The organism is Pseudomonas svalbardensis, assembly GCF_030053115.1.
GTDB lineage: Bacteria > Pseudomonadota > Gammaproteobacteria > Pseudomonadales > Pseudomonadaceae > Aquipseudomonas > Aquipseudomonas svalbardensis.
This window is the reverse complement of record NZ_CP125619.1, coordinates 3,797,235-3,853,311: the sequence shown is the minus strand read 5'-3', so window position 1 is coordinate 3,853,311 and position 56,077 is coordinate 3,797,235. Positions and strand designations below refer to the sequence as shown.

Below are 56,077 nucleotides of genomic sequence, written 5' to 3'. Positions count from 1 at the left end.
TTCCGTACATTCCGTTGTTGATCACAACGAAAATCACATTGGCCCCATATTGCGCGGCCGTCGCTATCTCCTGACCGTTCATCAAGAAGCAGCCATCTCCTGAAAACGAAACCACCACTCGGTCCGGGTAAGTCAGTTTGGCGGCCACAGCAGCAGGAACGCCGTAGCCCATGGAGCCATTGGTAGGGCCTAACTGGGTGCGGTATTGGCGGAACTGATAGAAACGTTGAAGCCAGACGGCATAGTTTCCAGCGCCATTGGTCAGGATCGCGTCATCCGGAAGTCTGCGATTCAACCACTCAAAGATCTCGGCCATCTGGACGTCGCCTGGGGAGGGCGAGTGTTGCAGATTTTCGCGGTAGTTTTTGTTGAGGGTGCGTGTCCATTCACTCTTTATTTGGCTGGTCACCGCTGGAAGCTTTGCGGCTGATTTGGCAAAGGTCGACATGCTGCTGTTGATCGCTAACGCAGGTTGGTAAACCCGCCCCAGTTCCTCGATGCCTTGGTGAATATGGATCAAGGTTTGCTGCGGTACCGGGATGTCCAAGGCAGCATATCCGCCCGTTGAAACCTCACCCATTCTGGAGCCCACGACCAGCAGCAGATCGGCGTTTTTTACCGCTGAGGACAGTTGCGCTGATGCGGCGAAACCAAGATCGCCGACATAGTTCGGGTGTCGATTGTCGAACAGGTCCTGGCAGCGAAAGGAGGCGGCAACCGGGATGTTTTGCTGTTCAGCAAAAAGCCGGATGTCGTGCACTGACGCGGTGTCCCAACCGCTGCCACCCAGCACCATCAATGGACACTCTGATCGCTCAAGCAGTTGCTGCATGGCGGCCATTTGCTCGGCTGCCGGGGTCATCAATACGCGTTTGAAAGGCCCGGCATCACTGACTTCCGCCATTTCAGTCAGGATGTCTTCCGGCAGTGCGACCACTACAGGCCCTGGCCTTCCATTGACCGCTCGGTGGAACGCCTGGCTGATCAGTTCGGGAATTCTGCGGGTGTCGTCTATTTGCACGACCCATTTCGCCAAGGGGCCAAACATCTGGCGAAAATCAACTTCCTGAAAGGCTTCGCGATACTGCTGATCGCGAGCGACCTGACCAATGAACAGAATCATCGGTGATGAATCCTGGAACGCAGTGTGAACGCCAACCGAGGCGTTCGTTGCACCCGGGCCTCGAGTCACGAAGCAGATGCCTGGCTCTCCAGTGAGCTTGCCGTAGGCTTCTGCCATATAGGCCGCTCCACCTTCCTGGCGGCACACCACCAGATCGATTTCTTCTTGCACGTCATGCAATGCATCGAGAACCGCGAGGTAGCTTTCTCCAGGAACACAAAAAGCTCTTTTGACGCCATGGATGCGCAAGGCATCCACCAATATCTGACCTCCGCTACGACGAGAAATGGTTTTATTCATTGTTATCTCCTGAGTCGAATGGTGCGGTGTGAAAGGGTGAATCGCGCTCTTTCTGGCAGGTACTGACTCGATCAATTGGAAGAACAACGGCTAACGTCTGCGCCACGAATTCTGAGCATCATCAAGTAGGGGTACAAACGATGATTGCTCAGCACTTCATTCCCTCAGCTATTGAAGTCGGACTTCAAGTCGCCCAGCGACTTTTTAGGCTGTCGCGTGCTTCAGGCGTGACTACAAATCGTAAAATTGCATTTTCACACGACTACCGACTAATATACGTTCCATATGCATTTCATATTGGATTTGACAGTGGGTATCGTAAAAATTTCAGAAGCCATGCACGAGAATCTGCGCGTCGCCAGCGATGCGTTGAGTCGCTCGATCAACGCCCAAGCCGAGCACTGGATGCGCATCGGGATGCTTGTGGAGTTACATCCCAACCTGGACCACAGCGACATCTGCCGCTTGCTGATTCGTGCCGAACTGGCTGGTGGCCTCGATGTAAAACAGCTGTGCGAACTCGCCGATTTTTCTCAAAGCGCGCAGGTTGATGCAGCATCAGGAGCCAAGCAATGAAGGCCAATGTCACGCTCAATACGCCGGCAGAAATAGCCATGTCTCGTGCTGCGGGCACGCTGGCCGCCGAGGTGCTGGCCATGATTGCTCCGCATGTCAAAGCGGGGGTCACCACCGACGAACTTGATCAGCTCTGTCACGACTACATTGTCAACGTGCAGAAAGCGATTCCGGGCAATGTCGGCTATCACGGTTTCCCGAAAACCGTGTGTACATCGGTCAACCAGGTGGTCTGCCATGGCATTCCTTCGGCCACGCCACTAAAGGATGGCGACATCGTCAATATTGACATTGCCGTTATCAAGGAGGGTTGGTACGGCGACACCAGCCGCATGTACTTCGTGGGTGAGCCCGGCCCGGATGCCCGACGCCTGGCAAAGACGACCTATGAAGCGATGTGTGCCGGTATTCGCGTCGTCCGCCCCGGCGCTACCCTGGGTGACATTGGCCATGCCATTCAGACGGTGGCCGAAAGAGACGGGTGCAGCGTCGTGCGCGAATACTGCGGTCACGGCATCGGCAAGATTTATCACGATGAGCCGCAGATCCTTCACTACGGCTACCCAGGCCAGGGCCTGAAACTGAAAACCGGCATGATCTTCACCATTGAACCCATGTTGAACGCTGGCAAACGCCATGTGAAAACGCTGGCTGATGGCTGGACCGTGGTCACCAAGGACCACTCACTCTCGGCTCAGTGGGAGCATATGGTCGCAGTCACTGATGACGGCTACGAGGTTCTGACCCGTTGGCCCGATAGTGTCGATGGGTATCCCGCCATCGTATAGGCGCAACTTGCGAGTGACGCAAAGCTACGTCACGGCTTTCAGCTGGCCTGATCAATCGCAAAATGGCGCTAGTGGTTTTGAAACTTCTACAGTTAGCATTGAGGTTTATCAACGCACCCAACGACAGGTTGGGTTACGTAACCGAGTAGGTCGAACATTGATCGAGCGACGCCAATTTAGCGGAGGCATGAAGGGGAAAAATCTCCGCTATCTGAATGAGAACCCCAACGAGAAAACTCAAATGGTTCGGGCAGGATTTCTGTTGCTTGAGCATTTCTCGCTGCCCGCATTCACGCAAGCACTGGATACGATTGTCACCGCGAATCTTCTACGACCCGGGTTGTTCTCTTCCCGAACGTTCGGCTTGACCGATGAGGAAGTCATCAGTGACCTGGGCCTGGTCATTCGGCCAGATGCCCGTTTCGATGGCTCAAAGATCCAGGACCTGGACCTTCTGGTCATTTGTGGCGGTTACAGGACAGAACTCAAAGCGACGGATGAACTCATCTCCCTATTGAGGGCTGCATCGGACCAAGGTGTCAGTCTGGCCGGGTTGTGGAACGGCGCATGGTTCCTGGGAAGGGCAGGCTTGCTTGACGGATATCGTTGCGCGATTCATCCCGAACATCGACCCGCACTCGCGGAAATCTCCAAGGCGACGCATGTCACCAGTGAGCCCTACGTCATCGATCGAGACCGGCTCACGGCTTCCAGTCCCTCGGGGGCATTCCACATGGCGCTGGACTGGATCAAAGGACTGCACGACAAAGCCCTCGTCGAGGGTATCGAGGACATCCTGGCTTTCGAGGAATCGCGTTATCGGCGGATAAAACCGACTGAGAATGTCTGCGTGAGTGCGCCATTACGCGAGGTGGTGAAGCTGATGGATGCCAACCTCGAAGAGCCTCTGGAGTTGGAACAGTTGGCGGTTTACGCCGGCCGTTCGCGTCGACAACTCGAGCGATTGTTCAAGGAGCAACTGGGCACAACGCCGCAACGGTATTACATGGAGTTGCGAATTACCGAAGCGCGTCGACTGCTCCAGCACACGGAGCTGTCCCAGGTGGACGTGTTGGTTGCGTGTGGCTTTGTATCGCCCAGCCACTTCAGCAAGTGCTATAGCTCGTACTTCGGATACAGGCCTTCCAAGGAAACGCGACTCGTCAAATAGATGCCCGGTACGTATATCGCAAACCAATCAGGTGCCGCTTTTCGCCATTCAGGATCGCCGCCTGTTGTTCCAGATCCAAAGCCTGATACTTCCAGAGCGTTGACGATCCTTCTCGGCAATAGGTGAACGTTTTCGGGTATGAAGCGGCAATAATACAAGCGTCGTTGATGCCCCGTTTTTTCAGCGTTTCAGTAGCTGACCTCAACACCCTGTTCAGGTCCTGCATAAATTCCATGATCGTCACCAGGCTTGCGGTCTGCATCAGCAGCAGCGGTCGTCTACTAAGCATCAGGCATAAACACTCGAAATTCCGCAAAGATGGCCAGGTACTGCAAAAGATGCCAAGGCAAGGCCTGGGCCAATAGCCAAGTATTTCGACGGGACCGATAACTCGGGGGCCGCCCGCGGAGCTTTCGCGCGTCGCCTCGTCTTGGGTGACATCGTTCGACCATCACGCCGTCTTCGACGCAATAACTCGTCTGCGTTCTTGCAGACGAGGAAATCCCTGCTTAACTCTGAACACATGGTCAGTCAGTGACTAATCGGTCACGGTAACCATCCGAGCACCCTCGCGCCGTTGTTGCTTGTCCGTGTTGCCAGATTAAGCCCGAGGAGGCCTATGCGTTGACGCTTGAAAATCACCCTGAGTTATTAATGTATTGGCCTGGCACTTCGCTGTCAGGTCCACGTGTTCTGCTGTCTGCGATAGGGCCCTGTGGGAATCCCTCACGCTGTGCGCTTAGTCCAATGGGTTCAAGGAAGTAAATGTCATGATGCCGAAAACCGCCATCGTCGAGATCTGCGGGAAGTACAAGGTTTATACCGAGCACTATCTCAACACTGCCGCTGACAAGACAATCATTCTGGTCAACGGCTCACTGGCAACGACCGCATCTTTTGCCCAAACGGTGCGTTACCTGCAGCCACGATTCAATGTGGTTCTCTACGACCAGCCCTACGCCGGTCAGTCGAAGCAACACAACCTCCACGGCCAACCGATCCGAAAGGAAGACGAGGCCGCGATACTGCTGGATTTAATCGAACACTTTGGTGCGCACCACGTGCTGTCCTTTTCCTGGGGCGGTGCGGCTACCTTGCTGGCGCTTGCCCAGCGGCCGCGACGAATCGAGAAGGCGGTGATCAATTCATTCGCAGCGCGAATCAATACGCCGATGCGCGATTACCTGGAGAGCGGCCTGAACCATCTCCAGGCTTGCGACCGCCTCAATGTCGGTCGCTTGATCAACAGCACAATAGGCAAGCACCTGCCATCGCTGTTCAGACGCTTTAATGACCGCCATGTCAGCAGCCTGGACGAACACGAGTACAGGCAGATGCATTTCCACGTCAATGAGGTGCTGACCCAAGACACCCATTGCTATGTCGCCTGTGCCGCTGCCATCGAAATACCGCTGCTGTTTGTCAACGGCGAATGGGATGAGTACACCTCGGTCGAAGATGCCCGGCTGTTCGCCGATCATGCGACTCAGTCCCGGTTCCATACAATCAAGAACGCCGGGCACTTCCTCGATATGGAACATCCGGCGGCCTGGCATGACACCCGGCAGGCCTTGCTCGGTTTTCTGGACCCAGCTTCCGGGAGGCAGGGCCGTGTTGCCTCAGATATCCAGGTCAATCACGTATGAGCCATTAAAATCCGGATTTTCATTAATGCCATTTTTTGCATAGCCCCGGGCGTTGCAAATGACGCGAGTTTTGCCCACCTGGTAGTCAAAGCTCCCATGGGTATGGCCATGCAGCCAAAGTGCCGGCTGCCATAGCTTGATCCGGTCTTCGAGGTCTGAAACAAAACTCGCGTTAATCGGCGAATTCTCAAACAGCGGGCTTATGCTCAACCGTGTCGGTGCAAAATGGGAAACCACTACCGTGGGAGTGGTTCTGTCGCGGGTGAAGCAGTCTTCCAGCCAGGCGACGGTCTGTAAAAAAATCAGTTGGGAAACTGCCGGGCTGAACAGATCTGGAAAATCTGGCGAGATTTTTATGTGGGTGAAGTCCCGCATGAGCTTCGTAGCCAGATCAATACCCTGTGCCCGATCCTCTGCAGAATCGAAAAGTCGATAGTCAGACCACAGGGTGCAACCCAAAAACCGCACGCCGTTGTGGAGATACTCCGAACGTTCCAATACGTGGATCTGTGTACCTTCCGACAACCTGTTCAGGTGCTGGTAGGTAGCGATCAAGTCGCTGCCATAAAACTCGTGATTCCCTGCCACGTACACGATCGGAACAGGGCACGATTTGGCCCACTCAATGGCCGTAGCCGGTCGGGAGATGTCTCCCGCGAGGACGACAATATCGGCGTCCACATCGGGAAAAGGTAACGCGTTGACGGACAAGTGGATGTCTGACAGCAAGGCGATGCGCATCGATCGACTCCTACCTGTTTTGAATGGCAGCCCATTCTACTGACAAGTTGATAACCTCCTGCCACACCTTATTTTCGTTGCAGCCAGAGTTGCTGGCGTTCCAGCACCGATTGAACCGTCTCTCCCACCAGTTCGCTGTAAACGGCAGGAGCGGTGGCGCCTTCGGTGTTGATGAGCAGAATCCGTGAGCACTCATCAATGCCCACTTCAGCGGCCAGGTGGGGCGACTTGAGCAACTGGATCAACCCCGCGAGCCCGGCCACCGCCGATTCACCGGCCACCAGCGGAACGTCCCGATCACTGCCCCGCGCCAGCATGCGCATGGCGTTGACGGCATCCTCGTCTTCAATCGTCATGAAATGGTCGAATCGTCAGGGGTAGCGAGTCGAATCTGGTTATTCATTTGAAGACCCCAATCCTTGTGTCCTTACCGAAATCCGTTAGCTCGATCTTGAGCGACTATTTGAGCTGCGCACCACGCTCCTCTAACAACTCTCGCAATACCGACCGATGGCAATGCGCTTCATCTTCGCAATAACAGCCAATGGCCAGTGACGTTTGATGGGACAACGCCGCCAACAAATCGAGCAATTGGCTGGGCGCCGGGTGGTTCATTTCAGTCTTGAACTTGCGCTTGAAGGCTTCCCACGCCTTGGCGTCTTCCGCGGCTTTGGCTTCTGCGACCAACTCTGCACTGGGAGACAACAGCGGCTGCCACACATCATAAAAATCCCGACTGGCAAACTCGGCTTTCGGCACACCACGCGGCGGGCGACGTACCGTGCCCAGGCGCAGGCCTTCATTGGCAGCACGCGGTGAACCGAGGCGCACGATATGGATGGGCATGGTCGAAGTGTTCCCCTCAAGCCTGTATGGCCTACTTCTGCAGTGCGCGGGAGAAGTCGGCCACGCTCTACAGTCCTTTACCCCCGCGAGTTGTCGAACCACTCCAGCGCCGTGCGCCAGATGCAGATCCCCAGGAAGTAAGCCGACATCAGCAGCCAAAGCCCCATCACCAGCGGGTTGATCACCGGATGGTTGACCACCAGCGACAAGCTGCACAGCAGCCAGATGGCCGTCACCGCGATATTGATCGGCATGAACTTGCGCACGCGGAACGGGTGGAGGAACTTCATCCGGGTCACGGTCAACAGCGCCAGGCCGATGATGGTGAGAAAAGTGATCCACGGCGACGGGGCGATGATGTACAGGCACAGGGCGACCACGTTCCAGGCGGCGGGGAAGCCCTGGAAGTAGTTGTCCTTGCTCTTCATGTTGACGTTGCAGAAGCAAAACAGCGACGAGACCAGAATCAGCGACACGGACAGCAGCAGCGTGTAGTCCGGCAAGGGGATGTAACGATAAATGAACAGCGCGGGGATAAACACGTACGTCAGGTAGTCGATGACCAGATCGAGGATCGAGCCATCGAAACTTGGCAGTACCGACTGGACATTGACCTTGCGTGCCAACGCACCATCCAGCCCATCGACGATCAGGGCGACGCCCAGCCACAGCAGGCAGTTTGTGGCCTGGTTTTCCAGCAGGGCGAGGGTCGCGAGGAAGGCAGTGACCACGCCGGTGGCGGTAAAACCATGGGCACCCCATGCTTTGAGCCTGGCGATGTGTAGGGTCGATATCACGGGGGCGTTCTCCAGAAAGTGAAGCAAGCCTGTTATCACCCCTTCAATTGGGGGTGTCGGCAAACCAAGTCAGGTTGCATGTATCGACCGGATATCCGGGGATAAGGTTCACCATCTGTAAATCTTAGCTGGGCCGCAAAAAAATACCGCGGATAAATCCGGGGGTATTAAATGAAACATCGGCGCAGGGCGATACGCTTTACTCAAGCGCAGTGATCGACGGATTGATCGGGTTCAGACAGGCTCATTCACAGCGCCTTGCTCATGAACAGGAAACTGAGGGCATAGAGCACCGCCGAGCGGCAACCGCGACGACAGCCTTCGTCCTCGTACGCTTGGCGGTCCATGTGTTCGTTGATCCGATGGTCATCGGGTTAGCGAGGGTAGAACACTTGCAGCCGATGGTCATCAGGGTCAAGGGCGATAAGGGGTTCACGTCAGCCAAACGGTGGTGGCGCATTTGCCGGCGAGGACTATCGTTGCCTGACTGGATCACTCCAACCGATGAGGACATCGTCATGAACACCAGCGATTTGCTCGAAAAGTTACTAAGGGCCGGCCAAGGCTCAATGTCGCAACAGGGTGGCGGTGGTGCGTCGGCCCAAGGCGGCCTCGGCGGTCTCGGCGGATTGCTCGGTGGCCTGTTGGGCGGTGGTGCCGGTTCAAGCGCCGGGGGCGGTGGCCTGGGTGGTTTGCTCGGTGGTCTGCAGGGCGGTGGCTCAACCATGGGCGGTTCGCCCCAGACCCGTTCGGGTGGCGGCACCAACTACGCGGCACTGGCTTCGCTCGGAATGATGGCATTCCAGGCCTATCAAGCCTGGCAACGGAGCCAGGCCTCGGCGCCGCAACAGGCACCGCGCACTGTCGACCTGTTGTCCGGCCCGGAAGTCGAGGACCACAGCCATGCGATCCTTCGTGCATTGATTGCGGCGGCGAAGGCCGATGGCCGGATTGATGACGCCGAGAAGCAGATGATCAGCACCGAAATCGGCCGCCACACGGATGACCCAGAGCTCCAGCAATGGCTGGATGACGAAGTCGCACGGCCCCTGGACGCCGCCGATGTGGCGCAGTCGGCCACGGATTCCGGAATGGCGGCGGAGATGTACATGGCCAGTGTGATGCTGGTGGACGATCAGCAAGACGCCGAACGTAGCTATCTGGATGAACTGGCTGCGGCGCTGAACATCGATCCGGAGCTGCAAGTGCATCTGGAACAACAGGCCAAAGGTGGCATGGCCTGATGATCGTTCCATGCAAAAACAGCCTGGCCTCTACCGGGTTTCAGGCGTTTTTCGGCACCAGAAACGTAACGCCGAAGCTCTCGGCGATTGCCAGTATCCGCGGCAAATCCTGCGGCACTTTGAGCTGATCCACCGCGGCAAAGAACTGACCACCGAGCGGATCAGACACCACACCGATCATCTTCGCCGTCGCGCTGATGTTCTTGTAGGCATGAACAGTCCCACCAGGAATATGCACATATCCCCCAGGCGAAACGGTGGTGGATTTGCCCGCAACCGTCACTTCCACCTGCCCGTCAATGACGTAGAACGCTTCGTCCCAAGGATGAAAGTGCGGGGGTGGCCCGCCGCCTTGCACGCCTTCCTGGATATGCATTTCAAAAGGTTTGCTCAGATCCCCGCCCGCGAGAATGGTGATGGCCTCACCCACGACATTGACCGTGTCGGGGGTTTTTTCGGGCTCGATGACATGAACCGTTCGCATGATTGCTCTCCGGAGGGTGTGTCCACACTCGCTGAGTATATTCACTTGATCTGGCGCCAGGTGCCGCGCCACTTGCCCGTCTGTCCGGGGGATTTCAACGCCGATGGAATTTTCTTCCGGGGGTGTCGCTCTGCTGATGTAGAGACGTGCTGATACAGCGTCCTGCCACTGGCCTCAGACCGAGAGAAGACCCCATGACTGCCCTGACACGACTTGAATCCCCGCCGGCTCACGAACGCGCGATCCTGACCGTCGGCAGCATAAAACCTATCTACGAACAGTTATTGCTGAGCGACGATATCGAACACCAGCGCGCACTCGGCAAAACCTTCCTCAAGGCTCAACTTGCGCAAGCAACGGACCTGCATGAGGACATGCCGCGAGACCTGTCGGCACTGCCAACCTTTGTCGAACAGCACTGCACCGACGTGGCACGCCAATACGCCGACTACCTGCAACAGCGCAAGGACGGCGGGCCACGGCAGTTCTTCACTAACAAGGCGCACGCGTTGTTTTTCCTGCAAGCCGTTGCCCCGACCAAACTGGTGGACGGCGCGTGGCTGTATGGGCTGCTGCGGCACTGGCATGACCCGCGTTTCGAAGGGCTGATTTGCACCTATCTGGAAGAATTGGGCGACGGCAATCCGGCGCAAAATCATGTGGTGATTTACCGCAAGCTACTCGCCGAACATGGCTTGCTGGACAACACGTTCATCCCGGACCAGCGTTACCTGCAAGGCGCGGTGCAATTGGCGCTGGGTTATTGCAGCGACGATTTTTTGCCGGAAGTGATCGGCTACAACCTCGGTTATGAACAACTGCCGCTGCACTTGCTGATCAGCGCCTATGAACTCAGCGAGCTGGGCATCGATCCGTATTACTTCACCCTGCACGTGACCATCGACAATGCCAGCACCGGCCACGCGCAAAAGGCCGTGCAATCGGTGCTGCAATTGTTGCCGGTGGAAGGCGACCGTGAAGACTTTCTGCGCAGGGTTGCGTTGGGTTATCGGCTCAACGATCTGGGGCAGGGCAGTCGCGCGATCATCGAGTCGTTCGCCCTGTACGGCGAGTTGCTGAACATGCTTGAACGCAAGCGCCCGTTTGGTCAGCACATGCATTCCGACTACTGCCGGTTTGAAGGCAAGACCGTCAATCAATGGCTGTCGTCGCCGGAGCAGTTGCCAGGCTTCCTCAGCGCCCTGGAAAACAAGGGCTGGATCAAGCGTCACCAGGACCCGCAAGCCAGCCGTTTCTGGCAATTGGTCGATGGCGACGGCGCGGCCATGTTCGGGGTGTTCAGCCCCTACGAAAAACAACTGCTGCACGACTGGATTGCCGGGGACTGGCGACCTGTGCGAGCGCCGGCCGCGGTTCGACGCGGTAGCAGTGCCGCGACCGAACCGCCAGTGTCCGTCAATGACCCGGATGTCCAAAGCCTGCACGCTACACTTAAAGGGCTTGCCGCCGACGAGCAAATGCAGGTCTTGATTCCGTGGTTGTCCGCCCATCGGCACGCCCACCCCGCTGGCCTGATGGCCACGCGACGGTTCATCGAACTCAAATCCGGTTTTCGATAGGGAGCCTTTCATGAATCAGGAAGAACACCTTAGCGCCGCCGATCTGGCCTTACTGCAACTGGGGCGCCGCTTGCAGGCCGACGGTTATCGTTTCATCACACCAACGCCGCTGACCCATCAGCGGGTCAACGACCGTGTCTTCGGACAAAGCGCCCGGACCCTGCGCGAAGTATTTGGTTGGTCGCGGCCGTTTGAGCCCGGTCTGTTGTCGGTGGATGAGCAGCGGCAGTTGCAACAGGCAGGCGTCCTCGAGGAATGCAATGGTCGACTGAAAAGTCGTGTGCGCTGGTCAAGCCTCGATGACCTGTTGTTCGTGCATTCGGGTTACCCCACTGATGCCGCTGACGCGGTGTTCTTCGGTCCCGACACTTATCGTTTTGCACAACTGATTCACGCTCATCTGCAACAGAGCTTCGCGCCGATCAGGCGCGCCGTGGACATTGGTTGCGGCGCTGGCGTCGGAGCGATTGTGATTGCCCGCGCCCGCCGTGAGGCCGAAGTGCTGGCCGTCGACATCAACCCTTTGGCGTTACGCATGACGGCAGTCAATACCGCGCTCGCCGAGGTGGCTAACGTCAGCATCGAGGCCAGCGATGTGCTGCAGGACGTCGACGGCCACTTCGACTTGATCGTCGCCAATCCGCCTTACATGGCCGACCCGGCCGAGCGTGCTTACCGGCATGGCGGCGGCGCGCTTGGCGCGCAATTGTCGTTGCGCATTGTCGAGCAAGCCTTGTATCGGTTGGCCCCCGGTGGGTCCCTGGTGCTGTACACCGGCGTGGCGATGATCGATGGCCGCGACCCGTTTCTGGATGCGGTGACGCCGCGTCTGGAATCGCCGATGTTCGGCTGGACCTACCACGAACTCGACCCCGATGTGTTCGGTGAAGAACTGTTGACCCCTGGCTATCAGCGGGTGGAACGAATTGCCGTCGTCGCATTGATCGTCACGCGTATCGGTCCAGGCATCGGGGGCAGCGTTACGTCAGCCGGTGCGCCATGAGCAGGAGCCTGGACGATTACAATCGCATGCGCGATTTCTCGGCGACCTCTGAACCGGCCGCCGGTAAACGTTCGGGCAAAAAAAACGCGAAAGACCATGCCTTGCAGTTCTGCATCCAGAAGCACGACGCCTCGCGCCTGCATTACGACTTTCGCCTGGAACTCGATGGTGCACTGAAAAGCTGGGCGGTGCCCAAAGGCCCGTCACTGGACCCCAAGGTCAAGCGCCTGGCGGTCCACGTCGAGGACCATCCGATTGATTACGCCACCTTCGAGGGCAGTATTCCCGAAGGGCATTACGGCGCCGGCGAGGTGATTGTCTGGGACCGGGGGGTGTGGATTCCTCAGGACGATCCGGCCAAGGCGTACGCCAAGGGCAAGCTTAAATTCGAGCTGAAAGGCGAGAAGCTCGGCGGCCTGTGGAACCTGGTGCGCACGCACATGCCGGGCAAGCAGGAGCAATGGTTTCTGATCAAGCATCAGGACGGCGCGGCGAAACCCGAGAGCGATTACGACGTGGTTGCCGCCGAACCCGATAGCGTGCTCAGTGACCGGACCACCGTGGCCAAAAAGCCGAAGACCGCTGCCAAACCCAAACCCGTCAAAAAACCCGCCACCCCGGCGCGCAAGGAAAAGTCGGCGCCATTGACGGGTGCCCGCAAAGCCAAAATGCCGGAGCTGCTCAAACCGGAACTAGCGACGTTGGTCGAAAAGGCACCGGGCGGCGAGTGGAGCTATGAGATCAAGTTCGATGGCTATCGGATCATGGCGCGCATCGACCACGACGAGGTCAAACTGTTCACCCGCAACGGCCACGACTGGACCCACAAACTGCCCAGACAAGCCGAGGCGTTGGCGGCGCTACGCCTCGAATCCGCCTGGCTCGACGGTGAAATGGTGGTCGCCGACGAGCAAGGTGTGCCGGACTTCCAGGCCTTGCAAAACGCCTTCGACTCGGGCCGCAGCGGCAACATCGTCTACTACTTGTTCGACATGCCTTACCTCAACGGCGTGGACCTGCGCGAGGTGCCTGTCGAGGGGCGAAGGGTGGCGCTGTCGACCGTGCTCAACCCCAATCAAGACCCGCTGCTGCGCTTCTCCGATGCCTTTAGCGAAGAACCGGAAGCCTTGCTCAACAGCGCCTGCCAAATGCAGATGGAAGGGCTGATCGGCAAGCGTCTGGGCTCGCCTTACGTGTCGCGGCGCAGCAGCGACTGGATCAAGCTCAAGTGCAAGCATCGGCAGGAATTTGTGGTCGTCGGTTTCACCGACCCGAAAGGCTCGCGCAATGCCTTCGGTGCCTTGCTGCTGGGGTTGCATGACCGCGACAGCGGTGAGTTGCGTTACGCGGGCAAGGTCGGCACCGGATTCAACGAGACGACGCTCAAGCGCATCTACGGGCAACTCAAACCGTTGCAAAGCAAAAAGATTTCGGTGGTCAATCCGCCGAGCGGTTTTGACGCCAAGGGTGTGCACTGGCTCAAGCCCACGCTGCTGGCTGAGGTCGCCTATGCCGAAATGACCAAGGAAGGTTCAGTCCGTCATGCGGTGTTCCATGGCCTGCGTGACGACAAACCTGCCGAAGACATTACCGAGGAGCGTCCGAAAGCCGTGAAGACTTCAGCCGCGAAAAAAACCACTGTCGAAAAACCTTCCACCCCTGCCAAAAAGAAAGCCGCGCCCGCGCCCTCACAAATCGGCCTGGGCGAGGGCAAGGTCCGCATCACTCACCCGGATCGGGTGATCGACGCCAGCAGCGGCACCACCAAAGTGCAACTGGCCGAGTACTACGCCAGCGTCGCCGAATGGATTTTGCCCGAGCTCAAGGACCGACCCGTGGCGCTGGTGCGCGCCCCGGACGGCATTGCCGGAGAACTGTTTTTCCAGAAGAACGCCGAGCGCCTGGCCATTCCGGGGATCACCGCGCTGGACAAGGCACTCACCGGCCAACCGGTGATGATCATCAACAACGCCGAAGCCCTGATCGGCGCCGTGCAGATGAGCACCGTCGAGCTGCACACCTGGAACGCCACCTCGGACAACCTCGACAAACCCGACCGCTTCGTCCTCGACCTCGACCCGGACCCGGCGCTGCCCTGGAAAAGCATGGTCGAGGCGACTCAACTGACCCTGTCGGTACTCGATGAACTGGGGCTCAAGGCGTTCCTCAAGACCAGCGGCGGCAAAGGGATTCACCTGGTGGTGCCACTGACCCGCAAGCTGGGCTGGGATGAGGTGAAAGACTTCAGCCATGCGATTGTCAGCCACATGGCCAAGTTGCTGCCGGAGCGTTTTTCCGCCGTGTCGGGCCCGAAGAACCGGGTAGGGCGGATCTTCATCGATTACCTGCGCAACGGTCTCGGCGCGACGACCATCTGCGCCTACGCCGTGCGCACCCGAGAAGGGCTGCCGGTGTCGGTGCCGATCTTTCGCGAGGAGGTAGGCGAGCTCAAGGGTGGCAATCAGTGGAACGTGCACACGGTGCATGAACGCCTGGCCGAGGTCGGTGATGAGCCTTGGAAGGACCTGAAGAAAACCCGGCAGTCGATCACCGCCGAGATGCGGCGGCGGGTAGGGATGAAAAAATAGCCTGCACACCCTTGTAGGAGCACGGCTTGCCGGCGATAGCGCCCTTGAGAACGCCATCGCCGGCAAGCCGTGCTCCTACAAAAAGCAATCGGACTATTTGATAAATGCCTGCAAGTCACTGGTCAGCTTGTCGATCGCCACTTTGAAATCCTTGGTGGTGATCTTCTGGCTGGCGTTTTCCAGTGTGGTGCCGAAGACTTTGCGCACCACTTTGGCCACGGTCTGGTTGTTGCTGGCGTCGACAAGCTCGGCTTCGATGAACAGTGTGGTGTCCTGATCGCGATGACCACTGGCAGCGGAAACACCCCCCACGACGGCGGCAATCGGCACCACTTCATACCACTTCATGCCTTCGGTTTCGGCACTCACCCCGGTGATCGCCGCGCGCATGATCAATGTCTTAGAACCGGCCGGCGCTGATTTTTCGCTCGTCACCACCCGATATTTCTGGCCCAGCACGCCTTTGGCCTTGCTGGTCATGTAGCTCTGCAACTCGTCCAGGGTTTGCTGGTTCACCCGCTCAGTGGGCTTGGGCGCCGGGTAGAGCTCCAGCTTGTTGAAGGCTACGGTGTTGTAGGCTTCTGGATTCCAGGACGGGCTCACCCAGCGCATGGCTGTTTCGCCGCTGGTGGTGGTGACCTGCTGCAGGTTGTTGTAGTTGGAAAGGAAACCGGAATACTGCTCACGCTCGGTGACTTTCGAGGTGCAACCGCCGAGCAGCAGGCTGGCCAGCGCAGCGCCAATAAACAGTTTTCGGGACAGGTTCATTGTGGTGTGTGCTCCATGGATTTATGTCGGTGACCTCGTTCAGAGCATAGGTGGCCGGCCGCAATGCGCCAGAATTCGCCCATGGGCTCAGTAAAAGTTCGTGCGGGGAGGGCATGAGGCGGCGAGCCCGGCTCGCCGCCCCAACGACTATTGCTTGCGGACAGCGCCCGCCAGCAGCGGCGCTATCTGTTCATCGGTCAGTGCCGCCTGGACCTCCATGGTCATGAGGTCGCTCCATTCCAGCACCCACTTCTGAATGGCTTCCGGATCACTGGCCTCTGCCACGCCAAAACCGGCTGCACCACCGACGGCGTGCCAGCGTCCCAGCATCTTGACGCCAGCGGGTGGAGCACCCCCAGTCTTGAGGAAACGCTCGATCGCGCTGTTACGATTTGCCGAACTGATAGACCAACTGACTATGAATAACATTTGCCACCTCCTGCTACGGATTGGCACCTGTTGCTCTTCGCGCACCTGGCGGGTGCCGGGACCACGGTCACGCTTGAGTGTCCAGCTTCATCCTTGACTGGCTTGAAAGCATTGCGCCCATGAGAAGGCATAGCAGCAGGCCAGACTCTGCGTATGACCGCTGATCCTGTTTCGTTGCATGGCAACGAATTTTGCAGGTGCTTCGAGGACGAGGTTCATGGGGGCTGATTTCACGCATCGCGCAACAGGTCGTTGGCGTTGAGCAGCTCGTAGGCAATCTCCGGGCGTTTCTCCAGTGAGCGACGAATCGCGGCCGGGATCGACTGACGGGTTTTGCGGCATAGCCCCGGTTGTTCGCTGAGGTTAATACCGATACCGCGCATGGTACGTACTTCGTTGAAACTGGGGACGATGTCCACGCGGATGCCCAACTGCTCGTACATTCGCTGTTGCAGGCGTTCCAGATCACTCAGACTCTGGAGGTTTTCCAGGCGTTCAACCAGGCGCTTTTCTTCCGAACGGGTCAGAAACAGGATACGCACGTCCGCCCCCGGTGTTTCCAGCAGCGGGTCACGCCCGCAGTCGCAGGCGCCGGGCGGGCAGGGTTGGCGGATCGGAGGCGTGGTGGTCATGGGGTTCAATCATAGAGTGCTCCAATCCGGTTTGCCCATAGGGTTTTTGCCCTTCTGGCGAACGAGACACGCCGGGTCTAGGCTTAAGAGTCGTGCACAGGCCCAGGAGCGGGATCAATGAAAGTCAACGCGAGTGCTTTCTGCCTGTTGTTCACCCTTGCACTGGCCCCGGGCGCTCGCGCCGACGATCCGTCAACACCGGACGCCACCCCGACGATTAACCCGCAAGTCGTCGATAAACTCATCGATATGGGCAACTACCTACGCAGTCTGCCGACGTTTCAGGTCGACGCCGAAGTGTCCCGGGATACCGTTCTGGAGTCCGGCCAGAAGATCAAGACCGAAGCCTCTACTGTCTTGAAAGTGGTGGGTCACGATCGGATGTATGCCAAGACGGAAGGCGATGTTCGAACGCGAGAGTTCTTCTACAACGGCAAGAAGCTGACCCAGTATTCACCGTTTCTCAAGTACTACACCACCGTGGATGCGCCGCCTGAAGTCTCCGATACGCTGCACTTGATAGAAAACCATTACGGGATTCAGGTGCCCATGGAGGACCTGTTTCTGTTTGGCAGCGATCAGGCACAGATCGATGCGCTGAAAGAGGCGCTGTACGTCGGCCCGTCGACGATCAAGGGGCAACTGTGTGATCACCTGGCATTTCGGCAGGAGGGCGTTGACTGGCAGTTGTGGATCACCCGATCCGACAAGCCGTTGCCGTGCAAACTGGTGATCACTACCACCGATGAACCGGGTTTTCCGGAATACAGCGCGGTGTATCGCTGGAACCTGAAGCCGGGCATCAAGGACTCGATCTTCACCTTTGCCCCGGGTAAGGGCGATGTGGCGATTCCTTTGAAGAAAGCCCGTGATCAGGGAGGGGAATGACATGAGCAGGACGATGTCGTGGAGCCTGTTGTTATCGCTCGTAACCACCTCGGTACTGACGCTGAGCCTGGTCACTTATGTGGATGCCCGACCCCAGCGCGCCCAAGGGCACGCCAGGGCATCGGTCAATCGTGCGCCGCCGCCCTCGGCCCAAAGGGCTCAGCGCGTCAACACCGGCAATACCGCGCAACGCGCTACCAACGTCAACGCGGGCAATCGGGTCAATGACGGAAACACGGTCGGCAACCGAACCAACGTCAACAACAGCAGCCGTAACGTCAACATCGACAACAGTCGCGACGTGGACATCGACGTAGACGGGAATGGTCGCTATGGCTACGACGATCACTACCATCCGATCGCCGCGGCGGCGGCCGTCACCGCAACGGTCGCGGTGACAGCCGCAGTGGTCGGGTCCATCTTCACGCCAGCGCAATTGCCCCCCAGTTGCGTGCAAGTCATCCAGTACAACACGGCTTACATGCAGTGCGGTTCAACCTGGTATCAACCGCAGTATCAGGGCAGCGATGTGACTTATGTTCTGGTCAATGCGCCTTGAGTCGGGGGGATCACATTCCGACCGCTTGATTTTAGAGGATACGCAGCATGGAGCGATTCACGGGTGGTTGCCTGTGCGGCAACGTCCGAATTGAGGCGTCGGGACTCCCTTATAGGGTCGGCCTTTGTCACTGTCTCGACTGCCGCAAGCATCATGGGGCGCTTTTTCACGCTTCCGCGATATTCCCTCAGCGTGCGGTGACGATCGAAGGCGAAACACGCGACTACGCCGGGCGGTTTTTCTGTCCCCGCTGCGGCTCGTCCGTTTTTGCGCGCACCGACGACGAAATCGAAGTGAACCTGGGGTCCCTGGATGCCCCAGACCAACTGATGCCAACCTACGAAAGCTGGATTGTGCGTCGCGAGTCCTGGTTACCGCCGTTTCCACTCACGAGACGATACGAGCGCGACCGTGACGCCACGAGTCGCTTTGAGGAGTAGGTGCCGATGCGTGAACCGGGTCTGGAGCGTTGTATGAAAGTGGGCGTGATTTCCGATACCCATGGCTTGCTCCGCGCCGAAGCCCTTGCTGCACTGCAGGGTTGTGAACGGATTATTCATGCGGGCGACATCGGCAATCCCGAAATCCTCGATCAACTGGCGTCAATAGCCCCGCTGCACGTGGTCCGCGGGAACAATGATCTGGACGCCCCTTGGGCAGCAAATCTCGCCGACTGCTTATGTTTCGACCTGAACGGATGGCAAACCTTGCTGGTACATGACAGTGCCGATGTCCCAGCCGTGCTTGATGCAGGCATAAAGCTGGTGATCACCGGCCATTCGCACAAGCCCCGCATAGAATGGCGCGGCGAACAGCTCTACCTCAATCCCGGCAGCGCGGGACGCCGGCGCTTCAGGCTGCCGGTGACGCTGGCTCTGCTTGAGGTGTTTGAGACCTCAATTGAGCCGCGCCTGGTCTCGCTGCTGGAATGACCTTTCCCTGGATTGTAGTTTTTTCTGTCAGCAGGGCCTTGCCAAACTGGGCGTTCCACACTGAGTTTTCCAGCCGCTATATACTCGACGGCCCCTTTACCCCCTCAAGCAAGAGACACCCATGGCAAACCACGATCTCACCTTTCTCCCCGACCCCGATCCGCAATCCATCTCCTCGGATGTCGCCGGTTTCGGCGGCCTACTGGTCTCCACTCAGATCCCCACCCGCGCCGACGGCAGTCTGGAATTGGGCGACATCGCCCTGCAAAGCGAATGCACGCTGCAGGCGCTCAAGGTTGCTCTGGAGCACGCCGGAAGTTCCATGGACCGGGTCCTGCATCTGACCATCTACCTCACCGACATGGCCGACCGCGCCGCCTTCAACGAGGTCTACCAGCGCTTCTTCGCCAAACCCTGGCCGGTTCGGGCTGCCGTTGGCGTCGCCTCCCTGGCGGTCGAAGGCATGCGCGTGGAAGTCACCGCGATGGCGGCCAAGGGCTGAGTCCGCGGACTTGACCGGCGGTCCCGCTCAACGAGCGGGCGTCATCGGGCGGGTTGGCAAAGACTGCTTCAAGGATGGCTTTTATTGGCCGTCTACGAGGTGAAGCGACTGTCCGACGTTGCTGAGGCAGGCTTGCCCCACATTGACCAGCATGCGCTCGACAAAGCCATCGCCGATTTGCGCTCCGCGTGCGGCCAGCGCATAGGGCAGGATGAACGTGGGGTTGACGCTGGTCATCTCGGTGAATACGGGAATGGGGTCGGGGCGTTGCTCATCCAGGCGCATCAGAAATTCAGGCGCGAATCATCCGCAAGGCGGTGCAAGAGAACGGACTGCCAGAGGGTGTTTTCTCGATGGTACGTGGCAGCGGCAACACAATCGGCGAAGCCTTGGTCGATCATCCGTTGATCAAGGCTGTGACGGTCACCGGTTCGGAGCATGGCGGCATGGCGCTGTACCGGCGTGCGCGAACGCAACGCACGGCGTGAGGCTTTCAAAGGGGGGCGAATCCAGCAGTAAGGAGGGAATCCACAGTGTTCGTTGCCCGCTGAACTTGTTGGTCCGCATGGTAGGACGAGCGCACCAGAGGACCGGAGGCAACGTTCTTGAAGCCCATCCGCGTACCTTGTTCGGCGAACCAGACGAACACTTTGGCGCCGTGGGTCAGGTGACCGCCGTGGGCCAGGCTCATGCCCAGAACGGTGTCGCCGGCTTGCAGCAACGCCAGATAGACCGCAGCGTTGGCCTGGCTGCCAGAGTGCGGCTGGAAATTGGCGTAATCGGCGCCGAACAGCTGTTTGGCGCGGTCGTCCGCCAGCGTCCGATGCGCCCGTCGGGCTAGTCCAGGATTGGGAAACCAGCCAGCGATCATCGTTGCCGGGACGCAATGTGAGGGTTTGAACCCGACGGGTTAATCGCTCAGGAGAAGACACATAAAACGGGCGCCCTTAGGGCGCCCGTTTTTTACTTCGCAGCACCTAGAGGTGCTAGCTCATTTCAACACCAGCAAGCGATAAACTCCGCCCTCACTTTCGATCCCATGGGTGTCATGGGTGAAACCCGGGAAGGATTTGTCGAAGGCTTCCAGTGCCTTGAGATAGGCCAGCAACGGCCCGTCCGCAGGCCCGGCGTTTTCGCCCGGCATTAACAGTGGAATGCCGGGAGGGTAGGGCACGATCCCGGTCGCGGCGATGCGCCCGGCCGCTTCTTCGAGTGTCACCCGTTCGATGTCGTTTCTGACCAGTTTTTCGTAGGCCTCCACCGGGCTGAATTCGGCTTGCGGCAGAGTGCCGAACGCCTGGGCCATGTTGGCGGTGGTTTTGTGTTTCTTCATGGCGGCGAAGATTTCGTCGGCCAGGTCCTTGAGGCCCATGCCGGCGTAACGAGTCTGGTTGGCGGCCAGCAGGTCCGGCAGGCACAGTTCCAGTTCGACGTTGTCGTCATAGTCACGTTTGAAGTCGAGCAGGGCATTGAGCAAGGTGCCCCATTTGCCTTTGGTGATGCCGATGGAGAACAGGAAAAGGATGGTGAAGTCGGTGGTTTTCTCGACCACGATGCCCTGACGTCCCAGGTAGGCTGTGAGCACACAGGCCGGGATGCCCGAGTCGAGCAGGTTGCCGTCGTCGCCCATGCCGGGGCTGAGCACCGAGACCTTGATCGGGTCGAGCATGCAGTAGCCTTCTTCGATGTCACCGAAGCCGTGCCATACCGCGTTGGGATGCAGTACCCAGCAGTTCGGCTCGGTTTTCAACAGCACCGGGTCGACTTCATGGAACGGCACGGTGGCCGCGCCAACCTGCACGGTCGGCGGCTGCCAGCAGGTAAAGAACCAGTCATCCTTGCTCAGCATCTCGTTGTGCATGCGCGAGACGACCTGGCGGAAACTGATGGCTTCTTCGATCGATTCGGTGGTGAGGATTTGCCCACTGGGCGCTTCCATCATCGCCGAGCTGACGTCGCACGAAGCCATGATCGCGTAGTTCGGTGAAGTCGAGGCGTGCATCATGTACGACTCGTTGAAGCGCCCGTGTTCGATCGGGTTGCGGCCGTTACGCACGTGAATCATCGAGGCCTGGGAGAGTGCGGCCAGCAACTTGTGGGTCGACTGGGTGGCGAACACGGTCGGCTTCGAGTCGTCGTGATCGTCCGGGCTGCCGTGCATGGCGTGGCGCTCGCGGTACAGCGGGTTGAAACGAGCATAACCGTACCAGGCTTCATCGAAATGCAGACGATCGACGCTTTGCCCCAGCAACTCTTCGACTCGGGTGACGTTGTAAGTCAGGCCGTCGTAGGTGGAGTTGGTGATGATGGCGTGGACGGGTGTCGGGTCGATGCCTTGCTTGACCAGCGGGTTGCTGGCGATAGCGGCTTTCACGCCGTCGCTGCTCAGGGTTTGCGGCAGGATCGGGCCGATGATGCCGTAGCGGTTGCGGGTCGGCACCAGATAGGTCGGAATCGCACCGGACAGGGTCATCGCATGCTCGGCGGACTTGTGGCAGTTGCGGTCGCACAGGGCGATCTGATTGCGCGTGACGCTGGCCATGAGGATGACGCGGTTGGACATCGACGAGCCGTTGGTGACGTAGTAGGTGCGGTGGGCCCCGAACACTTTGGCGGCGTAACGCTCGCCCTGGCCGATGGGGCCGCTGTGATCGAGCAGCGAACCGAGTTCACCGACCGAAATCGACAGGTCGGAACGCAGCAGGTTCTCGCCAAAAAACTCGTAGAAGGCGCGCCCCGCCGTACTCTTTAGAAACGCCGTGCCACCGGCATGGCCGGGGGTGTGCCACGAGTACTCATAAGTCCGGGCAAACTTCACCAGCGCACCGAACATGGGAGGGAGTGCGGCTTGGCGATAACGCTCGATGGCCGCCAGGATGCGTCCGCTGAGGAAGCGGCTGGTGTCCTCGGGCAACCAGATGAAGTCGTCGGCGTGCTGCATGACCACCAATGGAATGCTCGACGCGGTGCTGCGATCGCTGATCAAAAACACCGGCACCCGCGTGTTGCGCTCACGCAGGCTGACCAGCAATTTGATGCATTCCTCGTGGCCTTCGCTTTTATCCATTTCCCAGCTGAGCAGCACGCATTGAATGGCCGGGTCCGAACACAGGATCGACGTGGCGTCGCTCAAGGTTTCCGACGCCAGCACCCTGACGGCGCGTTCTTCCACATCGTTGATCAACTGGTGCAGGGCGCGGCCAAAGACGGTGCGTTTGTCCGGTGGGCTGCTGACCAACAGCGTGAGCATTCCGAGCGAATGTCTATGTTCCGTCATGATTAAGCCTCCACTCTGACTGCTTGCAAGTTATTGACCGGCACCGGCTTGCCCGTGATGTGCTGAGCGCTGACGGTCTGTGTCGGTACGCTGTTATTGAGCGCTTCGAGGCGGATCAGGCGGTTGTTGACGAAGCCAAACAGCGTGTATCCGAAGATGGTCGCCACGCCGCCGAGCATCAGTGCCTGCGCGCCCGAACTGTACAGCGCCAGGTAGCTGTAAGCCGCTGCGACCCACGCAATGATGTTGGTTATCAGCGCCGTGCCCGCCGGAACGTTGGAGACCTTTTGAATGGTCATCAACGCGGCCATGGAGAGGATATAGGGCACCAGGTTGGTGACCACCGCGAGGTTGACGAGTGTGTCGAACTGCTTGCTCAGGTCAGGGCTGATGGTGAGAAAAGCCAGCGCCGTCTGCACTGCCAGCAGCACTAGCATGCCGGCAATGGGTGTTCCGGCCTTGTTGGACTTGGCAAAGATCGACAGGAAATAACCGGTGTCCGCGGAGCTTTTGTAGACCTGAGCGATAGTGAATTGCCAGCCCAGCAGCGAACCGATGCACGCCAGCACCATCGCGGCCATCACAATGTCGCCGACCAGAGGGGTGAACATCTTGGCAAAGACCAGCCCGAACGGTGCAGTGGAGGAGGCCAGTTCAGGGTTATCGACGATACCGGCGATGACGTTGGTGGAGACGATGTAGATCACCGCCGCGCCGAGGGTGCCGCCGAGCACCGCAATCGGTACGTTCCTCTCCGGATTTTCCACGGCATCGGTGTTGGCGCACGCCGACTCCAGGCCGAGGAACGCCCATAAGGTGATCGCCACCGATGCACCTGCGGCTTCGAACCAGCCCATGTTGTGGGGGTTCCAGCCGGCGGCGTAGACACTGCTGTCGAACCAGTACCAGCCAATGGTGGACACCAGCACCACCGGCGCAATCACCCCCCAAACCGTAATCGCACCGATCCGGCCGGTAATCCGCGCGCCGCCGAAGTTGGCGAAAGTGGTGATCCACAACAGAGCGATGGTCGCCAGACCCACTTGCAGTGAACCCAATTCAACATGGAACAGCTCCTGGATATAGCCGACCGCCGTAATACTGATCGCCACGTTGGCAATCAACAGCGAGAGGCCATAGGTGTAGTTCGTGATGTAGTTGCCCGCCTTGCCGAAAGTGTATTCGGCATAGCCGCCCATGCCCCCGGTCTTTCGACTGAGCATCCCGCAGCGCGCAAAGGCATAGGCCAGAGCCAGGGAGCCGGTGGCCGTGATCAGCCAGGAAAGGATGGAAATACCGCCGACTTCGGCAAGTTTTGTGGGGAGCAGCACAATGCCGGAGCCCAACATGTTGACGGCTGTCAACATCGTCAGTTGCCCCACTGTCATTTTCTTTGCGACTGACATTCCGTTGCCTCATTCGTTGGCGGGAGAGAGTGTTAGCTATAGCAAAGGATTGAAATGCCGCAAAAAACGTCCGTAAAACACTGAGAAAACAAGCTATAGCGCACTTAAGGCATTTTGCTGGCCCCGAAGTCTGAAGATGTTGACCAAAATCAATTTATTTTCAGTTAGTTGGGATCGAATGCAAATGCGGAATGTGATGGTTGCGCTGATTTCGTTAGGCTTGGCGAGCGTTGACGCCTCAGTTCAGGCCAAAGAACTGGCATCGAATGATCGTTACCTTTGCAGCTGGGGCGCAGGTACCGCGGCGAGAGCCCAGGAACTCAAGCTGTCCGGGGTTTCACTGTATGCAGCGCGGCAGAAGTTACATACCTACAAGTTCAGCAAGTCGTGGATGCACATGATGGCGATGGGCATTACCGAGCAGACCTATGACAGTCATTCGCGGATGAAGCCCGCAGCCCTGCGCGAGAGCTTTTATGAGGAGTGCGTCCGGTACAAGTTGGCGCGCAAATGAGGAGGGCGGTCCGCCACAATCACCCGGACACGGCTCCTGCGCCGTGCCTGGCTGGTTACGTCAGGCATTGGGTACTTCAGACCTTCCCTAAAGAGAGAAAACTATCGAGTTCTTCTCAGGTTTTTTGCCTTTAACCTCCTGAGCATACCCATTACCGGCCGCAGGAGAGGCACCCTGTCAAAGATGGAGAGCTCATGCAGGTCCGTCCGCGAGGGCCTTTGATAGCCGCAATTCCAGGTGAAATAGTAAGCCAGAATTTCTTTATTCTTATGAATAAGCGTATTGAGCGCAGCGTCATAATGCATCGGACCTCCGTCAGGATGTCCCGGTGGCCGCTCCAGAACCTGGAATAAAAAATCCCTCAACTTCCCAACGCATTTTCCGTTTACAGCATAGAAATGGGCCAAATGTATTGGCCGGTCGACTGCTTTCCAAGCGGGCAAGTTTGAATTTTCTTCAAACGGATGCCCAAAATAGACGATGTCCCACTCCATACCTTCCAGAGACTCGATCGCCTCTCTTCCATATTGAGAAATATGTCTGGAAAACTGTATGTCGTCCTCCATGATCAAGATATTTTTCAAATTCAGGCGCATAGCCTCTTCCAGCACCCCCAGATGACTCAAAAAGCAGCCTCTGACCCCGACGCTCGGGAAGCCATTTCCCTCACTGGGCGTAACAGCCTCAAAAAAGCCTATTTTTTCATCATCAATGTGAAAGCCGTTGCGAGCGAATTCTTCTACTGTTTCTAAACGGCGATCCTTTCTTGACGAGATATTGATGATTCTTACTCGATCAAAATATTCGATCACATTCATCTGTCAGGTCCTTAGCGCAGACAATCAGGGGCAGTTGGATTGGGGAACCCGCAGATTTCGGAAAAAATCGTACGTAAGCACTGCCGACAGGAGGCAATCCCTTACGTCTTCTGGGTTGTGTCCGATTGAAGTACACCTCATCAACCAGGCGTCCGGCGGTTCACTTGCGCAGCGTCAGAGTAGGGCCACTTTCTGCATTTCCTGACGGCTCGGCGTCAACTTCCATGACCTCAACCTGACAGGCTGAATGCTTGGCCTCCGTTTTCTCTATCGACCCCGGATTGCAGTATAGGCAGCATTTCGGGATGAAGTTTTGTCTCGTAAATCGGCGTGCAGCACCCGTTCGAGAAGACACACCAGATAGGTGCTCAGTTAATTGGGCGCCGGGCGGAGAGCTCCGATGGGGCCGGGTATTTACCGCTGGCGCCAGCCCTTCGGCGGGGTGCAAAGCGAAGTCTTCAAGGTCTCCTATACTGGGTCGTTCCGAGAGTTTCCCTACCCTTCACAGCGAGGAGAACGCACATGACCATTCGTATTGGCGACGAAGCACCGGATTTCACCGCCGAAACCACCGAAGGCACGCTCCATTTTCACGAATGGATTGGCGACAAGTGGGCCATCCTGTTCTCACATCCGAAGGACTTCACCCCGGTCTGCACTACTGAACTCGGTTACATGGCCGGGCTCAAGCCGGAGTTCGACAAACGCAACACCAAGATTGTCGGTCTCAGCGTCGACCCGGTCGGTAACCATCAGACCTGGGCCAAAGACATCGAAGAAACCCAGGGCCATGCGGTCAACTACCCCATGATCGGCGACGAGAATCTGGTGGTTGCCAAGCTCTACGACATGATTCACCCGAACGCCAGTGGCGGCGCTCGTACTGCCGTGGACAACGCCACGGTGCGTTCAGTATTCATTGTCGGCCCGGATAAAAAGATCAAGGCGATGCTGGTCTACCCCATGAGTGCCGGGCGCAACTTCGATGAAGTGTTACGGCTGCTCGATGCTATTCAGTTAAACGCCAAGCACACGGTTGCCACGCCGGTGAACTGGCGTCCGGGTGAGGACGTGATTATTCCTACGTCGGTATCCGACGACGACGCAAGGAAGAAGTACCCGGATGGCTTCAAGACGGTGAAACCCTATTTGCGTACGGTGGCGCAACCGAAGTAATGGTCAGTCATTCATCCTGTCTTCAATCGCGATGCCTTTTACGCGCATTGCATTGATCTGCACGGCGCGGGTGCCAGGGAGGTTGAGCATGGTTCCCTGGCGCAGCGCCGAGACTTCTACAGTGTTCCAGGGCTGAGAATGCACGGGGAATCTTTACCTGCCATGCTGTCTTCATGCGTCAAAAACTCTCAGCCGCCGGGTACTTTCAGAAAGTTGCCGACAAACCCGCCGTTACAGGCGTCGTCGGCGGTCGAGCCCATGCCATTGCGAAGGTGCTTCGTGACCCGGTGCAAGGCGCTGCGACGGGTCGTGTGCCAGTGTCCTGGTGCGGGCTAGCGCCCATGCGTGATGCTATTTCACATGGATAGAATTCACTGGACTGACGTGCTTGTCGTGGCGTTATTTTGACGCCACCCTCCCTAAGATAAAATTTCGATTTATTATTGTGACGAGCTATTGACGTAATGGCGATGTGCTTATAGGCTCAATTTAGCCGATAAAGATTCCTTCAACCGACAAAAGAATAACCCCCTACGCAAGGAGGCGGTGTTATGCGCTCAACACTTGTCATTAAATTCGTGTTGTTGTCTGTGATCCTGAATGGTGCAGCCGTTGCTAGTGCTCAAGCGACCAGTTTGGCCTATGAAATTAGTCGCGTAAGCAGCGCGTGCGAGGAGTTAGGGCCTCAACTTTGTACTGCTCTCAAAGAGCACGCGGGTGGCGCACTGCTTACTTTTGGAAAGGGCCTTGGCTTGCCTTCATTGATCACTGATATTTACGTCGATGATGCCCATTCTGCGAAAGTTAACAGTGTCATTCATCACGCAGACTCGGGCGTGGATGTATCCGTCAATTCTTCTTCGCGTGACGGATTAATGGCGGCGGTTGACAATAAGAACTTCAAGATTGATTCATCTCTCCAGGATAAAAGTCTGGTGGGGGTATCTGATATCAACCAACCCAATGCAGTACCGCTTTCTGCGGCAGCATGGTTATTTTCTTCCGCGTTGTTTGGTTTTATTGTGGTCGCCAACCGACGGAAGATATAGGTGGTGGTTGTTAACGTTTTCGGCAATAAGGGCTGTTTAGATGGTCACTCTAGTGGCTGGCTGGGCACACGACTTTATGTATTGTTTTTGCGGATAATACCGGTCTTGCAATGATGCTTGGTTTGTAATTGCTGATATCAGTTAGTTGCACTGACAAACGTAGTCATCGTCAGGCTGACAGTGTCGCAGTTGAGCCGGTTCAAGCGGGCATGGTGTAGATAATATTGGCGCGAAATACATTGCGGGTGGATTGCTTGCTCCAAGCTGTTGTTAAATAACACGATTCTGCTGTTTTGTACTAACGTTCCGGTTTCGGGTGTGTTGCATTGGCGAAATTGACCGCCCAGACGCTCAAGGGGAATGCTGTTTAGGCATTTCTTTGGCGTGAAATAGGCTAGAGTGATTTGACTAGGTTTTTTTGTTCTAGACTCCTTGCATGGCTACTTAGACGGAGGGATCCCGATGTTCCGTTCATTGATACCTGTGCTCTGCGCGCTGGCTGTTTGGCCCAGCATTTCCAATGCCGTCGAAAACGATCCGACTTACCGGCTGAGTCCGGGAGATAACCTTTCTGTTTCCGTGTGGGGCGAAGACAAGCTCAAACAGGATGTACGCGTACTTCCCGATGGCAGCATTACTTTCCCGCTGGCAGGGCAAGTCATTGTTGCGGGGCTTGATGCCACCGCTGTCGCGAAGCTAATCGCTGTCAAGCTTGAGGCTTTCATACCTGATCCGCAGGTGAGCGTTGTCGTCACCGGCACCGAAGGTAATCTCGTCTACGTTCAGGGCAAAGTGCTGAAACCCGGCACCGTGCATATGTCAGGTCAAACGTCAGTGCTGCAGGTAATTAGCATGGCGGGCGGGCTCGACAAATTCGCCGATAAGGACGACATTAAGGTCGTGCGACTCAATGGGGCTAGACAAGAGATCCTGCGCGTCAACTACAGCAAGTTGATGTCGGGGGATGACATGTCCACCAATTTTCTACTTAAAGCCGGCGATACGCTGGTCGTGCCTTAGCCTTGCGCGAGGCACTAAGGATTATCTTGCTTGGATTTCGAACGACCGGGGTTGCGACGGCAATCCTGGCATTGTCGTGTTCAGACATGACCTATGCTGCTACTTGGCAATCAGCCATAGCAGTGCCTTCGACGGTCGAGTACGACAGCAACCCACTGCTGCTCACGAGTGATGAGAAGGGGGTGACCCGTACCATCATCGCCCCTGATTACAGCCTCGTGGGTACTTCCGGACGGGATGAGTTCCAGTTCGGTCTCGGGGTAAATATCGTGCGTTCGTCGGATACGTCGATCGTTTCGGACCGTGAAGATCCCAGATTAAGGTTAGGGTGGCAGCGCGAGACCGAAACGGGTGCTTTTGGACTCACGGCGAGGTATGAAGAAAACTCTACGCTTTCCACGGTGGTTCAGGAAACCGGCGTAGTGGCCTCCGATGGCACGCAAAAGATGTATTTGGTGAGCGGCAACTGGAGCACCGCTCTCAGCGAGCGAAGTACCCTGGTTAACGAGACTGACTACACTCATGTCACTTACGATGTTGATTCACTGACCGACTATGACGAGCTGGCGACCCGCTTCAGCTGGAACTATGCATGGAGTGAGCAGGTCGAGCTGTTCACCCGTTTTGGCGTGAGGCGCTATGAGCCGGAGGAGGGGTCTGCGGTGGCTTCCTCGAACAGCTACACCCCCACGGTCGGCTTGAATGTCCAATTCTCCGAGCGGCTTAAGGGGACGGCCTACGCGGGTCTCAACCAAGTCTCCGGCACCGGTAGCGGCCCCAAAGGCCAGGGCGGTTTAATGTTGCAATATGCCGGTGAGCGTATTGATACCAGCATCGACGCCAGTCGTAGCACTCTCGCCAGCGGGGACGGTGGTTTCGTCGAGGTTGATGCCCTGAGGGGGACATGGAGCTATGCCGTCGACGAGACCCGACGCACCGGTTTCGATGTCTCCTGGCAAGACGCCAAAGGCCGGACGCCGAATACCCTGCAAAATTACAGTGCCTGGTTTAGCCAAGAAATCTCGCCTTTTTGGATTGCACGCCTATCCTACACATACAAACAACGCCAGCAAGATGGCTTGCCGGATGCCACTGCAAACGTCGTCGGGCTGACGTTGACTTATAGTTATCCCGGTCTCTGACATTCAGCTGTGTGAGAAATATGGCCTCTGAATACGAAATGTCGTTCAACGACTACCTAGCTATCATCAAGCACCACGCCCTGCTGTTGATCGTGAGTTTCGTGGTCATACTCGGCGTGTGCATAGCGGTAGCGATCTCTCTCCCGCCGACCTATGAGTCATCCGGCACGATTCTGGTGGAGTCTCAACAGATTTCGCCAGACCTGGTGGCGGCCAACAACAATACCTTTGCCGATGAGCGCATCGAAGTCATTCGCCAGCGCGTGATGACCCGTGAGCATCTGGAAGGGATCATCGACAAATACAATCTTTTTGCTTCGCAAAGTCGGCAACTGAGCGTTACCGAGAAGATCGAAGAAATGCGCAATGCGATTGCGGTCTCCCTGGTCAGTGCTGTCGTTAAGGGGCGCGGAGAGGTGACGATTGCTTTCCGTCTTTCCTTTGAGCACAGGCAGCCAGAGATTGCGAACAAAGTTGCCAAGGAGCTGGTGACGCTGTTTCTGGATGAAAACATCAAGCAGCGCACCCAACGCGCCAGTGAAACGACAGAGTTCCTGACGCAGGAGGCGGACAAGCTCAGGGTGGAACTGGAAGCCCTGGAGAACCGGTTGGCGGACTTCAAGCAGGCACACAGCAACGCGCTGCCCGAGCATCAGGAACTGCGCATGAATATGTTGACGCGCGCCGAAACCGAGCTTAAAGAGGTCGACCGTGACTACAAAACTGCCCGTGAGGAGTTGCGCTTCAATGAGTTGGAGCTTTCCGCCGCGAATGCCGGGCTAGCGACCAAGCCTGGAGCACCCGGTGCGGCAGTTGATAAACCACAGGATCTGGCTAGCCTCAAAGCGGAGTACACCCGGTTGCAGTCGCTGTATACGCAAGCCCACCCCGACGTGCGTGCCGTCAAACGCAAAATTGCTGCACTTGAGGCTGGCAAAGGTGCTGGTGCAGCGGCTTCGGTCAATCTGGACGTTGCCAAGGCCCAGGCGCGGATCTCCGCAGCAGAAGCACGTATCAAGTCGCTGGCCGATCAAAAGCAGCAAATACTCGGAAAAATAGCTGAATTCGAGGCACAAATTATTGAGACGCCGCAAGTCGAACGCGGCTTGGTCACGGTGATGCGTGACCATGATAACGCTCGTAAAAAATATGAGGAGATTCGCACGAAGGAAATGGGTGCGAAAATTTCCGAAAGCCTAGAGCAGGAAAACAAAGCCGAGCGTTTTGTTCTTCTGGAGTCACCGCTGATGCCCGAGAAGCCGGTACGGCCGAACCGTAAGAAAGTGGTTGCCATGGGTTTCTTGCTTGCCCCGGCGGGTGCTGGCGCGCTGGTGATGCTCCTCGAGATGATGAGTCAGCGTGTGCGCGGTGCCCAGGCCTTGGCCAGCGTGCTGGGTAGACGCGTATTGGTTTCCATTCCCTACATTCATACCAAGGCTGAACTGGCACGTCGCAGGAAGTGGCGAACGCTATTGATCGTCTGTGGAGTCGTGATAATCGCGATCTTTCTGGTGCTCCTGCACTTCCTCTACATGCCTCTGGATCTTCTGATGTTTAAAGCTCTGGGCCGGTTTGCATAAGGAATATAGCCATGGAAATAATCAATCTCGATACCGAAAACGCCGAGCAACAGACCTCGTCAAAAGCCATGACACCGACCGCGCAGTCCACAGGTCTGAATGCACTCAGTTATGTGCAAACCAAGGTTGTACCTTTGCGACCAGATCACCTTGAGCGCAACCGCATTGTGGCTTACAACAAAAATTCGAATATGGGCGGGGCATTCGACCTACTGCGTACACAAGTGCTGAAAATCATGGAAGAAAATGGCTGGCGCACGCTCGCCATCACCTCGCCGACTCCGGGGGCAGGCAAGACGGTGTTGGCTATAAACCTGGCGATGAGTATCGCGCATCACACGACCAAGACGGCGTTGCTGGTGGACTTCGACTTGCGTCGTCCGAAGGTGGGTGAGTATCTGGGTCTGCCGATGGATCAATCGCTTAATGAATTGTTGGCAGATGAAGCTGAACTGCAAGAAGTACTGGTCAATCCGACCTTGCCGCGCTTTGTGGTCCTGCCGACGCGTGAGCCGATTCCTCTTTCCACCGAGGTGTTGTCATCGCCTGCAGTGAGCCATTTGATTGCTGATCTGCGCGAGCGCTACAACTCACGCATCGTGATTTTCGACTTGCCGCCGTTGTTGAGTTCCGATGATGTGATTAACGTCTTGCCCAGGTTCGACTGCGTCCTGCTCGTTGTCGCTAATGGATTGAACAGCAAGAAAGAGATCGAGGAAAGTCTGCATCATCTTGGGACAGCCAATCTGATTGGCACGGTGTTGAACAAAGCCGAGCCCGAAAACCGCTCTTACTACTAGAGCATCACCCGCAGGAGGTCGGCGCTATTGGCTAGCGCCGACGCTCAGTGCCAAGGATACTTCTGCTCCCAGCTCCAGGCGTGCGCCACTATCTGTTCAAGTGAGCCAAATTGCGCTTGCCAGCCAAGTAATGTGTTGGCCCTGCGGGGATCGGCCACAAGGCGTGGTGGATCGCCCGCGCGACGTGGCGCTTCGCTGACAGAGATATCCTGGCCGGTCACGTAGCGCGCGGTATCTATCACTTGCTGTACTGAGAAACCTTGACCGTTACCGAGGTTGAACGCCGTGCTTGCACCCCCTGCCAGCAGATAATCCACCGCAAGCGCGTGAGCGGCAACGAGGTCGACAACGTGGACGTAGTCGCGAATGCAAGTGCCGTCAGGCGTGTCGTAATCACGGCCATAGACGGTGATGGTTGCGCGCCGTCCGGAGGCGGCTTGCAGGATCAGGGGCAGCAGGTGAGTTTCCGGTTCATGGCGTTCACCTAACTGTCCTTCAGGATCTGCTCCGGCGGCGTTGAAGTAGCGCAGGCAGACCGATTTCAGCCCATAGGCGCGGTCGAAATCTTCAAGCATCTGCTCCACCATCCACTTGCTGCGACCATAAGGGCTGATCGCGACCTTGGGATGCTCCTCGTCGATCGGTACATACACCGGGTCACCATAGACGGCGGCGGTCGAGGAAAAAATGAAGTTTTTAACCCCGGCGCAAACCATCGCCTGGAGCAGCGTCAGGGTGGCAGCGAAGTTGTTCTGATAGTACTTGGCAGGTTCAGCGACGGATTCGCCCACCTGTATAAAGGAGGCGAAGTGGAACACGGCATCGAAGTGGTGTCCCGCAAACAGGGCCTGCAGCGCCTGTTCATCGGCTATGTCCAGTTCGACCAACGTCCCGCCCCTCAACGCGCTGCGATAACCCGTTGAGAAATTGTCTGCCACCACAAGATCGTGACCTGCACTCAGTAGCTGCTTCACCATGTGCGAGCCGATATAGCCCGCGCCACCCACCACCAAAAATTTCATCCTGATCTCCGATTTCCTGGGCACTATTGCTGTGCAAGCACCGAATGAAACGTCAGTGCGATCCGTCTGACCATTACATTAAAGGTCAAGTTGGATTTTTCGCTACAAGCTTGCTGGCAATAGCCGAGACTCGCTACGTTTGGAACGCCAAAGGAGAGAATACTTCGAACAAGATACAGCGAGCGCGCCAATTGAAGCTACCCTCTGAGGAGGAATGCGGGTTACCTACGAGAATAATTATCAAATGAAAAACTCTGCCAAAATTATCGATTACTCATCAAAAATATTTAAAGCAGAATGGCCAAATTTTGTATTATGGTCATTTCTGCTATCACCGTTGATTGTTAGAACGCTAACAAACCATCAGTACTCTAAAATTGATTTATTGGTCTTTTACACCCTTGGCATGTCGGTGTTGTGGCTGTTGGCAATTAGATTTATTGCATCTAATCAATTCAAGGTTCACATTATTCTGTTGCCGTTCTATTTGGTAGCAGCTATTGATCTCTTTTTGGTTTTGAATTTCAACTCGAGATTAACAGCTGCCTATATATTTATTGGCATGACAAACTATCAGGAAGCCAGCGAATTTCTACCGACCTATTGGCAGCCCATCAGTATCGTTTTGGTGGTTTTCATATTTTGCTATGGGGCTGGGTTAATAGGTCTGCATAAGCGCGAATTATATAAAAACAAAGGTATTTTTGTTTTGGTTGTTAGTGCCTTGCTAGTGGGGTATGGGGCGTACTTTTATAAAACCGTCAAACTTAATTCTTTCGGGAAATCTGCAGTCATGGATCTCCTTGCAAAAGATCAAAGCACACCAGTAGGTTATTTGTCGCAAATTGCCCTTACTGCAAACTTGTATTTGGGGACGGAGGAGCTTATCAAGCGCCGTCGGGAATCTGATGTAAAAATAACCAGCCTGTCGAATCAATCAAATATAGAAACCATTGTTTTTGTGATCGGTGAGTCATCACGGCCGCACAACTGGTCCCTCTACGGTTATAACAAGGAAACAACCCCGAATCTTAGTAAGCAGGAGGGGCTTTTCAAGTTTAATCAGATCTGCACGACAGCCCCCTATACTTCGTTCGCGGTTCCTTCAATGCTGAGCCTGGAGCCTATATCGGATTGGGACGCCATTGCGTCAACAAAATCATTGGTGGGTATATATCGCGCAGCCGGGTACATGACCTATTGGTTGTCTGTACAGGAGGTTGATAGTTTTGGCGGAATAATTCCACAAATAGCCGCAGAGGCACAATACCGTCAATATTTTGAGAGAAGCTATGATGGAGCATTGATTTCAGAATATGAAAAAATACTAAATAAAAGCGAGACAGAAAAGAAAGCCATATTTATTCATGTCAAGGGTAGTCATTTCGAGTATTCACGCCGATACCCGGAACAATTCGATAAATTCAAGCCGTCAACAGGCAGCTTCAAAGACAAGATTACCGCAGAATATGATAATAGTATTTTATATACGGACTGGTTATTAAGCGCAATTATTGATCAATTGAAGTCAAGCAAAAAACCATCTGTCTTGTTTTATTCATCGGATCATGGTGAAAACATGATGGATGACAGTCGAGGGCTCTTGGGTCATGGAATTGGCAATAAATATGATCTCCCGGTTTCGGCATTTATCTGGGCGTCCGATAATGTTTCAAGCCAGCAATCGCTCAAGCTTTTAAAGTTGAAGGAAAGAGAAAGTCAGAAAATCAGCATATCCTCCTTGCCACATACTCTTTTAAATATCACAGGGGTTCTCACGAATAAGTATAAAAGTTCGGATGATTTATTAAGTGATGATTTTGTATCGTCGAAATGTCCACATCTGCTCGGCGCAGGCTATGTTCCATCGTTTGATTTTGACGCCCAATAAATAGCCCGCGCGGAACAACACCGCAAGGCGTTGTTCCATCAGGTTGAGGTCGGCTGCGCGTCGTCTAAGGTTGTGCTTGCGTGACGCCTTTTTTCAAAAACAACCAATTCGACGCCTGCAAGCTGTCGAACTTGATTGTATAGCGCCCATCAAGGTAGGTCGCGGGCAGCTTCTTCATTTGCCCCAGAATGCCGTGGGTAAACAGTGTCAAGCCTTGCGGCGCCTGGATGGTTAGCGTGCCCTCGAGGGGCTCAACGTAAAAAGGTATTTTGTCGCCGTCTTGGGGGATGGCACGGGTGCCTAACGAAATCAGTAAATCCTGTGATCGGCCCAAAGGTGCGTCGTCCAGACTTTGCACTACCACACTGGCGTTGGCGGTCTTCACTTGAACCTGAATGTTGCCAAGGCTGATCGACTCGCCGCCGATCCAGCCGGTAGCGGCCTGGGTGCGCGGCGTATTGATGGTGTAGACACCTTGTTTCCAATTGCGCTTTAGCTCACCCGTGTCGGTCGTGGACTCGCTGGCATTGGCGTCCAGTAGCGACTGGTCAGGGTCATGAAATTCCTGTGCATTGCTTGGGATAACGCTCCGCTGCAACCAAGGCAATTCCGGCGTCTGTGGCATCGCGATTTCCAGCTTGCCTTTCTCCATGGCTGTGCGCAGTAGAGCAGAGTTGGCCGGTGTAATTATTTGGTTGAACAGGGTGCCTGGCGTCGGCGCGAAGACGTAGGTCGTTGTTGCTTCGCGAACGTCTGCACGGCGATAAAGCAAGGCGGCGGCGGGCAGGGTGGCCAGCATTGCAGGGTCGTTATAGGCGTGCCAGTTGTTGGCACTCATTCCTTCGCCCCCCAGTGGTTCCTGGCTGTAGGCATATTGCATCAGTGCATCCCAGCCTTGGTGTCTGGCGGTGCCGGCGATATAGAGTGGCAGCGAGTGACGGTCTGGTGTCGGGAAGGGCTCATTGTTCCACTCGGTGACGGTCAGGGGTTTGCCGGCGACCTGGCCGGCGGCAATCCAATTCACTATGCCGTCGCTGTAGAGCGGGTTTTTCTCTATCTGTCCCGAGCCCCCGTAGCTATGGACGTCGATTACGTCGCCGGCAGTAAGGGCCGGCAGGGAGTTCAGACCATTGCGGCCCCAGCTACTGGTCGTGGCGATGGGGACCCTCACGCCTATTCCACGCAGGTGTTGAATCATGTCGACGTTGAAACGTCGCTCCAGATCGTTAAGGAACAGCTTGGAGGGGCCTGGCTCCCAGGAGCGCCAGGTCTGGTTTGCAGACAGATTGTGCTGTTTGGCAAAAGCCTCGGCCTCCGCCATGTAGACGCGGTTGTGCTTCGGCAAATTCTTGTCTGGCAACAGGGCGTTGCCAAAGTGGTTGGTGACGTCGTTTTCGTTGGTAATCAGTACGGCGGCAATCGCCGGGTCGTCTTTGTAGGCGAGACCGGTATAGCTGTTTACATGGGTCAGGTAGGCTTCGGTAAAGCGCTTCATGGCTTTCTGAATGGTGAGATTCACATAGGAATAGCCCTTGAGATAGGTAAAATTTTGCTCTTCTTTTGGCAATTCATCGAAGCCATAAATGTTGTCGTTTTCAGTAAAGACTCGCTGGACGTGCAGATCGAGCCACACATAAATGCCTTCGTCTTTCAGGCACTTGATCCACCAGTCGATTTTTTTCAGCGATTCCGGGCTAAGTTGCTGGGTGCTGCGCGTGACCCTACCGTCGCCAAAGATGTTCGGGAAGACCCATGGCGAGTCATGGTGGTGCAGTCGTACAAGATTGAAGCCCAGTGCCGACAGGCGTTTGGCCTGCTGCTTGATTGCATCGTCTGGCGTGAGAAACAGTGTGTAGGCCGAAAGGTTGGTGCCCCAGAAACGCGCCGCAGTGTTGTCGGCAAACAGCAATTGCTCGCCGGAGGCTTTGATGAAGCCGCGCTTGCCTGCAGGTTTTTCCTGAGCGTTGAGAAAGGACAGGTCGACCGGCGAGGTTTTCCTGTCGAGCTTGTCAGTCGGCCAGCTCTTTGGGTCCGACAGCCCGAAGCGCTCGGTAGTGGTCGGGCCGACCGCTACATCGCCCGAAACGCTCAAGGTGGCTGTGAAATCCTGACGACCAGTTTTGATTGTGTCCTTGTAGAAAAAAGCGCGGATCTCGGATTTGCTGCCCGGTTCAAAGTACACACCCGCCAGTGCGGGCTCGAAGCGCATTTCGATGCGTCGACCTTGTGCATTGCCCCAGGACCAGCCGCGGTTGTCGGGTAGCAAAGTGGGCTCGCCCATTTCTCCAGCGAAAAGAGCGGGGTCGAATTCGAAGACGATGCCACCACCTGAAACGCCAGACTTCCCGCTGTGTGCATCCAGGGCAAAGTTCCAGATCAGCTTTTGCTCGTTTTGCTTCTGAATCTGCGCAGTCAAGTCGAAATCCAGCGCTTTGTTTTTACCAGCAAGGGAGTATCGATAAGGGGTGTTTACCTTGAATTCAGTGTGCAAATACGTCCATTCCCAGTTGCGCCCGAAGAACGAGAATGTCGTAGCAACTACCGGACTTCCGCCACGCATCAGCGTTGGCAGGCCGTTGCGCTCATCCACACTGACGACCCAGTCCGACGCCCAGGTACGCAACGGCCAAATAGCAAACAACAGCAGGAGCAGTATCTGGGGGCGGCGCAACAACTGGATCATGGGTTCTACCTGAGTTGGAGATGGGCACTCGCCGTGACGGCCGTCGAGGTGTGCTTGAGCCTGCGTGCCATCTGAGCGTAGGCCACGCCCAGTCCAGCCACCGACCAATACACCACGGGGATCACCGTGATACTGCTAACGGTAACGATGGTGATCAGGATCCCGGCCAGTGTCGCCAGAAGTGCACGTCCGAGTCGGCGTGCCTCATCGTCTTCGTTGGGGAACGAACGCATCCCCTTGCGAATGCCCTGCAGAACACTGACGAAAAAAACCACGAAAAGCGTCAAACCAACCAAACCGAACGACAGCGCTATGCCGATATAGGTGTTCACGATATCGATGATCCCCTGGCCCTGAATCATGGACTGCATTTCCGGTGTGCTGCGGAAATTGAAAGAACCCAGCCAGGGGTTGCGCTGGATAACGATCACGGCGTTATCAATCAAGCGCTGCCGGTAGGTGATATTTTCGACTTCCACCGTGCCGATAAACGGTAGCAGATCGAGCACTTTTTGCCCGCCCGGCACGACGGCCAGCAAGGGAAGGGCGAGCACCCCGGCGGCGGCCAGCAGCATCAGGCGTCTGATCGCTTTACGGCCAGTGCCGATGAACACGACGATCATGACGGCTGCACCGATCCAGGGGCCACGCGACAGCGGCGCGTACAGACCACCGGCGAGCAACAGTGCGCCGAGGCTGCGCTGCAATTTGCTACGTACCTCCTCCTGCAAGTACAGGTAAAAGCCGATGGCCACGCTGATGACGAAGCCCAGCGCAATGGCCTGGCCGGTAGTGGCGCTGGCGCGCAATGAGCCACCACGGCTCAAGTAGCCGGGATCCCATTGCATGCCCATGGCGTAGACAACCGCGCTGTACAGCTGCCAGTGCTTGGCATATTCGAAGAGACCTATAAGCGACAGCACCATGGCGGCGAGTACAAAACCGAACAGAGCGTCCTTGAAGTCGCTGAGGTTCTTCAGCGCCCGGCTGGCAACGTAGTAAGGCAAAAAAACTTCGATGAACAGGTAGAGCATTTGGCGCAAGGTGTCGGTGACGGTGGTTTCGCGGAGGAAAAGCAGACTCGTCAGCAGGAGGTAGGCGGCTAACAGTTTGTCAGGCCAGGTGCGCCCGAAAGGGACCGTGTCGGCGCGCTTGCGCAGAGCGAAAAAAACCGGAAGCAACACACACAGTGCCAGCACACGAATATGGCTAAGGGCAAAAAAATAGTTGATCAGGCCGAAGCCCGGAATCTCCGCCGTGGCCGGCGGGATGAGAAACAGCAGAAGGAAAAATAGCGCCACGGGATTGCGTTCGCGATTTTGTGCGAAGGTCAAAACGATCGCGGCAATGCCCGCGTACACCCAGAAGCTGTGCGACACAAATGCCAGAAGCGTCAATATGAACCACAGATTGCGCCGACGAGTGAAATTACGGTCGGGAATCAGGTCTGCTGCTGGTCGACGTGCCATGGCAAATACGATGCCAGTAAGGACCAGAATGACGATTAACGCTCGGAAGTGCTCAGGCATGGATGATTGGACTTATTGATTGATGAGCGACGGCTAGTGGAATGGCCAAACGCGACTATAGTTCCTTTTGAGCCGTTGAGTCCGGGGATGATGTTATGTCGTTAGTTGATTTGTCGCCATCGTTGGGCCTTCGTAAGCGAGCGATCTCTGCCGGGGCATGGAATCTGGGGGCGCTGGTTACGTCTCAAGCCTTTCGCTTGGGCGGCAACCTGATAATGGCCCGTCTGCTGATGCCGGAGATGTTCGGCATCATGATGATCGCCATCACCGTTTCGCTGATTCTGCACATGCTTTCCGATGTCGGCTTGCGCCAGAACATCATCCAGAGCCCGCGTGGCGACGATCCGGTATTTCTCAATACCATCTGGACCGTGCAGATCGTGCGTGGCTTTATCCTTTTTGCTTTGACACTTCTCCTCGCGGCCCTCGCCTGGTATGCACAGACCCTCAATCTGTGGTCGACCAATTCCACCTACGCTGCACCCGAGTTGCCGCTGGTGTTGGCCGTGACCGGTTTCTCGGCAATCATCGTTGGTTTTCAGTCGACCAAAATCGACCTGGCAGTGCGCGCTTTCCAGCAAAAGAAAGTGGTACTCAGCGAGTTTGCGTCTCAGGTCGTCGGGCTGTTGGTCATGCTGGGCATCGGTTACTTCACCAGGTCCATCTGGTCGCTGGTGATTGCAGGTCTGGTCCAATCGATGGTCAGCACGCTGCTGGGGCATTTCTGGTTTGAGGGCCCTTCTAACCGTCTACAGTGGGAGCGTTCTGCGCTCGATGAATTAGTCGGCTTCGGCCGTTGGATACTGTTGTCGTCGGCAGTGGGCGTATTGGCCATGTACGGTGATCGTATCTGGTTCGGCGGCAGCATGACGACCAGCGAACTGGGCGTTTACTCCATTGCCGTGCTGATTTTGGGAGCTGTTCAGCTTGCGATGCAAAAGATAGCCGGTGCCGTTGCCTTGCCGGCCTTCAGTGAGGCCTCAAGAACTAATGACACCGTAAGGCTCCACGCTTTGTACTACCGCTTGAAATTGATGATCGATCTTGCCTTCCTGTTTCTCTGTGGACTGTTCCTGACCGGCAGTCCACTGCTCATCAGCATCTTGTACGATGAGCGTTACGCTCAGGCTGGCAACATGATGGCCATTCTTTCACTCTCTTTTTTCACAATGCGCTACATGCTGGCGAATCAGGTCTGGATTGCCTTGGGACTCACCAAGTACCAGGCCATGGATAACATTATTCGCGTGGTCTCGTTGTGGGTGCTGCTGCCTCTGCTACTGGCGATTGGTGGGGTCAAATATGCGATTTGGGGCGCTGCCCTGTACACGTTTCCTACGCTTATCCTGGTTTTTTATGTCAATTGTCGTCTGGGGCTGTTCAGTCTCAAGCGTGAACTGGTAGTGCTGCCAATGCTGGCGGTGGGGGCTTTGTTCGGGAAGTTAGTGACGGATCTTGCTAGATGGCTTTGATTTGATCTATTTCTCTTGATGTTTCCAAAGCTGTGGCACAGCGTCGCCATTGAGGTGTTGATGGCGGTTGCCAAAAAAATGTGGCCTTGATGTGTAGTTGAAATTTCCAACGCAATCTCGATGTCGTGGAGCTTTGAATCATGAGAGAAACTGATTTGAATACCTCTGTGATGGGGCGCAGAGGCTTCCTCAAGGCCTCTGCTCTGTTGAGTATTGGAGGGCTCATGTTCGGATTTTTCAAAGCCGTTGCCCGGCCTTCTGCTGCTAAATCCGAGTTTGTTGTTATCAACGGATGGGTGCTGCCCGCCCAGCATTTTCGGCAAACACAAGCATGATCAAAGACTACCAATCGCAGAAAGAACTCCGCGACCACTATGACGTCTGCATCATAGGTGGTGGGCCGGCCGGCATTACGCTGGCCTTGCGTTTAGCCGGTAATGGTCGGCGTGTGGTGCTTGTCGAGGGCGGCGGGCACGAGTATTCGTCGGCCTCGCAGAACCTCTACAAAGTCTCATCGTCAGGCCTTGACGTCTACGCTCAGGAAACACGCCTGCGCTTTCTTGGCGGGACCTCCAATCACTGGGCCGGGCGATGCCGTCCATTCGAAAAGTCGGACTTTACCGTAGGCCCGCCGGTGCCCGTGCCCGGCTGGCCCATCGCGTTTTCCGAGATCGAGCGTAATCTGTCGGCGGCCATGGATATTGTCGATCTTCCGCCGCACTCCGGATTTAAGGCTATCAATGCGACTTTGGACGGCACCGACTTTGACGCTGATCGTTTTCTACTAAGCCCGCCGACGCGATTTGCACAAAAATATGCCAAGGAACTTAATGAGACCGAGGGACTGGATGTCTTCATCCATTGCAATTGCGTCGATCTTGAGTTCGACAGCAAGACCGGCCGCATAGCAACGATAATCGTCTCGGACTACGAGTTGCATCGAGAGCGAGTCACGGCAAAACAATTCATTCTGGCGACAGGCGCGATCGAGAATGCCAGGCACCTGCTCAACAGCGAGTCCCTGGCAGCTGGCGGTATCGTAAGCAAGGATGGTTTCGTCGGTAGATGCTTCATGGAGCACCTGAACGTGGAAATGGGAAACTTCATCCTGAAAGACGGGCAGGGTACAGATGCTCGGAAGGAGTACTTCACGACCGATGCATTCGTGATGGAGCACAAGTCAGGTAAAGGGAATGTGACGGCCACGCTCGTAGCTGAAGTGAAATCCTATGGGCGAATGGCTGCCATCAAGAGCTTTTTCGAGAACCTCGTTTGCGAAGTGGGTGCGGAGCGCAAGGTTGAATTTATTGCCAAGTTCGATTGCCCTGGAGATGGGGTGCTCGGCACGCTGATCGAGCAGTTTCCCAACCCCAATAGCTGCATTTCATTGCTCGACGAGCGAGATGCGTTAGGGATGAGGAAGGTCAAGATTCATTGGGAGCTAACTCCTGCAGACAGGGAAACCGTCAAGTCCATAGGGCTCGAAGTGGCAAAGTGTTTTGCCGACACAGGGCTGGGCTTCGTCAAGTTGGAGGAATGTGTGTATGACGTTGATTTGCCACTGAAGCTCAATCCCCATGCTCATCATATGGGGACCACGCGGATGGCGACTTCGCCTGAGTTTGGCGTGGTCGACGAGAACTGCAAAGTGTTTGGTATCGAGAATCTTTACGTTGCGGGCAGCAGTGTTTTCGCTACAGGCGGTGCCTGTAACCCCACGATGCCTCTTTTGCAACTTGCTCTAAGGCTGGCAGATTATCTTAACCATCAGATGGGGCCCGGGGTGGGCAGGTATTCCTGAGGGGTAGCATGTGTGGATTATTTGAGTGTTTGATTTTAGGGAAGCGTCTGCTCTTAGGGTAGTGGTAATGAAGAATCAGGGTGTATCTAACCTTGGCACAGATGTATATCGCTGAATTATTGAGGCTGACAGGATGATTGGTCTACTAAAGCGTACTATTGCTCATATTGCCAAAACAACGGGGCGTGGAACCTCGCTCTATAAAAAATTCTGTAAACCCGACGGGTATGAATGGGCTAAACACCTGGCTCGATGGGGATCTCTGCACTCCGTCGGTAAAAACGTATGGATCAATCTTGGGTGCAACATACCTGACCCTACGCTAGTACGACTCGGAAATAATATAGCTTTATCTGATTGCACACTGTTCGGCCACGATGGCATAGTCGGCTTACTCGATGTACGCTTTGGAACAAAACTTGACTCTGTCGGCCCTATTGATATACGTGATAATTGTTTTATCGGTTATGGCGCAATCATCATGCCACGTGTGACTATTGGGCCGGATTCAGTTGTTGCAGCCGGTGCAGTAGTGGTGAAAGATGTTCCGCCTGGGGTGGTGGTTGGGGGTAATCCAGCCAAGGTTATTTGTACGCTGGAAGAGCTGTTAACGAAAGTTGAAGAACGTTGCGCCGCTTACCCGTGGATTGACCTCATCAGGCAACGCAGCGGTGAATTCGATCCGGAACTTGAACCGAAGCTTAAAAGAATGAGAGTGCAACATTTCTTTGGCGAGCAGCCCAATGGTTAGCGCTCCCCTTGATGTGTTGGTAGTTAATTACAATACGGCGGCTCTGTTGCAACCGATGTTTAATGCGTTGCGCCAGTCAAATAGTGTGGATCGCACGCGCTATTTAGTAGTGGATAATGCCTCTGTCGATAATTCGCTGGAGCGTCTGGCAACTATTTGTCCAGAGGCATTGCAACTGGCCAATGAAAATAATGTTGGCTTTGGGCGTGCCAATAATCAATTGGTTGAACACCTGCAGGGCAAGTATGCGTTGCTCCTCAATACCGATGCCTTCGTTGCTGCGGATACCCTGAGCAAGACCCTCGACTACATGGAGACTCATCCTGATTGCGGTGTCCTCGGCGTTCGGTTGGTTGGACGAGAGGGAGATTTACAGCCCTCCTGTCGCTATTTTCCAACGCCGTTGAATGTCTTTCTCTCGCGTACAGGGCTTGAACGCTTTTTCCCTGTGGTGAAGAGGGTCGATGATATGGCTTGGGATCATGCTTCGGTGCGTGAGTGCGATTGGGTGCCCGGGTGCTATTACCTGATTCGCCGTGAAGTCATCGACCAGGTTGGCTTGTTCGATCCTCGCTACTTTCTTTACTTCGAAGAGATAGATCACTGCAAACGCGTTAAACAGGCAGGCTGGAAGGTGGTTTATTATCCGCATACCACGGTGGTGCATATCGGCGGTGAAAGTGCCAAGTCTGTTGACACACTCAATGCGGCTAGTCGCCAGCTACCCACGTTACAAATCGAAAGTGAGCTTTTGTACTTCCGCAAGCACCACGGTCTGCCTGGTTTGGCCTCACATATGCTACTGGTGAGTCTGGGTGATTTGATTTTGGCGCTCAAGGCGCTATTGAAAGGCCGCGGTCGGGCCGCTTTAGGGACGTGTTGGCAGCACACTCGTGTGACCTGGGCGTTGCTGCGTGATACCAAATTCGCTAGCCAACCAACACGGTAGAGCCATTTATGTTCGAAAACATACGTGCGGACTTGCGTGCATACGCCGGAGATTGGGGGGCTCAGGGGTTTTGGGTGATGGTGGTTTATCGCTTTGGGCGCTGGCGCTACGGTGTTCGCCCGGCGCCGTTACGCAAGCTGCTCTCCTTTGTATACAAAGTGCTCTTCAAACTGGTGCAGATCGTCACGGGTATCGAGCTGCCGTGTGAGGTGGTGGTCGGGCGCAACTTCGTCATCGATCATTTCGGCGGAATCGTGATCAGTGGCTATGCGCAGTTCGGCGATGATTGCCGTATTCGCAATGGCGTCGTCGTGGGGCTAAAGAATGTGAATGAGCCGATTGCGCCGGTGATGGGTAACAATGTTGATATCGGTGCAGGGGCCAAAGTGCTGGGCAATATCCGCATTGGTAACAATGTCGTGATTGGTGCCAATGCCGTGGTGCTGACCGATGTACCGGACGACTCGGTGGCAGTGGGCGTGCCTGCGACAATCAAGAAAAGGCAGTACGCAGAAGCGAGGGAGTTCTCATGAACCACCCGATGGATTACTTCAATTGCGTCGCTGAGTGACCGCCATGGCTATGGGGATTGGTGTCGTTGTTATCGGTCGCAACGAAGGCCTAAGGCTTGAGCGTTGTCTGATTTCTCTCGTCGGTTCGGTGGAAAAGGTTGTTTATGTCGACTCTGGATCAACGGACGGTTCAGTGCAGATAGCACTGAGGCTTGGGGTCGAGGTGGTCGAGTTGGACATGACGATTCCCTTTACGGCTGCACGTGCGCGCAATGAAGGATTTGCCTGCATGCAACGCTTATTGCCGACGATGCGTTTTGTGCAGTTCGTCGACGGTGATTGTGAGGTTGTCGACGGTTGGCTGCCCCGGGCGCAGGCCTTTCTTGATACACATCCTGACGTCGCGGTGGTCTGTGGACGGCGCCGTGAACGTTTTCCGCAGCACTCGGTTTACAACTTACTGTGTGATTTCGAATGGGATACGCCGGTAGGTGAGGCCAGGGCATGTGGTGGCGATGCGCTGATGCGGGCTGACGCCTTCGCCGAAGCGTCCGGGTTTCGACCGGGCCTTATTGCCGGGGAAGAGCCTGAATTGTGCGTGCGTCTGCGTGGGAATGGTTGGAAGGTCTGGCGTCTGGGCGAGGAAATGACCTTGCACGATGCAACCATGACCCGGTTCGGCCAATGGTGGCAGCGTACCCTGCGCGGTGGATATGCCTTTGCCGAGGGCGCATTTTTGCATGGGGCCGCACCGGAGCAACATTGGTTGCGTGAGTCGCGCCGTGCCTGGTTCTGGGGTTTGGGTGTCCCGCTGGCGACTGTTATCGCGAGTTTGGTGTTGGGATGGTTTGGGCTGTTTCTGCTGCTGGTCTATCCATTACAGGTCGTGCGCCTCGCCCGCGGGGGCGATAGATCCAGGCGCGAAAACTGGCTGCGGGCTTTCTTTCTCGTGCTGGGGAAATTTCCCGAGATGCTCGGGCAAGTCAAGTTTCTACTGAACAGATTCGGCGCCGGCAAGACGGCGTTGATCGAATACAAGTGAGACTTATATGAACAATTGGGTGATATTAAAGAGCTTGTTTTTTTTACACGCAGGGTATTCCTTAAGGGCATTGAATAATAAATTTAAAATGTTGGTTTTAGTCGCAAAAAACTGGTCCGAGCTAAAGTTGTTTTGCGGGCGTATGTCGAGCGCTCTGGGTAAGTCCGGTGTTGAGAAGTTAGGCGGGGATTGTGTAGGCGTTGTTCATTGGCCATACATCAGTAGCAGCTGGAGCCCCAAGAATAAACTTAGTGTGTTGGCCTCGCATTACGAAGTGGTTACCAAAAGCTGTCCGCAGCTATTGCTGTTGGGGCGAAGTGACAGTTTGATGCTGAGTGATTTGTCGGAGTTTGCGGCTGGCTGTTCCCTGGTGCTGGATCGTCCGATATGGTTTATGCGTGAAGGCGAGCTGGTACTGAACTTGTTTCAGGGTGACCTGCGCATTGCATCAATAGCCTTCACCTTGTGTCGCACGGACACAGAGTTATGTATTTTTATCGGCGCCGTTCAAGGGATACATAAAGGCGTCGAGAGTGAACTGTCGTTGAGTATCTATAGGGACCTGACAAAAGACTTTGAAGGCCTTCGGCCAAGAAGCTTTCTGATCGAAGTTATTAAATACATTGCCATCAATATTGGTGTTGAAAAAATTTATGCGGTAGGGGATGGGTATCGCCACCATCGTCATCCGTATTTTGGCGCTCACAAAGCTCTGGAACTGGCGGCAAATTATGATGTGATCTGGTTAGAGCATGGAGCGACTCCATCGGAGCACGAAGATTTTTTTGAGATTCCCATGATGCTGTCCAGGAAACCGCTCGACAGTATTGCTTCAAAAAAACGTGCCATGTATCGCAGGCGCTATGAGCTGCTGGACGACACCTTTAAAAAGATAGACAGCGTGTTGATAGGTAGTTATAGCTGCAGCCGTGTGGCTAGTTGACGTTCCTGATACCTGTACTACTGTGGGATTACTTGCAGTAATAATCCACCGCAACGACAACTAAGTCTGGTTCCTATGCGTATCGCTTATTTCATTAATCAATACCCTAAAGTCAGCCATAGCTTCATTCGTCGCGAGATTTTGGCGTTAGAGCGACAGGGTTTTGTGGTGCAGCGCATTGCCCTGCGTGGCTGGGATGCCGAATTGGTGGATGCCGAGGACGTGGCCGAACGCGATAAAACCCAGTATGTGCTGCAGGGCGGAGTCAAAGAGCTGTTAGTGCCTGTGCTTCAGGTGTTGCGCGCCCAGCCGCGACGTTTTTTTTCGGCGCTGTGGCTGGCGCTACGCATGGGCCAGCGTGCCGATCGCCCTTGGCCATACCATTTGATTTATTTGTCCGAGGCGTGTCGCGTGCTGACCTGGTTGCAGGCGTTTGGGGCCGAGCATGTGCATGCGCATTTCGGCACCAACTCAACCGAGGTGGTGATGCTGGCCAATGTACTCGGTGGGCCGGCGTACAGTTTTACCGTGCACGGGCCGGAAGAGTTCGACAAACCGCAGTTTATTCACTTGGGCGAGAAAGTTCGGCGCGCTGCCTTTGTCGCTGCTATCAGTTCTTATGGGCGCAGTCAGCTGTTTCGCTGGGTGGCTCATGCACACTGGGCAAGGGTAAAGGTGGTGCATTGTGGCCTGGAGCGCGCGTTTCACGACGTCCCGGCCGTTGCCGTGCCAGCCACGCCGCGGTTGGTTTGTGTAGGTCGTTTGTGTGAGCAGAAGGGTCAGCTTTTGTTGCTTGAGGCCGCCCGCATTCTGGCAGCACAAGACGTGGAGTTCGAGATAGTACTGGCCGGCGATGGAGAAATGCGCGCGGAAATCGAAACCCTTATTACACGGCATGGCTTGCAGGCGCGGGTGCGAATTACCGGCTGGATCAGCAGCGATCAGGTGCGGGCGGAGATTCTTGCGGCGCGGGCCTTGGTGTTGCCGAGCTTCGCCGAGGGGTTGCCGGTGGTCATCATGGAAGCCATGGCGTTACGCCGACCCGTACTGACGAGCTATGTGGCGGGCATTCCCGAGTTAGTGCGACAGGGTGAGAACGGTTGGTTGTTTCCCGCTGGAGCGGTGGATGAGTTGGCGGCGGCACTGGCGGACTGCCTCGCGCAACCTGTCGAGGTGTTGCAGCGGATGGGCGAGGCGGCTTATCAGAGAGTGTTGGAGCGACACGACATCGATATCGAAGCGGCCAAGTTGGCTAATTTATTTAGGGCGCAAGCATGATCACATTACTTGGTTGGCTGTTCAGCTCACTGATGATACTCATCCTCCTGCCGGTGTTGGTGCTGTTTGTGCAGGTGCTGATGGCCTGTCTGCCTGCACGGTCGCGCGTGTCGGCGCAAGGATCGCGACCGCGGGTGGCGGTGTTGATACCGGCACACAATGAATCCTCGATCATCGTCGCGACGTTAAACAGCATTCGGCCGCAGTTGCTTTTGGGTGATCGCCTATTGGTGGTGGCGGATAACTGTTCTGACGACACGGCGGCGCTGGCCCGCATGGCGGGTGCCGAGGTGGTGGAGCGCAGCAATGATCAGCAGCGGGGCAAGGGTTATGCGCTGGACTGTGGGGTGCGTCATTTGGCGAGCGATGCGCCGGACGTCATGATTGTTATCGATGCGGATTGCCAGGTGGCCGAGGGTTCTATTGAGCGTTTGGCAATCTGTTGCATCGACTCAGGGCGGCCAGCGCAAGCACTTAATTTAATGCGTGCTCCAGCAGGTTCCGGGCTGAAAGTGCGGCTTGCCGAGTTTGCCTGGTGCGTGAAGAATCGGGTACGGCCGCAGGGTTGGACCCGGCTTGGTTTGCCCTGTCAGCTAATGGGCACGGGAATGGCTGTCGTCTGGCGGGACCTGACGTTGATCAATTTGGCCAGTGGCCACATCGTTGAAGATTTGAAGATGGGCCTGGATTTATGCCGAAGCGGCAAGCCGCCTTTGTTCTGCCCCGATGCACTGGTGACCAGTTATTTTCCGCGCAGCGATGAAGGCTTAACTACCCAGCGTACGCGCTGGGAACATGGACATCTAGGGGTAATCCTTGGGGATACGCCAAAGTTGCTGGTGGAGTCGATTGGCCAGCGTAACTGGAGTCTGCTGGCGATGACGCTGGATTTGCTGGTCCCTCCGTTGGCCTTGTTGACGTTGGCCTTGGGGGCTGTATTTGGTCTGTCATGGTTGGTATTTATGCTGTCCGGAGCTTGGGCGCCAGCATTGATGGCTTCTTCCGGGGTGGCAATATTGGGTGTCACTATTTTGCTGGCATGGAGCCAATTTGGTCGCGGGATTATTTCTTTTTCAGCCTTGTTGTATGCGCCGTTCTACGCGCTGAAGAAAATTCCTCTGTATCTCGGATTTTTGCTTAAGCGCCAGGTTGAATGGGTGCGTTCGAAGCGAGATGACAGCTAATGCGTGCTTTATCCTGGCAGCACAGCTGGCAAACGATTACCCAGAAACTCAGGGTGGTCAGCGATGTTGATGACGAGCAAGCCTTGATTGATGCGTTATCCAGACCTGACGTGACGACAGTGCTCGGGTTCGCCAATGCCCATGCCATGAATCTGGTGGCAGCCAATACCGACTACTTTAACGCGCTGCTGGCTGCGGACGTGTTGTTACGGGATGGCTCCGGCATGGCCATCCTGTTTCGTCGACTCGGCTTGGAGCCAGGGCTAAATATGAATGGCACCGATTTCATCCCCAAATTACTGGCAGCATTCAAGGGCCGGCGCGTGGCTTTCTGGGGCACAGAAGAACCCTTTCTAGCCAATGCGGTGCAGCGTGGCGAAGCGCTATTTGCGGTCAATGTAGTTTCTGCTCACCATGGTTTCGCGCCAGTGGATGCTTACATAAACCTTGCCCGACAGTTTCAGCCGGAACTGGTTGTGTTGGGTATGGGCATGCCCAAGCAAGAAGCCGTTGCTGCCAGGTTAGCCGTCAGCGGCGTGCCCTGTCTGGTCGTGTGCGGAGGGGCGATCCTGGATTTTCTCGGTGGCAAGGTGACGCGTGCTCCGCAATGGGTGCGTCGACTCGGTTGTGAGTGGGTGTTCAGGCTGATAGGTGAGCCAAAGCGATTATTCAGACGTTATGTGGTGGGTAATCCAATGTTCTTGTTGCGCACATTGATCTACAGGGACAAAGGAAAGGTGACGTGTTCAAAATAGATGGTTTGTAAACTCAAATACCCCTTCCTTGAGTTGTGCTAATAACCAAATGAAAGAATACATAGCAGAGTTGATGCGTAAGTTTATATCTCCCGGCTCCTTCGATGTGTTTTGAGCTAAGGAAAGCTGCTGCCTGGCTGCGGGATATACTTGGGCGAGCCTGTTTTTGGCGCGGGGAAATTGTCAGGTTCAGACTGCGGGAAGATAGCCTCCACGACATTCTCTATGTGGGCAGGAAAACACAGCGGGAATTTGTAAAGGTTCTACTGGGTGCTGAATCTCAAGCGGTTGATAGTCAGTTGAAGTTGGATAAGTGAAATCAACTCGATTACCACGTTCATGGCGCTTGAATGGCCGATAGAAAATGGTTTTGACTATTATGATATCGGCACTTGCCTGGCACGCCCGGACGATGGACTTCTTGAGTGGAAGAGAAGACGTGGCGGTGATGTTGATACGCTGGGCAATCACGGCTATTTGTTTGTTCGACTGCCCAAGGTGGACGCAGCGCAATTTCTTTGGGAGACGCCTCTGTTTGCGGTCGAAGGCCAGAGTTTGACACTTCATCTTGGGTTGCTGGACGGTCCGGGTGACGAGGAAGTCGCTAATCGATATCGCGAAATGGGTTTTGGGCTTTTGCCCGTATAACCACATATGGATGGCCTTGAGATCGTCCAGGCACTCAGGACTGGCTAATAGGCATGCTTGCCGGAGAAGGCAAACACCGTTCGTACAAGAATGACGAAATCGAGCCATAGCGACCAGTTGTTAATGTATTCAATGTCCGAGTCAACACGCCGGATCATCTGATCTATATCCTTCGTTTCACCACGATAGCCACGTACCTGAGCCAGGCCTGTGATGCCCGGCTTAATGTTGTGACGCGCAAAGTAGCCAGAGACATCGGGCGAGTACTGCACATCGTGTTGAATAGCGTGCGGGCGAGGCCCCACCAGAGACATTTCCCCCATCAAAACGTTGAACAACTGCGGTAGTTCATCGAGGCTGGTTCGCCGAATAAAGGCCCCAACTCTGGTCATGCGCGGGTCATTCTTTTGCGCCTGCTTGACGACGCCGTCTTCCGGCTGATGGACGACCATGCTTCTGAACTTCCAGATACGGAAAGCTTCTCCACTCCACCCCATGCGCTGCTGACGAAAGAATATGGGGCCGGGGCTATCGAGCTTGATGGCAATGGCGACGGCTACCAGGACTGGCGCTGCAAGAACCAAAATGAGAAAGGCCAGGACTTTGTCTTCAAGGTTCTTCAGAAACAGACGCATCCCCATCAGCGGAGTTTCAGACAAGGTCAGCACGGGAATGCCGGCAATCTCGCGAACACTGTGGTTGATCAGGCGCAACGAGAAAATGTCAGGCACCCAGTTAACAGAGATGTGTTTATCGAACAGCCTTAAATAAACATCCTGGATGACCTCTGAGCCACCCAGTGGGGTCACGAAATAGACGGTACGAATGGCATGTTTAACAACTAACTCATCAAGGTCGGAGATATCGCCCAGTATCGACAGGCGTTGCGCGCCTTCCAGACTTTCCTTTCCCCGATCATCGTCCGCGCCAATCAACACACAGCCGACTATGCGCTCACCGAGCCAGGGATTATTGCTGATCTTCTTGTGAAGATAGCTGGCCAGTTCGCCCGAGCCAATGATGAGCGAGTTTTCCAATTGAGTCGAGTGGGCCAAAAACGTCTTCTGCATCTCGCGTGTCGCGAGGTGCAAAAGCAACTGAGCAAAATATCCAATAACAAATAACTGCCCGACCAATAAACGCGAGTACTGTTCGCTTTGCTTGGTAAGAAAGGCCATGGCAACGAGAAAGCCAAACGTTGCAGTCCATGCTTTCAAAAGCTTGAAGGCTTTGACGGTAAAAACAACATTGCTGCGGTAAATAGCATAGTGGTCGTACACAACGGCCAACGCCCCCAGCAGCAACAGGAGCAGGATGACATAGGACTGCGTTATGAAGCCGATATGATAATTGATCAAAAACCACGCAACGCCGGTCACCGCAACACAATCGAGACCAGCCTGAATAACGATACTGGTACTGCTTCTTCGCTGGAGAACGGAACGGGTGCTGTTGGGCTCAAATATCATATTTAGACCTCATGTCTGCTGCCCCTCGCGCTCGATGATGACGCGATTCAGTTCATGCTGCCCTCGCTGGAGAGCGTTGGCGTCACCGTGATTAGCCACCCACCTTCGAAAATTACAGGCTTTGGGAGCATGTGGCGACGCGTGCTTTCACTTTAGCAGTACTGTGAAATCATTCACTGAATCTGCGTAGTCCTGAGTAGTTTAGTAGAACCTCCGGGCCTGAAAAAATGATGCCCGTCGAGATACCGACCGGCCTGCAACGGGGTCGTCCGCGGTGTCTGCGGCAAGGTCGTGCCTGGTCAGTAATCGAGTATGGGGCGCGAGTGTGGTTGCGCAGTGATCGAGACTTACACCGAGCTGAAATCGGAGTGCATTTCGCACAGATTCCATCGCGGTAAAACGAGACGGCGTCCACAATGGGCACCGTCTTCGTTTGGGCCGATCAGACGCGTTCGAACAACACGGCGATGCCTTGGCCGCCGCCGATGCACATGGTTGCCAGGGCATAACGACCCTGAACACGGTGCAGTTCGTGAATTGCCTTGGTGGCGATAATCGCACCGGTCGCACCCACCGGGTGGCCCAGAGAAATCCCCGAACCGTTCGGGTTGACCTTCTCCGGGTCGAAGCCCAGTTCTTGCGCCACGGCACACGCTTGGGCCGCGAATGCTTCGTTGGACTCAATGACATCCAGGTCGGCAACGGTCAAGCCGGCGCGTTTGAGGACCAGGCGGGTGGCGGGGATCGGTCCCAACCCCATCAGCTCTGGTTCCACACCGGCATGGGCATAACCGACCAGTCGTGCGATGGGCTTGAGGCCTTGGTCGAGAACCATCTGCCCCGTGGCCATGATCAGTGCTCCGGCACCATCATTGAGGCCCGACGCGTTGCCGGCGGTGACGCTGCCGTCTTTTTTGAAGGCTGGTTTCATCTTGCCCAATTGCTCGGCATTAACCTCGGCGCGGACATGCTCGTCCGTCGCAAACGTCACGGTACCTTTGCGGGACGCCACTTCGATCGGCACGATCTGGTCGGTAAACCGCCCTTCAGCAATCGCCCGGGCCGCCCGTTGCTGGCTGAGCAGCGCCAACTCATCCTGAGCCTGACGAGTGATGCCATAGCGCTCGGCGATGTTTTCCGCAGTAATGCCCATGTGGAAACCGCCAAACGGGTCTTGCAGAGCGCCGAGCACGTAGTCGATGGCTTGCATATCACCCATGCGTGCGCCCCAGCGCGCCTGCGGCAACAGATAGGCCCCGCGGCTCATGGACTCGACGCCACCCGCCAGCGCAGCGCCTGCGTCTCCCAACATCAAACTTTGTGCTGCGCTGACAATGGCCTGCAAACCAGAACCGCAGAGGCGGTTGACGTTGAAGGCGGGCGTCTCTTTCGGCAGGCCGGCATTCATCGCCACGGCACGAGAGATGTAGGCGTCACGTGCTTCCGTCGGGATCACATGCCCCATCACCACGTGACCGATGTGTTCAGGCGCCAGCCCCGAACGTTCAATGGCGGCGCGGCAAACGTCAGTGGCCAGTTGGATAGGTGGCACATCTTTGAGCGAACCGCCAAAGCTGCCGATGGCCGAGCGGACGGCGCTGATAACAAAAATGTCGGATGGGTTCATGCGGGTTCCCCTGGAACAGTCCTGGACTCAAGTGTGCTTTCGCACTGTTATATGGGGGTGAGTCTAGACACAGCGATGATGTTGGCCTATGCCAAAACTGCTCAAGGGGGGTGGCGTTTTTGGCCAGTTCAGTTGAAGTCGCTTTTTGATTCGTCTGATCCGGTCAAAAGCGCAGAAAAGAAAATAAAAAAGCCCGGTACACGTCCGCGGTACACGTCCGGGCTTGATCGTTCCCACGTCGAGGCGTCGAACCGTCCGCGTGGGAATGCCGTCGGGACCTCATTCATCCAATTGCCGCGCCGGAAAACAGCTCGAAGCAGGTGATGCCGTCAGCACTGCTAACGCTGTAAGCCCCATTGTGCAGCTGCATGATCGTCGCCACGATCGACAGGCCCAGGCCGTTGGAGTGCGCCGGCGTTCGCGGGATTCGTCGACGCGGTAGAAGCGCTCGAACAGTCGGGGCAAGTGTTCGGCGGCAATGGTCTGGCCGCGGTTGCGCACTTGCAGGCGGATGCCGTCGGCCGCGGGTGTGGCGCGGATGAGCAGTTCGGAGTCAGGCGCGCCGTATTTGATCGCGTTGGCGCAAAGGTTGGCCAGGGCGCGGCGCAGCAACATCGGTTCGGCCCAGATATACCTGTCGCGGCGGCGGGCTACAGAGGTCAGCCAGTGGCGCCAGTGTAGCCCGATCCTTTGTGAGTACAGGCGTCTGCTCAATTGTCACCAATGCAACCCATGCCCTGGACCTGGTAATCCAGCACGTGCTTGCGACCCTGATGGTCGAGGTAAATCAGCTGCGCGGGGACGATGCCGCATTCTTGCGTGATGATATTGCTGGACAGGTCTTTGGCAATATCCAGGTGGACGAAGAAACCGGTCTTGTCGTGGATGACAGGTTCGGCGGTCTGGGTAGCGGCAAACGCCGAACCGGTGGCGAGGAGAGCAGCAAAACCGAGGACTAACATTTTCATGATGATTCCCTCTGTTCAGGGGCGGGTTGGCTGCCGATGGGTTGCCTGACAGTGAATTCAGGTTAACCAGGCGATCCGCACAACCGACCCACAGTTGAATGACAATTTTGTAACGAAACGGCGCCGACGTTACGATTGGCGACCAGCGGCTTCGAGGATCAGGTCAACGATTTCTTTGGAGTGGGAGACCAAAGACAGATGGCTCGACGGCAGCTCGATGGTGGTCGCGTTCTTGCGTTTGGCGAGGAAGCGTTCCAGGTCTGGGTTGATGGTCTGATCGAGGCTGGAGACTGCGTACCAGGACGGCTTGGTGTGCCAGGCAGCGGCGGTGGTGCGACTGTCTTCATGCCTGACTGCCGTATGTCGGGAGCGAGGAACGCCACCCATAAGAAAACTTCCAAATGAAGACTGTATTTGGGAGTTTGAGCATGAGTGATGATCAAAAGAGCGAAGCCCTGGCGGCCTGGTATCAGCTCCTGAAAGTGCCCGAAATCCGGATGGATGCTGAAGAGCAATATGACGAGTTGCTCAAGGCTGCCGATGAGATGGAACGCACCGGACTCATCAACAGCGTTGAATGGCGCAAGCTGGTTCAAGAGGCGAGCGCTGCGTTTGCCAATGCGAGAGAAGGGTTGGGGCGCGGAACGTAGTGGTCAATCCCGGGTGGTCAAACTTCGCCTGCTGGCTGTTCGGCCTGTTGGGCAAACCATTGCATGATCAGCGAACAGGCTGGATGAGCGGCGGCGGAAGGTTGCAGGTTCAAGGCGTAAATGCCGCGGGTCTTCAAGGGGTGGCCGAACGGAACGACGAGCACGCCTCGTTCGAGGGATTCTCCTGCCAGTGTCAGGTCAGTCATGGCGACCCCCAGCCCTCGCGCCGCCGCATCGAGCGCCAACTCGTCGAGGTTGAAGGGGATATGGCGGTAGTCCTCAAGTGACTGGCCGCCATTGGCTTGCAGCCACCGGAACCAGTCATGCTTGTCCGCCGAGCGATGCAACAGCGGGAAACGCACGAGATCGGCCACCGACTCCAACGGTTGGGTCGTGCTACCCAGGCCTGGGGCGCACACCGGCACCAGCGCCTCCTCGAACAACGTCAGGCAGTCAGGATCGCGGGAAGGCTCTGGCAGATAGAGGATGTAGGCGTCGCTGTCGATGGCCGGCTCCACCACTTC

54 protein-coding genes and 7 pseudogenes (2 of these 61 only partly in view) are annotated in these 56,077 nt (G+C 56.0%); 35 read left to right on the top strand and 26 right to left on the bottom strand.

The features are described 5' to 3' along the window. Nucleotides 1-1,423, bottom strand: the 5' portion of a protein-coding gene (locus QFX16_RS17740; RefSeq protein ID WP_283180720.1) for a thiamine pyrophosphate-binding protein. 257 nt of this gene lie to the left of the window's left edge; the window shows 1,423 of its 1,680 coding nt (coding positions 1-1,423); it begins with the start codon at nt 1,421-1,423; its stop codon lies off the left edge, out of view. Between the two features lie 309 nt (nt 1,424-1,732). On the opposite strand from QFX16_RS17740, the gene QFX16_RS17735 reads away from it, so the two are divergent. The 3 genes from QFX16_RS17735 to souR all read left to right on the top strand — a co-directional run bounded on the left by QFX16_RS17735 (nt 1,733) and on the right by souR (nt 3,958). Beyond that, complete coding sequence (locus QFX16_RS17735; protein ID WP_283184595.1) at nt 1,733-1,999, top strand: ParD-like family protein; 267 nt, start codon at nt 1,733-1,735, stop codon at nt 1,997-1,999. After that, complete coding sequence (gene map / locus QFX16_RS17730; RefSeq protein ID WP_283180719.1) at nt 1,996-2,787, top strand: type I methionyl aminopeptidase; 792 nt, start codon at nt 1,996-1,998, stop codon at nt 2,785-2,787. Before QFX16_RS17735 ends, map begins: the two co-directional genes overlap by 4 nt. A gap of 157 nt (nt 2,788-2,944) precedes the next feature. After that, the gene (gene souR / locus QFX16_RS17725; protein ID WP_283180718.1) at nt 2,945-3,958 is read left to right on the top strand and encodes a GlxA family transcriptional regulator; all 1,014 of its coding nucleotides are present in this window, start codon (nt 2,945-2,947) and stop codon (nt 3,956-3,958) included. Here the strand turns inward: souR and QFX16_RS17720 are convergent. Then, nucleotides 3,951-4,220, bottom strand: coding sequence for a hypothetical protein (locus QFX16_RS17720; RefSeq protein WP_439900089.1), 270 nt, complete (start codon nt 4,218-4,220; stop codon nt 3,951-3,953). The two genes, souR and QFX16_RS17720, sit on opposite strands and share 8 nt — an antisense overlap. 508 nt (nt 4,221-4,728) lie before the next feature. Between QFX16_RS17720 and QFX16_RS17715 the strand changes: the two genes are divergently transcribed. Next, nucleotides 4,729-5,604 carry an alpha/beta fold hydrolase gene (locus tag QFX16_RS17715; protein ID WP_283180717.1) on the top strand — a complete coding sequence of 292 codons (876 nt, stop codon included), beginning with the start codon at nt 4,729-4,731 and terminating at the stop codon, nt 5,602-5,604. Here QFX16_RS17715 and QFX16_RS17710 read toward each other — a convergent pair. The 4 genes and pseudogenes from QFX16_RS17710 to pcsA form a co-directional block, all read right to left on the bottom strand. Continuing rightward, complete coding sequence (locus tag QFX16_RS17710; RefSeq protein WP_283180716.1) at nt 5,578-6,345, bottom strand: metallophosphoesterase; 768 nt, start codon at nt 6,343-6,345, stop codon at nt 5,578-5,580. The genes QFX16_RS17715 and QFX16_RS17710 overlap by 27 nt on opposite strands. Nucleotides 6,346-6,413: 68 nt before the next feature. Next, nucleotides 6,414-6,710: pseudogene (locus tag QFX16_RS17705) on the bottom strand (diaminopropionate ammonia-lyase); the annotation flags it as partial. A gap of 94 nt (nt 6,711-6,804) precedes the next feature. Next, nucleotides 6,805-7,191, bottom strand: a complete 387-nt coding sequence (locus QFX16_RS17700; RefSeq protein WP_283180715.1) for a DUF488 domain-containing protein — start codon at nt 7,189-7,191, stop codon at nt 6,805-6,807. A gap of 77 nt (nt 7,192-7,268) precedes the next feature. Continuing rightward, nucleotides 7,269-7,988: a phosphatidylcholine synthase gene (gene pcsA, locus QFX16_RS17695; RefSeq protein ID WP_283180714.1), complete on the bottom strand. Its 720-nt coding sequence runs from the start codon at nt 7,986-7,988 to the stop codon at nt 7,269-7,271. Between the two features lie 518 nt (nt 7,989-8,506). On the opposite strand from pcsA, the gene QFX16_RS17690 reads away from it, so the two are divergent. Next, nucleotides 8,507-9,232, top strand: coding sequence for a tellurite resistance TerB family protein (locus tag QFX16_RS17690; RefSeq protein WP_283180713.1), 726 nt, complete (start codon nt 8,507-8,509; stop codon nt 9,230-9,232). 40 nt (nt 9,233-9,272) lie between these two features. Here QFX16_RS17690 and QFX16_RS17685 read toward each other — a convergent pair whose 3' ends face one another. Continuing rightward, nucleotides 9,273-9,716, bottom strand: coding sequence for a cupin domain-containing protein (locus QFX16_RS17685; RefSeq protein ID WP_283180712.1), 444 nt, complete (start codon nt 9,714-9,716; stop codon nt 9,273-9,275). Between the two features lie 194 nt (nt 9,717-9,910). Here QFX16_RS17685 and QFX16_RS17680 point away from each other — a divergent pair, with 194 nt between their 5' ends. The 3 genes from QFX16_RS17680 to ligD are packed head-to-tail and all read left to right on the top strand — an operon-like array spanning nt 9,911 to nt 14,887. Next, nucleotides 9,911-11,296, top strand: coding sequence for an iron-containing redox enzyme family protein (locus QFX16_RS17680; protein WP_283180711.1), 1,386 nt, complete (start codon nt 9,911-9,913; stop codon nt 11,294-11,296). A gap of 10 nt (nt 11,297-11,306) precedes the next feature. Beyond that, entirely contained in the window at nt 11,307-12,299 is a 993-nt protein-coding gene (locus QFX16_RS17675) for a methyltransferase (protein WP_283180710.1), read from the top strand. Beyond that, nucleotides 12,296-14,887 (top strand): DNA ligase D, encoded by a 2,592-nt coding sequence (gene ligD / locus QFX16_RS17670; protein WP_283180709.1) that lies wholly within the window; start codon nt 12,296-12,298, stop codon nt 14,885-14,887. Before QFX16_RS17675 ends, ligD begins: the two co-directional genes overlap by 4 nt. Nucleotides 14,888-14,980: 93 nt before the next feature. Here the strand turns inward: ligD and QFX16_RS17665 are convergent, their stop codons facing one another. From QFX16_RS17665 to QFX16_RS17655, 3 genes are all read right to left on the bottom strand, one after another. Then, nucleotides 14,981-15,655, bottom strand: a complete 675-nt coding sequence (locus QFX16_RS17665; RefSeq protein WP_283180708.1) for a DUF3313 domain-containing protein — start codon at nt 15,653-15,655, stop codon at nt 14,981-14,983. 147 nt (nt 15,656-15,802) lie between these two features. Next, on the bottom strand, nt 15,803-16,084 hold the full coding sequence (locus QFX16_RS17660) for a DUF3303 domain-containing protein (protein WP_283180707.1): 282 nt from the start codon (nt 16,082-16,084) through the stop codon (nt 15,803-15,805). Nucleotides 16,085-16,314: 230 nt separating this feature from the next. Continuing rightward, entirely contained in the window at nt 16,315-16,716 is a 402-nt protein-coding gene (locus QFX16_RS17655; RefSeq protein WP_283180706.1) for a hypothetical protein, read from the bottom strand. 117 nt (nt 16,717-16,833) lie between these two features. Here QFX16_RS17655 and QFX16_RS17650 point away from each other — a divergent pair, with 117 nt between their 5' ends. The 5 genes from QFX16_RS17650 (at nt 16,834) to QFX16_RS17630 (ending at nt 19,597) form a co-directional block, all read left to right on the top strand. Further along, entirely contained in the window at nt 16,834-17,604 is a 771-nt protein-coding gene (locus tag QFX16_RS17650) for a DUF2092 domain-containing protein (protein ID WP_283180705.1), read from the top strand. 1 nt (nt 17,605) lies between these two features. After that, nucleotides 17,606-18,163, top strand: a complete 558-nt coding sequence (locus QFX16_RS17645; protein ID WP_283180704.1) for a hypothetical protein — start codon at nt 17,606-17,608, stop codon at nt 18,161-18,163. A gap of 47 nt (nt 18,164-18,210) precedes the next feature. After that, a complete protein-coding gene (locus QFX16_RS17640; RefSeq protein ID WP_283180703.1) occupies nt 18,211-18,603 on the top strand; it encodes a GFA family protein in 393 nt (130 codons plus the stop codon). A gap of 33 nt (nt 18,604-18,636) precedes the next feature. Next, complete coding sequence (locus QFX16_RS17635; RefSeq protein WP_283184594.1) at nt 18,637-19,095, top strand: metallophosphoesterase family protein; 459 nt, start codon at nt 18,637-18,639, stop codon at nt 19,093-19,095. 121 nt (nt 19,096-19,216) lie between these two features. Beyond that, a complete protein-coding gene (locus QFX16_RS17630) occupies nt 19,217-19,597 on the top strand; it encodes a RidA family protein (protein WP_123369193.1) in 381 nt (126 codons plus the stop codon). An 81-nt stretch (nt 19,598-19,678) separates the two neighbouring features. Here the strand turns inward: QFX16_RS17630 and QFX16_RS17625 are convergent, their stop codons facing one another. Beyond that, nucleotides 19,679-19,882, bottom strand: a complete 204-nt coding sequence (locus tag QFX16_RS17625) for a hypothetical protein (protein WP_283184661.1) — start codon at nt 19,880-19,882, stop codon at nt 19,679-19,681. On the opposite strand from QFX16_RS17625, the pseudogene QFX16_RS17620 reads away from it, so the two are divergent. Then, nucleotides 19,867-20,067, top strand: a pseudogene (locus tag QFX16_RS17620) (aldehyde dehydrogenase family protein); the annotation flags it as partial. The gene QFX16_RS17625 and the pseudogene QFX16_RS17620 sit on opposite strands and share 16 nt — an antisense overlap. A 23-nt stretch (nt 20,068-20,090) precedes the next feature. Here the strand turns inward: QFX16_RS17620 and QFX16_RS17615 are convergent. The 4 genes and pseudogenes from QFX16_RS17615 to potE form a co-directional block, all read right to left on the bottom strand. Next, nucleotides 20,091-20,243 (bottom strand): annotated as a pseudogene (locus QFX16_RS17615) (lipoyl synthase); the annotation flags it as partial. Next, a pseudogene (glyA, locus tag QFX16_RS17610) lies at nt 20,244-20,414 on the bottom strand (serine hydroxymethyltransferase); the annotation flags it as partial. A gap of 174 nt (nt 20,415-20,588) precedes the next feature. Further along, nucleotides 20,589-22,874 (bottom strand): Orn/Lys/Arg family decarboxylase, encoded by a 2,286-nt coding sequence (locus tag QFX16_RS17605; protein ID WP_283180702.1) that lies wholly within the window; start codon nt 22,872-22,874, stop codon nt 20,589-20,591. 2 nt (nt 22,875-22,876) lie between these two features. Continuing rightward, nucleotides 22,877-24,280 carry a putrescine-ornithine antiporter gene (gene potE / locus QFX16_RS17600; RefSeq protein WP_283180701.1) on the bottom strand — a complete coding sequence of 468 codons (1,404 nt, stop codon included), beginning with the start codon at nt 24,278-24,280 and terminating at the stop codon, nt 22,877-22,879. Between the two features lie 184 nt (nt 24,281-24,464). Between potE and QFX16_RS17595 the strand changes: the two genes are divergently transcribed. Then, nucleotides 24,465-24,794: a hypothetical protein gene (locus tag QFX16_RS17595; RefSeq protein WP_283184593.1), complete on the top strand. Its 330-nt coding sequence runs from the start codon at nt 24,465-24,467 to the stop codon at nt 24,792-24,794. A 101-nt stretch (nt 24,795-24,895) separates the two neighbouring features. Here QFX16_RS17595 and QFX16_RS17590 read toward each other — a convergent pair whose 3' ends face one another. Next, entirely contained in the window at nt 24,896-25,612 is a 717-nt protein-coding gene (locus tag QFX16_RS17590; RefSeq protein ID WP_283180700.1) for a glycosyltransferase family 25 protein, read from the bottom strand. Nucleotides 25,613-26,134: 522 nt separating this feature from the next. Between QFX16_RS17590 and QFX16_RS17585 the strand changes: the two genes are divergently transcribed. Then, nucleotides 26,135-26,788 (top strand): peroxiredoxin, encoded by a 654-nt coding sequence (locus QFX16_RS17585; protein WP_008155786.1) that lies wholly within the window; start codon nt 26,135-26,137, stop codon nt 26,786-26,788. Nucleotides 26,789-26,791: 3 nt separating this feature from the next. Here the strand turns inward: QFX16_RS17585 and QFX16_RS29555 are convergent, their stop codons facing one another. Next, nucleotides 26,792-26,932, bottom strand: a complete 141-nt coding sequence (locus tag QFX16_RS29555) for a hypothetical protein (protein ID WP_349294095.1) — start codon at nt 26,930-26,932, stop codon at nt 26,792-26,794. A gap of 407 nt (nt 26,933-27,339) precedes the next feature. On the opposite strand from QFX16_RS29555, the gene QFX16_RS17575 reads away from it, so the two are divergent. The 5 genes from QFX16_RS17575 (at nt 27,340) to QFX16_RS17555 (ending at nt 32,379) form a co-directional block, all read left to right on the top strand. Continuing rightward, nucleotides 27,340-27,837 (top strand): hypothetical protein, encoded by a 498-nt coding sequence (locus tag QFX16_RS17575; RefSeq protein ID WP_283180699.1) that lies wholly within the window; start codon nt 27,340-27,342, stop codon nt 27,835-27,837. A 462-nt stretch (nt 27,838-28,299) separates the two neighbouring features. Next, nucleotides 28,300-28,857 carry a polysaccharide biosynthesis/export family protein gene (locus QFX16_RS17570; RefSeq protein ID WP_283180698.1) on the top strand — a complete coding sequence of 186 codons (558 nt, stop codon included), beginning with the start codon at nt 28,300-28,302 and terminating at the stop codon, nt 28,855-28,857. Nucleotides 28,858-28,943: 86 nt separating this feature from the next. Then, the gene (locus tag QFX16_RS17565) at nt 28,944-29,999 is read left to right on the top strand and encodes a hypothetical protein (RefSeq protein WP_439900088.1); all 1,056 of its coding nucleotides are present in this window, start codon (nt 28,944-28,946) and stop codon (nt 29,997-29,999) included. A 20-nt stretch (nt 30,000-30,019) separates the two neighbouring features. Then, entirely contained in the window at nt 30,020-31,579 is a 1,560-nt protein-coding gene (locus tag QFX16_RS17560; RefSeq protein ID WP_283180696.1) for a GumC family protein, read from the top strand. Between the two features lie 68 nt (nt 31,580-31,647). Continuing rightward, entirely contained in the window at nt 31,648-32,379 is a 732-nt protein-coding gene (locus QFX16_RS17555; protein ID WP_283184592.1) for a CpsD/CapB family tyrosine-protein kinase, read from the top strand. A gap of 44 nt (nt 32,380-32,423) precedes the next feature. Here QFX16_RS17555 and galE read toward each other — a convergent pair whose 3' ends face one another. Beyond that, entirely contained in the window at nt 32,424-33,401 is a 978-nt protein-coding gene (gene galE / locus QFX16_RS17550; protein ID WP_283180695.1) for a UDP-glucose 4-epimerase GalE, read from the bottom strand. A gap of 244 nt (nt 33,402-33,645) precedes the next feature. Here galE and QFX16_RS17545 point away from each other — a divergent pair, with 244 nt between their 5' ends. Further along, nucleotides 33,646-35,292: a phosphoethanolamine transferase gene (locus QFX16_RS17545; RefSeq protein WP_283180694.1), complete on the top strand. Its 1,647-nt coding sequence runs from the start codon at nt 33,646-33,648 to the stop codon at nt 35,290-35,292. A 64-nt stretch (nt 35,293-35,356) separates the two neighbouring features. On the opposite strand, the gene QFX16_RS17540 is transcribed toward QFX16_RS17545, so the two are convergent. Both QFX16_RS17540 and QFX16_RS17535 read right to left on the bottom strand, forming a co-directional pair. Further along, a complete protein-coding gene (locus QFX16_RS17540; RefSeq protein ID WP_283180693.1) occupies nt 35,357-37,975 on the bottom strand; it encodes a cellulase family glycosylhydrolase in 2,619 nt (872 codons plus the stop codon). Between the two features lie 5 nt (nt 37,976-37,980). After that, a complete protein-coding gene (locus QFX16_RS17535) occupies nt 37,981-39,504 on the bottom strand; it encodes an O-antigen ligase family protein (RefSeq protein ID WP_283180692.1) in 1,524 nt (507 codons plus the stop codon). Nucleotides 39,505-39,599: 95 nt separating this feature from the next. Between QFX16_RS17535 and QFX16_RS17530 the strand changes: the two genes are divergently transcribed. The 12 genes and pseudogenes from QFX16_RS17530 to QFX16_RS29780 form a co-directional block, all read left to right on the top strand. After that, nucleotides 39,600-40,976 carry an oligosaccharide flippase family protein gene (locus QFX16_RS17530; RefSeq protein ID WP_283180691.1) on the top strand — a complete coding sequence of 459 codons (1,377 nt, stop codon included), beginning with the start codon at nt 39,600-39,602 and terminating at the stop codon, nt 40,974-40,976. 140 nt (nt 40,977-41,116) lie between these two features. Then, entirely contained in the window at nt 41,117-41,311 is a 195-nt protein-coding gene (locus QFX16_RS17525) for a hypothetical protein (RefSeq protein ID WP_283180690.1), read from the top strand. Then, nucleotides 41,308-42,777 carry an FAD-dependent oxidoreductase gene (locus tag QFX16_RS17520; protein WP_283180689.1) on the top strand — a complete coding sequence of 490 codons (1,470 nt, stop codon included), beginning with the start codon at nt 41,308-41,310 and terminating at the stop codon, nt 42,775-42,777. The genes QFX16_RS17525 and QFX16_RS17520 overlap by 4 nt, the downstream gene beginning before the upstream one ends. A 133-nt stretch (nt 42,778-42,910) precedes the next feature. Next, nucleotides 42,911-43,528 (top strand): acyltransferase, encoded by a 618-nt coding sequence (locus tag QFX16_RS17515; RefSeq protein WP_283180688.1) that lies wholly within the window; start codon nt 42,911-42,913, stop codon nt 43,526-43,528. Continuing rightward, nucleotides 43,521-44,477, top strand: a complete 957-nt coding sequence (locus tag QFX16_RS17510) for a glycosyltransferase family 2 protein (protein WP_283180687.1) — start codon at nt 43,521-43,523, stop codon at nt 44,475-44,477. Before QFX16_RS17515 ends, QFX16_RS17510 begins: the two co-directional genes overlap by 8 nt. Nucleotides 44,478-44,485: 8 nt before the next feature. After that, nucleotides 44,486-45,010, top strand: coding sequence for a serine O-acetyltransferase (locus tag QFX16_RS17505; RefSeq protein WP_283180686.1), 525 nt, complete (start codon nt 44,486-44,488; stop codon nt 45,008-45,010). 43 nt (nt 45,011-45,053) lie between these two features. Continuing rightward, complete coding sequence (locus QFX16_RS17500; RefSeq protein WP_283180685.1) at nt 45,054-46,031, top strand: glycosyltransferase family 2 protein; 978 nt, start codon at nt 45,054-45,056, stop codon at nt 46,029-46,031. 7 nt (nt 46,032-46,038) lie between these two features. Further along, nucleotides 46,039-46,974, top strand: coding sequence for a DUF535 family protein (locus QFX16_RS17495; protein WP_283180684.1), 936 nt, complete (start codon nt 46,039-46,041; stop codon nt 46,972-46,974). A 75-nt stretch (nt 46,975-47,049) separates the two neighbouring features. Next, the gene (locus tag QFX16_RS17490) at nt 47,050-48,252 is read left to right on the top strand and encodes a glycosyltransferase (protein WP_283180683.1); all 1,203 of its coding nucleotides are present in this window, start codon (nt 47,050-47,052) and stop codon (nt 48,250-48,252) included. Continuing rightward, complete coding sequence (locus tag QFX16_RS17485; protein ID WP_283180682.1) at nt 48,249-49,436, top strand: glycosyltransferase family 2 protein; 1,188 nt, start codon at nt 48,249-48,251, stop codon at nt 49,434-49,436. The genes QFX16_RS17490 and QFX16_RS17485 overlap by 4 nt, the downstream gene beginning before the upstream one ends. Further along, nucleotides 49,436-50,191, top strand: coding sequence for a WecB/TagA/CpsF family glycosyltransferase (locus tag QFX16_RS17480; RefSeq protein WP_283180681.1), 756 nt, complete (start codon nt 49,436-49,438; stop codon nt 50,189-50,191). The genes QFX16_RS17485 and QFX16_RS17480 overlap by 1 nt, the downstream gene beginning before the upstream one ends. A gap of 309 nt (nt 50,192-50,500) precedes the next feature. Further along, nucleotides 50,501-50,824, top strand: a pseudogene (locus tag QFX16_RS29780) (hypothetical protein); the annotation flags it as partial. Between the two features lie 59 nt (nt 50,825-50,883). Here QFX16_RS29780 and QFX16_RS17470 read toward each other — a convergent pair. The 5 genes and pseudogenes from QFX16_RS17470 to QFX16_RS17450 form a co-directional block, all read right to left on the bottom strand. Beyond that, entirely contained in the window at nt 50,884-52,308 is a 1,425-nt protein-coding gene (locus QFX16_RS17470) for an undecaprenyl-phosphate glucose phosphotransferase (RefSeq protein WP_283180680.1), read from the bottom strand. Nucleotides 52,309-52,750: 442 nt separating this feature from the next. Continuing rightward, nucleotides 52,751-53,935 carry an acetyl-CoA C-acyltransferase family protein gene (locus QFX16_RS17465; RefSeq protein WP_149629676.1) on the bottom strand — a complete coding sequence of 395 codons (1,185 nt, stop codon included), beginning with the start codon at nt 53,933-53,935 and terminating at the stop codon, nt 52,751-52,753. Nucleotides 53,936-54,218: 283 nt separating this feature from the next. After that, nucleotides 54,219-54,565: pseudogene (locus QFX16_RS17460) on the bottom strand (sensor histidine kinase); the annotation flags it as partial. Between the two features lie 80 nt (nt 54,566-54,645). Beyond that, nucleotides 54,646-54,903, bottom strand: coding sequence for a DUF2790 domain-containing protein (locus QFX16_RS17455; RefSeq protein WP_283180679.1), 258 nt, complete (start codon nt 54,901-54,903; stop codon nt 54,646-54,648). Nucleotides 54,904-55,032: 129 nt separating this feature from the next. Then, nucleotides 55,033-55,239: pseudogene (locus tag QFX16_RS17450) on the bottom strand (alpha/beta hydrolase); the annotation flags it as partial. A gap of 92 nt (nt 55,240-55,331) precedes the next feature. Here QFX16_RS17450 and QFX16_RS17445 point away from each other — a divergent pair. Further along, a complete protein-coding gene (locus QFX16_RS17445; protein WP_283180678.1) occupies nt 55,332-55,553 on the top strand; it encodes a hypothetical protein in 222 nt (73 codons plus the stop codon). 17 nt (nt 55,554-55,570) lie between these two features. On the opposite strand, the gene QFX16_RS17440 is transcribed toward QFX16_RS17445, so the two are convergent. Further along, a protein-coding gene (locus QFX16_RS17440) for a LysR substrate-binding domain-containing protein (protein ID WP_283180677.1) crosses the window boundary here: on the bottom strand, nt 55,571-56,077 show its 3' portion. Its footprint extends 396 nt past the window's final position; only the last 507 of its 903 coding nucleotides appear in the window; its start codon lies off the right edge, out of view; the stop codon is at nt 55,571-55,573.

Coding starts and splice junctions, on each gene's coding strand:
- map (WP_283180719.1), top strand. CDS start 1,996: ATGAAGGCCAATGTCACGCTCAATACGCCGGCAGAAATAGCCATGTCT.
- QFX16_RS17720 (WP_439900089.1), bottom strand. CDS start 4,220: ATGCAGACCGCAAGCCTGGTGACGATCATGGAATTTATGCAGGACCTG.
- QFX16_RS17715 (WP_283180717.1), top strand. CDS start 4,729: ATGATGCCGAAAACCGCCATCGTCGAGATCTGCGGGAAGTACAAGGTT.
- QFX16_RS17710 (WP_283180716.1), bottom strand. CDS start 6,345: ATGCGCATCGCCTTGCTGTCAGACATCCACTTGTCCGTCAACGCGTTA.
- QFX16_RS17700 (WP_283180715.1), bottom strand. CDS start 7,191: ATGCCCATCCATATCGTGCGCCTCGGTTCACCGCGTGCTGCCAATGAA.
- QFX16_RS17690 (WP_283180713.1), top strand. CDS start 8,507: ATGAACACCAGCGATTTGCTCGAAAAGTTACTAAGGGCCGGCCAAGGC.
- QFX16_RS17685 (WP_283180712.1), bottom strand. CDS start 9,716: ATGCGAACGGTTCATGTCATCGAGCCCGAAAAAACCCCCGACACGGTC.
- QFX16_RS17680 (WP_283180711.1), top strand. CDS start 9,911: ATGACTGCCCTGACACGACTTGAATCCCCGCCGGCTCACGAACGCGCG.
- QFX16_RS17675 (WP_283180710.1), top strand. CDS start 11,307: ATGAATCAGGAAGAACACCTTAGCGCCGCCGATCTGGCCTTACTGCAA.
- ligD (WP_283180709.1), top strand. CDS start 12,296: ATGAGCAGGAGCCTGGACGATTACAATCGCATGCGCGATTTCTCGGCG.
- QFX16_RS17665 (WP_283180708.1), bottom strand. CDS start 15,655: ATGAACCTGTCCCGAAAACTGTTTATTGGCGCTGCGCTGGCCAGCCTG.
- QFX16_RS17660 (WP_283180707.1), bottom strand. CDS start 16,084: ATGTTATTCATAGTCAGTTGGTCTATCAGTTCGGCAAATCGTAACAGC.
- QFX16_RS17655 (WP_283180706.1), bottom strand. CDS start 16,716: ATGACCACCACGCCTCCGATCCGCCAACCCTGCCCGCCCGGCGCCTGC.
- QFX16_RS17650 (WP_283180705.1), top strand. CDS start 16,834: ATGAAAGTCAACGCGAGTGCTTTCTGCCTGTTGTTCACCCTTGCACTG.
- QFX16_RS17645 (WP_283180704.1), top strand. CDS start 17,606: ATGAGCAGGACGATGTCGTGGAGCCTGTTGTTATCGCTCGTAACCACC.
- QFX16_RS17640 (WP_283180703.1), top strand. CDS start 18,211: ATGGAGCGATTCACGGGTGGTTGCCTGTGCGGCAACGTCCGAATTGAG.
- QFX16_RS17635 (WP_283184594.1), top strand. CDS start 18,637: ATGAAAGTGGGCGTGATTTCCGATACCCATGGCTTGCTCCGCGCCGAA.
- QFX16_RS17630 (WP_123369193.1), top strand. CDS start 19,217: ATGGCAAACCACGATCTCACCTTTCTCCCCGACCCCGATCCGCAATCC.
- QFX16_RS17625 (WP_283184661.1), bottom strand. CDS start 19,882: ATGCGCCTGGATGAGCAACGCCCCGACCCCATTCCCGTATTCACCGAG.
- QFX16_RS17605 (WP_283180702.1), bottom strand. CDS start 22,874: ATGACGGAACATAGACATTCGCTCGGAATGCTCACGCTGTTGGTCAGC.
- potE (WP_283180701.1), bottom strand. CDS start 24,280: ATGTCAGTCGCAAAGAAAATGACAGTGGGGCAACTGACGATGTTGACA.
- QFX16_RS17595 (WP_283184593.1), top strand. CDS start 24,465: ATGCGGAATGTGATGGTTGCGCTGATTTCGTTAGGCTTGGCGAGCGTT.
- QFX16_RS17590 (WP_283180700.1), bottom strand. CDS start 25,612: ATGAATGTGATCGAATATTTTGATCGAGTAAGAATCATCAATATCTCG.
- QFX16_RS17585 (WP_008155786.1), top strand. CDS start 26,135: ATGACCATTCGTATTGGCGACGAAGCACCGGATTTCACCGCCGAAACC.
- QFX16_RS17575 (WP_283180699.1), top strand. CDS start 27,340: ATGCGCTCAACACTTGTCATTAAATTCGTGTTGTTGTCTGTGATCCTG.
- QFX16_RS17570 (WP_283180698.1), top strand. CDS start 28,300: ATGTTCCGTTCATTGATACCTGTGCTCTGCGCGCTGGCTGTTTGGCCC.
- QFX16_RS17565 (WP_439900088.1), top strand. CDS start 28,944: ATGACCTATGCTGCTACTTGGCAATCAGCCATAGCAGTGCCTTCGACG.
- QFX16_RS17560 (WP_283180696.1), top strand. CDS start 30,020: ATGGCCTCTGAATACGAAATGTCGTTCAACGACTACCTAGCTATCATC.
- QFX16_RS17555 (WP_283184592.1), top strand. CDS start 31,648: ATGACACCGACCGCGCAGTCCACAGGTCTGAATGCACTCAGTTATGTG.
- galE (WP_283180695.1), bottom strand. CDS start 33,401: ATGAAATTTTTGGTGGTGGGTGGCGCGGGCTATATCGGCTCGCACATG.
- QFX16_RS17545 (WP_283180694.1), top strand. CDS start 33,646: ATGAAAAACTCTGCCAAAATTATCGATTACTCATCAAAAATATTTAAA.
- QFX16_RS17540 (WP_283180693.1), bottom strand. CDS start 37,975: ATGATCCAGTTGTTGCGCCGCCCCCAGATACTGCTCCTGCTGTTGTTT.
- QFX16_RS17535 (WP_283180692.1), bottom strand. CDS start 39,504: ATGCCTGAGCACTTCCGAGCGTTAATCGTCATTCTGGTCCTTACTGGC.
- QFX16_RS17530 (WP_283180691.1), top strand. CDS start 39,600: ATGTCGTTAGTTGATTTGTCGCCATCGTTGGGCCTTCGTAAGCGAGCG.
- QFX16_RS17525 (WP_283180690.1), top strand. CDS start 41,117: ATGAGAGAAACTGATTTGAATACCTCTGTGATGGGGCGCAGAGGCTTC.
- QFX16_RS17520 (WP_283180689.1), top strand. CDS start 41,308: ATGATCAAAGACTACCAATCGCAGAAAGAACTCCGCGACCACTATGAC.
- QFX16_RS17515 (WP_283180688.1), top strand. CDS start 42,911: ATGATTGGTCTACTAAAGCGTACTATTGCTCATATTGCCAAAACAACG.
- QFX16_RS17510 (WP_283180687.1), top strand. CDS start 43,521: ATGGTTAGCGCTCCCCTTGATGTGTTGGTAGTTAATTACAATACGGCG.
- QFX16_RS17505 (WP_283180686.1), top strand. CDS start 44,486: ATGTTCGAAAACATACGTGCGGACTTGCGTGCATACGCCGGAGATTGG.
- QFX16_RS17500 (WP_283180685.1), top strand. CDS start 45,054: ATGGCTATGGGGATTGGTGTCGTTGTTATCGGTCGCAACGAAGGCCTA.
- QFX16_RS17495 (WP_283180684.1), top strand. CDS start 46,039: ATGAACAATTGGGTGATATTAAAGAGCTTGTTTTTTTTACACGCAGGG.
- QFX16_RS17490 (WP_283180683.1), top strand. CDS start 47,050: ATGCGTATCGCTTATTTCATTAATCAATACCCTAAAGTCAGCCATAGC.
- QFX16_RS17485 (WP_283180682.1), top strand. CDS start 48,249: ATGATCACATTACTTGGTTGGCTGTTCAGCTCACTGATGATACTCATC.
- QFX16_RS17480 (WP_283180681.1), top strand. CDS start 49,436: ATGCGTGCTTTATCCTGGCAGCACAGCTGGCAAACGATTACCCAGAAA.
- QFX16_RS17470 (WP_283180680.1), bottom strand. CDS start 52,308: ATGATATTTGAGCCCAACAGCACCCGTTCCGTTCTCCAGCGAAGAAGC.
- QFX16_RS17465 (WP_149629676.1), bottom strand. CDS start 53,935: ATGAACCCATCCGACATTTTTGTTATCAGCGCCGTCCGCTCGGCCATC.
- QFX16_RS17455 (WP_283180679.1), bottom strand. CDS start 54,903: ATGAAAATGTTAGTCCTCGGTTTTGCTGCTCTCCTCGCCACCGGTTCG.
- QFX16_RS17445 (WP_283180678.1), top strand. CDS start 55,332: ATGAGTGATGATCAAAAGAGCGAAGCCCTGGCGGCCTGGTATCAGCTC.